Annotated in this window: 31 protein-coding genes (1 of these 31 cut by a window edge); 22 read left to right on the top strand and 9 right to left on the bottom strand. The window is 36.8% G+C overall.

Features of this window, described 5'->3' with window-relative positions; genetic code table 11:
* The first annotated feature begins 460 nt into the window (after nt 1–460).
* From B0X80_RS16395 to B0X80_RS16330, 14 genes are all read left to right on the top strand, one after another.
* The gene (locus B0X80_RS16395; protein WP_077342249.1) at nt 461–1,426 is read left to right on the top strand and encodes an outer membrane beta-barrel protein; all 966 of its coding nucleotides are present in this window, start codon (nt 461–463) and stop codon (nt 1,424–1,426) included.
* Nucleotides 1,427–1,462: 36 nt separating this feature from the next.
* A complete protein-coding gene (gene urtA, locus B0X80_RS16390) occupies nt 1,463–2,746 on the top strand; it encodes an urea ABC transporter substrate-binding protein (protein ID WP_077342247.1) in 1,284 nt (427 codons plus the stop codon).
* A gap of 159 nt (nt 2,747–2,905) precedes the next feature.
* Nucleotides 2,906–4,579: an urea ABC transporter permease subunit UrtB gene (urtB, locus tag B0X80_RS16385; RefSeq protein WP_077342245.1), complete on the top strand. Its 1,674-nt coding sequence runs from the start codon at nt 2,906–2,908 to the stop codon at nt 4,577–4,579.
* Nucleotides 4,579–5,832: an urea ABC transporter permease subunit UrtC gene (urtC, locus tag B0X80_RS16380; protein WP_245825479.1), complete on the top strand. Its 1,254-nt coding sequence runs from the start codon at nt 4,579–4,581 to the stop codon at nt 5,830–5,832. The genes urtB and urtC overlap by 1 nt, the downstream gene beginning before the upstream one ends.
* Entirely contained in the window at nt 5,829–6,719 is an 891-nt protein-coding gene (gene urtD / locus B0X80_RS16375; protein WP_077342243.1) for an urea ABC transporter ATP-binding protein UrtD, read from the top strand. The genes urtC and urtD overlap by 4 nt, the downstream gene beginning before the upstream one ends.
* A complete protein-coding gene (gene urtE, locus B0X80_RS16370; RefSeq protein WP_077342241.1) occupies nt 6,716–7,411 on the top strand; it encodes an urea ABC transporter ATP-binding subunit UrtE in 696 nt (231 codons plus the stop codon). The genes urtD and urtE overlap by 4 nt, the downstream gene beginning before the upstream one ends.
* A 35-nt stretch (nt 7,412–7,446) precedes the next feature.
* Nucleotides 7,447–8,340, top strand: a complete 894-nt coding sequence (locus tag B0X80_RS16365; protein WP_077342239.1) for an urease accessory protein UreD — start codon at nt 7,447–7,449, stop codon at nt 8,338–8,340.
* A 45-nt stretch (nt 8,341–8,385) separates the two neighbouring features.
* Complete coding sequence (gene ureA / locus B0X80_RS16360; RefSeq protein WP_076420090.1) at nt 8,386–8,688, top strand: urease subunit gamma; 303 nt, start codon at nt 8,386–8,388, stop codon at nt 8,686–8,688.
* 10 nt (nt 8,689–8,698) lie between these two features.
* Nucleotides 8,699–9,040: an urease subunit beta gene (locus B0X80_RS16355; protein ID WP_077342237.1), complete on the top strand. Its 342-nt coding sequence runs from the start codon at nt 8,699–8,701 to the stop codon at nt 9,038–9,040.
* 1 nt (nt 9,041) lies between these two features.
* Nucleotides 9,042–10,745, top strand: a complete 1,704-nt coding sequence (gene ureC / locus B0X80_RS16350) for an urease subunit alpha (RefSeq protein ID WP_077342235.1) — start codon at nt 9,042–9,044, stop codon at nt 10,743–10,745.
* Nucleotides 10,746–10,994: 249 nt separating this feature from the next.
* Nucleotides 10,995–11,492: an urease accessory protein UreE gene (locus B0X80_RS16345; RefSeq protein ID WP_077342233.1), complete on the top strand. Its 498-nt coding sequence runs from the start codon at nt 10,995–10,997 to the stop codon at nt 11,490–11,492.
* A gap of 78 nt (nt 11,493–11,570) precedes the next feature.
* On the top strand, nt 11,571–12,284 hold the full coding sequence (locus B0X80_RS16340) for an urease accessory protein UreF (protein WP_077342230.1): 714 nt from the start codon (nt 11,571–11,573) through the stop codon (nt 12,282–12,284).
* A gap of 53 nt (nt 12,285–12,337) precedes the next feature.
* Nucleotides 12,338–12,952 (top strand): urease accessory protein UreG, encoded by a 615-nt coding sequence (gene ureG, locus B0X80_RS16335; RefSeq protein WP_077342228.1) that lies wholly within the window; start codon nt 12,338–12,340, stop codon nt 12,950–12,952.
* A gap of 71 nt (nt 12,953–13,023) precedes the next feature.
* Nucleotides 13,024–13,224: a hypothetical protein gene (locus B0X80_RS16330; protein WP_077342226.1), complete on the top strand. Its 201-nt coding sequence runs from the start codon at nt 13,024–13,026 to the stop codon at nt 13,222–13,224.
* A gap of 89 nt (nt 13,225–13,313) precedes the next feature.
* On the opposite strand, the gene B0X80_RS16325 is transcribed toward B0X80_RS16330, so the two are convergent.
* From B0X80_RS16325 to lacZ, 8 genes are all read right to left on the bottom strand, one after another.
* Entirely contained in the window at nt 13,314–16,616 is a 3,303-nt protein-coding gene (locus B0X80_RS16325; protein WP_245825478.1) for a TonB-dependent receptor, read from the bottom strand.
* Nucleotides 16,617–17,108: 492 nt separating this feature from the next.
* Nucleotides 17,109–18,623, bottom strand: a complete 1,515-nt coding sequence (locus tag B0X80_RS16320; protein ID WP_077342222.1) for a tryptophan halogenase family protein — start codon at nt 18,621–18,623, stop codon at nt 17,109–17,111.
* 181 nt (nt 18,624–18,804) lie between these two features.
* Nucleotides 18,805–20,328 carry an Ig-like domain-containing protein gene (locus tag B0X80_RS16315; RefSeq protein ID WP_175623968.1) on the bottom strand — a complete coding sequence of 508 codons (1,524 nt, stop codon included), beginning with the start codon at nt 20,326–20,328 and terminating at the stop codon, nt 18,805–18,807.
* Between the two features lie 96 nt (nt 20,329–20,424).
* The gene (locus B0X80_RS16310; RefSeq protein WP_077342218.1) at nt 20,425–23,934 is read right to left on the bottom strand and encodes a TonB-dependent receptor; all 3,510 of its coding nucleotides are present in this window, start codon (nt 23,932–23,934) and stop codon (nt 20,425–20,427) included.
* A gap of 614 nt (nt 23,935–24,548) precedes the next feature.
* Nucleotides 24,549–26,729, bottom strand: coding sequence for a multiheme c-type cytochrome (locus B0X80_RS16305; protein WP_077342216.1), 2,181 nt, complete (start codon nt 26,727–26,729; stop codon nt 24,549–24,551).
* A gap of 175 nt (nt 26,730–26,904) precedes the next feature.
* Nucleotides 26,905–28,497, bottom strand: a complete 1,593-nt coding sequence (locus tag B0X80_RS16300) for a sulfatase family protein (protein ID WP_077342214.1) — start codon at nt 28,495–28,497, stop codon at nt 26,905–26,907.
* Between the two features lie 209 nt (nt 28,498–28,706).
* Entirely contained in the window at nt 28,707–30,608 is a 1,902-nt protein-coding gene (locus B0X80_RS16295) for an arylsulfatase (RefSeq protein WP_089024904.1), read from the bottom strand.
* A gap of 101 nt (nt 30,609–30,709) precedes the next feature.
* Nucleotides 30,710–33,997 carry a beta-galactosidase, LacZ type gene (gene lacZ / locus B0X80_RS16290; RefSeq protein WP_077342212.1) on the bottom strand — a complete coding sequence of 1,096 codons (3,288 nt, stop codon included), beginning with the start codon at nt 33,995–33,997 and terminating at the stop codon, nt 30,710–30,712.
* 156 nt (nt 33,998–34,153) lie between these two features.
* Here lacZ and B0X80_RS16285 point away from each other — a divergent pair, with 156 nt between their 5' ends.
* From B0X80_RS16285 to B0X80_RS16255, 7 genes are all read left to right on the top strand, one after another.
* Nucleotides 34,154–34,513, top strand: coding sequence for an L-rhamnose mutarotase (locus B0X80_RS16285; protein ID WP_077342210.1), 360 nt, complete (start codon nt 34,154–34,156; stop codon nt 34,511–34,513).
* A gap of 34 nt (nt 34,514–34,547) precedes the next feature.
* Nucleotides 34,548–34,979 (top strand): Lrp/AsnC family transcriptional regulator, encoded by a 432-nt coding sequence (locus B0X80_RS16280; protein ID WP_077342208.1) that lies wholly within the window; start codon nt 34,548–34,550, stop codon nt 34,977–34,979.
* Nucleotides 34,980–35,138: 159 nt separating this feature from the next.
* Entirely contained in the window at nt 35,139–35,966 is an 828-nt protein-coding gene (speB, locus tag B0X80_RS16275; RefSeq protein WP_077342206.1) for an agmatinase, read from the top strand.
* A 93-nt stretch (nt 35,967–36,059) separates the two neighbouring features.
* The gene (locus B0X80_RS16270) at nt 36,060–37,067 is read left to right on the top strand and encodes a family 16 glycosylhydrolase (protein WP_077342204.1); all 1,008 of its coding nucleotides are present in this window, start codon (nt 36,060–36,062) and stop codon (nt 37,065–37,067) included.
* A 183-nt stretch (nt 37,068–37,250) separates the two neighbouring features.
* Nucleotides 37,251–39,086 carry a sulfatase-like hydrolase/transferase gene (locus B0X80_RS16265; protein WP_077342202.1) on the top strand — a complete coding sequence of 612 codons (1,836 nt, stop codon included), beginning with the start codon at nt 37,251–37,253 and terminating at the stop codon, nt 39,084–39,086.
* 178 nt (nt 39,087–39,264) lie between these two features.
* On the top strand, nt 39,265–39,537 hold the full coding sequence (locus B0X80_RS16260; RefSeq protein WP_342743317.1) for a VOC family protein: 273 nt from the start codon (nt 39,265–39,267) through the stop codon (nt 39,535–39,537).
* A 2-nt stretch (nt 39,538–39,539) separates the two neighbouring features.
* Complete coding sequence (locus B0X80_RS16255; RefSeq protein WP_139345339.1) at nt 39,540–39,938, top strand: hypothetical protein; 399 nt, start codon at nt 39,540–39,542, stop codon at nt 39,936–39,938.
* Nucleotides 39,939–39,987: 49 nt separating this feature from the next.
* Here B0X80_RS16255 and B0X80_RS16250 read toward each other — a convergent pair whose 3' ends face one another.
* Nucleotides 39,988–42,294, bottom strand: a complete 2,307-nt coding sequence (locus B0X80_RS16250; protein WP_077342196.1) for a peptidase U32 family protein — start codon at nt 42,292–42,294, stop codon at nt 39,988–39,990.
* 132 nt (nt 42,295–42,426) lie between these two features.
* On the opposite strand from B0X80_RS16250, the gene B0X80_RS16245 reads away from it, so the two are divergent.
* A protein-coding gene (locus B0X80_RS16245; RefSeq protein ID WP_077342194.1) for a glutathione S-transferase crosses the window boundary here: on the top strand, nt 42,427–43,010 show its 5' portion. It continues 100 nt past the right edge of the window; 584 of the gene's 684 nt are visible here — the first part of the coding sequence; the start codon lies at nt 42,427–42,429; its stop codon lies off the right edge, out of view.

Raw genomic sequence — 43,010 nt, 5'->3', positions numbered from 1 at the left:
AATTGGAGCCTTTGTTTATCTCAGTTAGCGATTTATTTTGAGGGACGTTTAGACAGCGTGCTCGATATTTAAGAATTTAAGCTGACACAGAATTTTGAACGCCCCCGATTAGAAGTATACTTATATAACATTAAATATCAATATCTTATGTTCTTTGTTTCTTATGGCAACTAGCTGTTTAAATATAGAGACGCAATCCGTTTCTTGTACCTCTTAAAATATCCCAGAGCCTTAATTAATCATAGGTAACTAAATAGCCTACTGATGAACCTAAATCACTCACCATAAATCCTTTAATTCAAACAAAACTACGTAATTATGCGTATGCCTTTGCGTGCTTTTGCGCATATTAACTATTTATTAACTTAGTAATACTAACCACAGTTAAATAAACCTCGTGTTACTTGTTTAATAATAAAAATATAGAACACGCAATTGAAATACTTAAGGGATGCTAAACATGAAAATTTTACAAAAATTAACACCTGTTGCTGCAACAGTATTAATGTCGTTAGGCGCTGTATCAGCTGCACAGGCTGAAGATTCAAAAATAATGGATAACTTAAGCGTGTCAGGCTTTATTGATATGGATTATGTGTATTCTGATGTTGATGGCGGTGAATCATCAAGTAATTCAGGTATAGCGCAAGTAGAGATTGACGCAACTTACGACTTTGGTAACAAGTTAACTGCAACGGTGGATATTGAATATAAAAATTCAACTGAAGGTGTAGACCTTGAGCAAGCGTTTATTAATTACGCAGTATCTGAGCAGTTTAGCGTTAAAGCTGGTCGTTTTTTAAGTTACACCGGTTGGGAAACTGAAGAGCCTACAGGTTTATTTCAATACTCAAGTACGGGTTACGCAGCATACTTCTACGGTTACTACCAACAAGGCATTTCAGGTATTTACAGCGGCGACGGTTACGCATTAGCGGTTTCAGTGGTTAACGATTTAGCGGGTCCGCAATCTACAGATTCAGAACATCCAGGTATTGAAACTATGGTTGCTTTAATGCCGACTGATGAAATTACTATTAAAGGTTTTTACTCAAAAGATGGCGATGTTGAGCTAATTAACACATGGGCAAGCTACTCAAAAGACGCTTTAACGCTAGCTGTTGAATATAACACAGCAGAAAACAGTGTTACTGAAATTGATGGTGTTGAGGTTATTGGTAGTGATGCGAGCGGTTATTTATTAATGGCTAACTACGCGTTTGACAACTTTGCCTTAACAGTTCGTTACCACGATTGGGAAGTTGAAGATGCAACTGGCGCAATGGTTGAAGATGCTTCTGGTATTACTATTTCACCAAGCTTTTCGGTAAACGACAACTTACTTATGGTTTTTGAATACCGTATGGAAGAAATCAACGATGTTGATACAGACACTATCGCGATTGAAGCTTTAGTTACTTTTTAATTGAACCCAACGATACTTACCAGAAAGGAAATAAACATGAAATTGAAAAAATTAATCATCGCAAGTTCAATTGTTGCGAGTAGTTTAGTAACCAGTATTACTTATGCGGCAGACACGATTAAAGTCGGTGTGTTGCATTCTTTATCGGGCACGATGGCGATTAGTGAAACAACACTAAAAGACACTGTATTAATGATGATCGATAAGCAAAACAAAGCGGGCGGTATTTTAGGTAAGCAACTTGAAGCAGTTGTTGTTGATCCTGCGTCTAACTGGCCTCTATTTGCTGAGAAAACACGTGAATTATTAGCGAAAGAAAAGGTTGATGTTATTTTTGGTTGCTGGACTTCAGTATCACGTAAATCAGCACTTCCTGTATTAGAAGAACTTAACGGTTTACTTTTTTACCCAGTGCAATACGAAGGTGAAGAGTCATCTAAAAACGTATTTTATACGGGTGCTGCGCCAAACCAACAAGCAATTCCTGCTATTGATTACTTAATGAATGATATTGGTGCTAAACGTTGGGTTTTAGCGGGTACAGATTATGTTTACCCACGTACAACCAACAAGGTTTTAAAAGCGTACTTAAAATCTAAAGGCGTTAAAGACGAAGACATTATGGTGAACTACACGCCATTTGGTCATTCAGATTGGCAAAGTATTGTTGCTGAAGTTAAAAAGTTTGGTTCAGCAGGTAAGAAAACAGCGGTTGTTTCAACCATTAACGGCGATGCAAACATTCCATTTTATAAAGAGTTAGGTAACCAAGGTGTTTCTGCTGAAGATATTCCTGTTGTTGCATTCTCTGTTGGTGAAGAAGAGCTTTCTGGTTTTGATACTAAACCATTAGTGGGTCACTTAGCGGCTTGGAATTACTTTCAAAGTGTAGAGTCGGATGAGAACGAAACTTTTATTGCTGATTGGAAAAAATACATTGGTGATGACAAACGTGTAACAAACGATCCTATGGAAGCGACTTACATTGGTTTTAAAATGTGGGCTAAAGCTGTTGAAAAAGCAGGTACTACAGATGTTGATGCGGTTGAGCAAGCTATGATTGGTGTTGCTGTTCCTAACTTAACAGGTGGTACTGCGGTAATGAATGCAAACCATCATTTATCTAAGCCAGTACTTATTGGTGAAATTCAAGAAGATGGTCAATTTGAAGTAGTTTGGGAAACACCTGATACAGTAATTGGTGATGCTTGGTCTGATTATTTACCTAGCTCTAAAAACTTAATTTCAGATTGGACTGCGCCAGTTAAATGCGGAAACTTTGATGTGAAAACAGCTAAGTGTTCTGGTCAAAACTTTTAACTGATAACGAGTAAATGATTAACGGGAGGCTAACAAGTTAGTCTCCCATTTACTCAAAGCATTTTTTCATCTTCCTCTATTCAAAGAATGTTTTGAGTAAATCTATACAGTTTCATTATTAACCCTTTTATTCCCATGTTAACCCTTAAGGAAAACGCAATGTTGCGAATATTTTCTGCTTTTATTTGTTGTTTACTCGCGTGGCAAAGTATTGCTAACGGTGATGTAACACTTACCAAAACTAGCGTTAGCACTAGTGTCAGCAACGATGCTGAACTTGCTACTTTATTTAAAAAGTTACCCGTTACCAAACTTTCAAAAATGCAGTTGTTAATTGAACAACTTTCAGCAACAAAAACTCCACAAGTAAAACAAGCTTTTAATTATTTGCTCAATGGCGAGCTTTATTACATTAAAGCCAATAAACAAGTGGTACATGCTCAAATTAATGAAGATAAAAAATACGCATTAACTGACGTACTTACTAATACGCCTCTTGATGTTGTTGCTAAAAGTAAAATACGAAAAATTAAAACAAACAATAGATTGCGTGGCTCTTTACGAAGTTTACTTGCTCAGTTTGATTTAACCGATCCAAACAAAGAAATTCGTATTGCAGCGGTTAAACAGTTGTTAGATAAACCGAATCAAACAGGTATCGACACTATTACAAAATTGGTGAAGAAAGAACAAGACACCGACGTGCGCGAGTTAATGCAAGTCACCTTACTTGTTGAGCAGTTATTAAATGGCGAACACGAAGAAAAGTTAGCCGCTGTAAAGCAATTAAAAACCAGTTTAGAACCGTCTGTACTGAATGAAATGACGAACCAACTTTCAAAAATTGCTAAATCAACGTCTTCAACCCCTTTGTCGGTAGAAGATAAAGCCTTAAAAGTAGCGCTTGAAAAAGCTATTGCAGATATTGATGACAGAAAAGGTATTTTTGAATTTGCCGAAAACCTATTTTTTGGTGTGAGCTTAGGTTCAGTTTTGTTACTGGCGGCTATTGGTTTAGCGATTACTTTTGGTGTTATGGGCGTAATTAATATGGCTCATGGTGAAATGATGATGTTAGGTGCGTATACCACGTATGTTATTCAACAAGCCTTTCCTCAGTATATTGAATACTCGTTATTAATGGCGATTCCTGCGGCCTTTTTAGTATCTGGCTTGGTGGGTGTTGGTATTGAACGTGGTGTTATTCGTCACTTAAAAGGGCGTCCGTTAGAAACCTTATTAGCCACTTTTGGTATTAGCCTTATTTTACAACAATTGGTAAGAAGTATTTTCTCTCCATTAAATCGTCAAGTACTTACTCCTGAGTGGATGAGTGGTTCATGGCAGATCAATCCTATTTTTTCATTAACCTTTAACCGTTTATACATCATTATTTTTTCATTAATGGTATTCGTTGCCTTGTTAATGATATTGAAAAAAACCTCGTTAGGTTTACATGTTCGTGCTGTATCTCAAAACCGCGATATGGCCAGAGCACTCAGTATAAAAAGTGACTGGGTTGATGCGATTACCTTCGGTTTAGGTTCAGGTATAGCAGGTATTGCAGGTGTAGTACTTAGCCAGCTAACCAACGTTGGGCCTAATTTAGGGCAAGCGTATATTATCGACTCGTTCCTTGTTGTGGTATTTGGTGGTGTAGGTAATTTATGGGGAACCTTAGTTGCAGCAATGTCGTTAGGTGCATTCAATAAGTTTTTAGAACCTGTTACTGGCTCTGTACTAGCAAACATCATTGTATTGGTTGGCTTGGTGTTATTTATTCAGAAAAAACCAAAAGGCCTGTTTCCACAAAAAGGGAGGTCAGCAGACTAATGACTACTTCAACCATTAAAACAGACACAAGTATGAATCATTCAAATAACAGTGCTCCAAATAACCATTTGCCAAATAACAAGCCAACATTTGTACAAAAGTTATCAGAGTTAGGTAGTTTACGCGTTGTTATTGGCTTTTTACTGATATCGGCTTTTTACGTAACCTTTTGTAATTTAGTTTTTGCCGAAGGATCTTTCTTTCACGTAAGTGATTACACCGTAAGCTTGTTTGGTAAATACTTATGTTATGCCTTATTAGCCCTTGCGGTAGATTTAGTGTGGGGATATTGCGGAATTTTAAGTTTAGGCCACGGTGCTTTCTTTGCGCTAGGTGGTTACGCTATGGGTATGTATTTAATGCGCCAAATAGGTGATAGAGGTGTATACGGCAACCCTGATTTACCTGACTTTATGGTATTTTTAAACTGGACTGAATTACCTTGGTATTGGGCAGGTTCAAGTAGCGTTTTTTGGATGATCGCTATGGTGTTTATTGGCCCCGGTTTATTAGCCTACATATTCGGTTCGTTAGCATTTCGTTCACGCGTAAGTGGTGTGTACCTTTCTATTATGACGCAAGCGGTAACTTACGCCTTAATGTTAGCGTTTTTCCGTAACGAAATGGGCTTTGGTGGTAACAACGGTTTAACAGATTTTAAAGAAATTTTAGGATTTTCGTTACAAGAACCATCAACCAAGTTAGGGCTTTTTGTTGCAACAGCCATCGCCTTAGCTATCGGTTATATGGTAAGTGATTTTATTGTTAAATCAAAAATGGGTCGTGTGGTTACTGCAATACGTGACGCTGAATCTCGTGTACGTTTTGTTGGCTTTAAACCTGAACATTACAAACTTTGGATTTATGTTGTTTCCGCTATGTTAGCCGGTGTTGCTGGCGCTTTGTATGTGCCGCAAGTAGGTATTATCAATCCGGGTGAATTTTCACCACTTAACTCAATCGAAATGGTAGTTTGGGTAGCGATTGGCGGTAGAGGAACTTTGTACGGTGCACTCATTGGTGCTGTGGTAGTCAGTTACGCTAAAACACGTTTTACTGCGATTATGCCAGAAGCATGGTTGTTCGCCTTAGGTGGTTTATTCGTATTAGTTACCTTGTACTTACCTAAAGGTATCGCGGGTTTATTACCGAATATTTTAAATAAAAAAGATAGCGAGAACGAAGCAAGCGATACAGACCAATCAAAAGAGTCAAACAACACAAGCATTGAAAAGTCGGAGGCTAGCTCATGATAGTCGATAAAAGTGGTTCGCCTTTATTAGCAGACGAAAATATTAAACCTGATACTCGACATGGCGTTATTTTATATGTTGAAGATGTGAGTGTAAGTTTCGACGGTTTTAAAGCTTTAAACGATTTGAACTTGTATATAAACGACGGTGAATTACGTTGTTTAATTGGTGCTAACGGTGCAGGTAAAACAACCTTAATGGATGTTATTACCGGAAAAACGCGACCAGACACAGGCAAGGTAAGCTTTGGTCAACAGGTTGATTTATTACAGTTAAGTGAAGCTGAAATTGCCAGAGCAGGTATAGGTCGTAAATTTCAAAAGCCAACTGTTTTTGAAGAACTGACCGTATTTGAAAATATCGAACTGAGTTTAGCGGGCGACAAAGGTATTTGGACGGCGCTTTTCCATAAACTTACAGGCGAGCAGAAAGATCGTATTGCTGAAATTTTAACGACTATTGGTTTATCTAAAGAGTGCTATTACCCCGCAGGACGTTTATCCCACGGGCAAAAGCAATGGTTAGAAATAGGCATGCTGTTAGCGGCTGAGCCACGCGTGTTATTGGTTGATGAACCCGTAGCGGGTATGACAGGCCAAGAAACTGAACGTACTGCAGAACTATTAACCTCGCTAGCAGGTAAGCATTCAGTGGTTGTGGTAGAGCATGATATGGCGTTTGTTCGTTCAATCGCTAAGCAAGTTACGGTATTACATCAAGGTTCTGTATTAGCTGAAGGTACTATGTCTGAAATTCAATCGAATAAAGACGTGATTCAGGTTTACCTCGGTGAAGAAGACGGTTCAGACGACTATGCCAAAGAAAATGAAAAAAGCGTTTCAGAGAAAACTGAATTAGAAAGCAAACCACAGGAGCAAACAGTATGATCGAGTTAACGTCGGTAAATCAGCAATACGGTGGCACTCAAATCCTGTGGGATTTAAATCTTAAAATTAAAAAAGGTTCTCGTACCTGTATCATGGGTCGTAATGGCGTAGGTAAAACCACGTTATTAAAATCTATTATGGGGTTGTTGCCAATTAGTTCGGGGAGCTTAGTGATTAACGGCGTTGACGTTGTTAAAAAAGGCGTGGAAACACGTCCAGAAATCGGGGTAGGTTATGTACCACAAGGACGTGATATATTTCCGCAGCTTACGGTGGAAGAAAACCTAAAATTGAGCTTAAATTGTAAGCGTCAGAAAAGTAAAACCATACCTGAGCATATTTTTACGCTGTTTCCTGTGCTGAAAGAAATGTTACACCGACGTGGTGGTGACTTATCGGGTGGTCAGCAACAACAATTAGCGATAGGGCGAGCGTTAGTACTTAACCCAGATATTTTAATTCTGGATGAGCCAAACGAAGGTATTCAACCTAATATCGTACAGCTTATTCGCGACGTTTTACTTAAATTAAACAAAGAACACGGCATGACTATTGTTTTAGTTGAGCAAAAATTACCTTTTGCACGCGCAGTAGGCGAAGAATTTCATTTAATGGAAAAAGGTCATGTTATTGCATCGGGTGAAATGGTAGAGTTGACGGATGAGTTAGTGAGTAAATATTTATCTGTTTAAACGGATAAAAACCAAGCGAATCATAACACTAAAGAATGATTATAAAAGAAACAAATAAAGTTGAAGCAAGGCAGTGGTTGGCTAAATTAGCATTAACATTTAGCCACAATGCTTATGGTACTCAACTTAAAACCACGTCGCGACAAGGACCGTTATCGGTTCAAAAAGCTTTTTACCCAGAAGGGCAAGAATGCGCGCACATCTACTTATTGCATCCTCCTGCAGGTATTGTATCGGGCGACGAGCTTAATGTTGAAATAAACATTGAAGCTCAAGCTCATGTTTTAGTGACCACGCCTGGAGCAAACCGTTTTTATCGAGCTAGAGAAGATTTATCAATTGGCGCAACGAAACAAACACAAATAACCTCGTTGTACTTAGGTGATAAAGCCATAGCAGAAAACTTTCCGCAAGAAACCATTGTTTACGAAGGTGCAGATGGTTTTAATACCGTTGATGTTCATATTAAAGACAACAGCGTTTATTTAGGCTGGGACATTACCTGTTTAGGTTTACCCAGTTCAGATCAATATTTTGATCAAGGCCAATACACGCAACTTAACCGTTTGTATTGCGGTGATAAGCTTATTTATCATGACCGTATCGAAATATCACCCCGTAACAAGTTACTTCATCATATGGCAGGGTTAGCCAGTAAGCCCGTATTTGGTACTTTTTTAGTGTATGCGCCTACACAGTTAACAGCTCTTAAAGATCGTAAGTTAATCATTGAAGTATTACGCGAGATTATTGAAAGCGAAAACGCACAAGAGCTGATCAGTATTACCGATATACGTGGTTTGTTTGTTATCCGCTATTTAGGCGAGCAAGCACACCAGTGTAAAACCTTATTTATAAAATTATGGCAGCATTTACGTCCTCTTGTTATTGAGGCGTCAGCCATTGAACCTAGAATTTGGCATACTTAATTTTAATTTGTAAGAACGTGCCCATTAAAAATCTAAGAGAAACGTATGGATTTATTACCTAGAGAAAAAGACAAACTCCTTTTATTTACTGCTGCATTATTAGCGGAACGTCGATTAAAGCGAGGCGTTAAACTTAATTACCCTGAAGCTATGGCTTATATTTCTATGGAAATTATGGAAGGCGCAAGAGACGGTAAAACCGTAGCAGAAATGATGGACTATGGTAGAACCTTATTAACTCGCGACCAAGTGATGGAAGGTATTCCTGAACTGTTAGCTGAAGTACAAGTTGAAGCGACGTTTCCTGATGGAACTAAGCTTGTAACTGTGCATAACCCAATCGTTTAAGGAGAGTCGCATGTCTTCATCTTCACCTATCAATACATCAGGCAGATTAATTCCTGGTGAAATAAAAACCGATAGTGGTAATCGCGAACTTAATGTCGGTCGTGAACAATTAAAAATTACCGTAGCAAACGCTGGCGATCGTCCTATTCAAATAGGATCTCACTATCACTTTTATGAAGTGAATCCGGCATTAACCTTCGACCGCGAGTTAACTAAAGGTTACCGCCTTGATATTACCTCAGGCACCGCAGTTCGTTTTGAGCCGGGACAAGAGCGCGAAGTAACACTGATTGCTTATCGTGGTAAACGTAGAGTCTTTGGCTTTAGAGCTGAAGTGCAGGGAGATTTATAAAATGGCAACTATTGATAAACATTCATACGCGCACATGTTTGGTCCAACCGTTGGCGACAGAGTTCGTTTAGCAGATACCGACTTATGGTTAGAAGTTGAAAAAGATTACACCGAATACGGCGAAGAAGTTAAGTTTGGTGGCGGTAAAGTTATTCGAGACGGTATGGGACAAAGCCAAGCGTCTTGCTACGAAACGGTAGATCTCGTTATTACCAATGCACTTATTGTTGATCATTGGGGTATCGTTAAAGCTGATGTGGGTGTTAAAGATGGTCGTATCGCCATCATAGGTAAAGCGGGTAATCCAGACATTCAAGACAATATTGATATTGAAGTCAGTCCTGGCACTGAAGTTATTGCTGGCGAAGGTCAGATCTTAACGGCTGGCGGTATAGACGCGCATATTCATTTTATTTGTCCGCAACAAATTGACGAAGCTTTAATGTCGGGCGTAACCACTATGATAGGTGGTGGCACAGGCCCAGCAACCGGTACAAACGCAACAACGTGTACACCAGGCCCTTGGTATATTCACAAAATGCTACAAGCAACAAACGACTTCCCAATGAACTTTGGCTTTTTAGGTAAAGGTAATGCAAGTTTACCGTTAGCTATTGAAGAACAAATTGAAGCGGGCGTTTGTGGTTTAAAACTGCATGAAGATTGGGGTACAACACCCGCAGCGATTGATAACTGTTTAACAGTTGCTGAAAAGTACGATGTGCAAGTGGCTATTCATACCGATACGTTAAATGAATCAGGTTTTGTTGAAGATACAATTGGTGCATTTAAAGGCAGAACTATTCACACTTACCACACAGAAGGTGCTGGCGGTGGCCATTCACCTGACATTATTAAAGCGTGTGGCGAAGCGAATGTTTTACCTTCTTCAACCAACCCAACGCGTCCATATACGATTAACACCATAGATGAACATTTAGACATGCTAATGGTATGTCATCATTTAGATCCTAACATTCCCGAAGATGTGGCTTTTGCTGATTCGCGTATTCGTAAAGAAAGTATTGCTGCTGAAGACGTAATGCATGACTTAGGCGCAATCAGCATGATTTCGTCAGACTCGCAAGCCATGGGACGTGTAGGGGAAATGATCACACGTACTTGGCAAACAGCTCATAAAAACAAGCAACAACGTGGACCTTTAGCACCAGATACTGAACGTAACGATAACTTCCGTATTAAGCGTTATATTGCTAAATACACCATTAACCCTGCAATAAGCCATGGTGTAAGCCATGAAGTAGGCTCGATTGAAGTAGGCAAGCTAGCCGATATCGTATTATGGAAACCGGCATTTTTTGGTATTAAACCATCAATGATCATCAAATCAGGTTTTATTGCTGCAGCACCAATGGGCGATGCAAATGCGTCTATTCCAACGCCACAGCCCGTGTATTACCGTCCTATGTTTGGTTCTTACGGTTTAGCTACGGCTAAAATCTCCATGACCTTTTTATCGCAAGCAGCGGTTGATAAAGGTGTACCAGAAAAAGTCGGTATGACACGTATGGTTGGGGTTTGTAAAAATACCAGAAATATTGGTAAAGACGATATGATCCATAATAACTGGCAGCCGAAGATTGAAGTGGATGCGCAGACTTATGAGGTGAGGGCGAATGGGGAGCTACTTACTTGCGAACCGGCGACTGTCCTGCCGCTAGCCCAACGTTACACTTTGTTCTAAATGGATCCTATTTTTGATTGATGCTGCATTGTCGGCACTTTTTATTTCAATCACATAGGTAAACTATGCTCATGAAATAAAAAGTTTGACGGCTTTGCCTAAATCAAAACTAGTTACCATTGGTTTGGTAATAGAAAATGTATGAGAAACTTTAAGATTTATTTTGTTATGAAAATCATGAAGTAATAAATATTTATATTTTCGATATCCAAAAGTAGAGAATATAAAGAAGAAAACTTAGGAATGTAGATGTTACAAGTATTTGAAAGACTCGATCACACGCATGATGAAATTGCTGATTCCATCACCTTAGATCAAGATACACGTAAAAAAGCACGCATTAAAGGTGTAACTGATAAAGGTCAGGATGTGGGTATTTTTGTTGAACGTGGTCATCCATTATTGATCGGTCAGGTGCTCAAAACTGAGTGCGGTTTATTGATTGAAGTTAAGGGTAAAGCAGAAGATGTTTCTACTGCAATTGCTACTGATTGGTTGTCGTTTAGTAAGGTGTGTTATCACTTAGGAAATCGTCATACGTCATTACAAATTGGTGAGCTTTGGGTGCGTTTCAAACCTGATTATGTGTTAGAAGAATTAGCGGAAAACTATGGCTTAACTATTGACAAAACACCTGCTGTTTTTGAACCTGAAAGTGGCGCTTATGGTAAAGGTGGAGGTCATTCTCACGAACATTCACATAGCCATTCTCATGGTGAATCTGATACACACTCTCATGAACACTAAATTCTATCGTTACATAGGTAATTGTAAGGTTGTGATGAATAATTCAATAAAATCAAAGGCTAATTTTGGTTACTCGTTATGTTAGTTGGTGACGCGTTACGATTAAATCGGCTTTTACAGCTGTGTAGTGCTAATTTACCTGTGGGTGGATTCTCATTTTCGCAAGGCTTAGAGTATGCTGTAGAAATGGGTTGGGTTAATGATGTTGACTCAACAAGTAACTGGGTTGAATTGAATTTATCTCAGTCAATTGCACGTACCGATTTAGCGATAATTAAGCGTCAATATGAAGCACTTTTAAATGACGATTTAACAGCTTTTATTTCATGGAATCAGCATTTAATTGCGTGTCGAGAAAGTAACGAGTTGCACCTTGCTGATGTTGCTATGGGCAAAGCACTTATTCGATTATTAAAGCAATTAGATTCAGCTGAAATTCAACAAGGTTTACAACGTTATGAAGCGTTGCTTGATGTTAATAAAATAGGTACTGATATCAGTTTTGTAAGTGCTTTTGTACTTATTGCTTCGTTGTTTAAGTTAGATTTACTGCTGATACAAAGTGGTTATTGTTGGACTTATATCGACAATCAAGTTGCTGCGGCAACTAAGCTTGTGCCTTTAGGGCAAACTCAAGCGCAAAATTTATTATTTGAAATTACCGAAAAAGTAGATGCATCAATTCAATTAGCAAACACATTGCAAGACGATGAAATTGGCGCAAGTTTACCGCGTTTAGCTATGGCAAGTGCATGGCATGAAACGCAATACACGCGATTATTTAGGTCTTGATGAATGTTATTTTTATTGAGATTGAACAAATTAAAAGTTAACAAGAGAAATTTATGAAAAAGAAACAAGTTTTACGTATAGGCGTTGGCGGACCTGTTGGTTCAGGTAAAACCGCTTTATTAAGAGAGTTATGTATCGCATTACGTGATAAATACGATATGGCAGTAGTGACTAACGATATTTACACACGCGAAGATGCTGAGTTTTTAACGCGTCATAACGCGCTAGCTGAAGATCGTATTATGGGCGTTGAAACAGGCGGTTGCCCACATACGGCTATTCGAGAAGATGCGTCTATGAATTTAGCAGCAATTGACGATTTACAGGCATTACACCCTAATTTAGACTTTGTATTAGTAGAAAGTGGCGGAGATAACTTAAGTGCTACGTTTAGTCCTGAACTTTCAGACTTAACTTTATATGTAATAGACGTATCTGCGGGGGATAAAATTCCACGTAAAGGTGGTCCAGGTATAACTAAGTCCGATCTTCTTATTATTAATAAAATTGATGTTGCCGAGTTAGTCGGGGCGTCTTTAGAAGTTATGGACAGAGATGCGAAGAAAATGCGTGGCGACAGACCTTTCGTGTTTAGCAATATGAAAACCAAGCAAGGTTTAGATGATATAATCGCTTTTATTGAAAGTGAAGGTATGTTGAATATTTAATTTATTATTAGCTCTCATTCAGGGGTAATAGAAACACAAAATTTAGAATTAACGTGAGTAAGGAAATACAAATGAAGTTTTTAATGATTTTTTTAAGTGCAATATCAAGTTTGTTTTTAAGTACAGCAGCATTAGCCCATACCGATCATGCATTAGGTGAAGGCTCATTACATGCGGTATACCACATTATGTTTTGGTTCGTTGTTTTTGCGGTAATTTATAAAGCGGTAGGTTGGTATAAAGCTAAAGATCGTAATAAACCACAAAAGTAATCATTGATCTATTTTGTTTTAAGTAGATTTGATTAGTCAAAAATAGAAAGGAGCATTACGCTCCTTTTTTATGGGTTATACAATAACGGTTAGAATGTCGCTCGAACACCAAGTCTATAAATAGTACCTGTTGACCACTCACGAATGGTTTTAGATTTATCTACACCGCCTTCAAGAGCATTGCCGTCAATTTTAACTCTAACATCAGTTAGGTTGGTGTAATATTGACGATAAATTCGTTTACCTATATTTACAGCATTAAAGGTCAAGGTAAAATTATCGTTAACTTTATAGTTAGCTGATAAATCTAACTGTCCGCCGCCTTCATTCCACAAGGCTCCTGTTAGGTGAGAACGTTGTGCTAATGAATCTGTGCGATGATTATAAGCTAGACGTATTAAGTTACCGTCAGCTTCCCAGAATCCTGAAATATTTAATTGATGCTTTGAAACGTTTTCCATTGGAAGCGAAGAAAGTTTTGTATTTAGCGCGCCAATTTCTGCATCTGTTTTAGAGTCTGAGTAGGTATAGTTCATTGTTGTACCTAAACCACCGAACACACCGGGTAAAAAGTCAAAGTTTTGAGTGTAACCAACTTCAATACCTTGGTTTGTGCCGCCTTTACCGTTACGGATTAAATTAACTATAATTGTGTCACAAACAGAAGATGACTCTAATGAATTGGTTTGCCATCTGTGTCTAGAGTTTTCAAAGCAGTTAGGTGTTTCATCAAACAATAAATCTTTACCATCGGCTCCTTTTTCAATTAAAAAATCTAGTGGATTAGAGCTTTGAATAACACTTTGATCCATTGATGTTAAATCAACCCAATGAGCATTAATTGATGCTTTTTCTTCAAAGTTAGACATGTCTTTATGGAAGTAAGCAAGGCTAAATGCTCCACCTTCATTAAAGTACCACTCATAAGATAAATCTATATTTTTAGATTCGAGTGGTTTTAATGCTGGGTTATTTATAGTGCCATTAGAGTCACCAGCTCCCCAAACATTTTGAGCCATGCTGTAACTAGGTTTAAGTGAATCTATTCTAGGTCTAGCCATGGTTTTCGAAAGTGCGAATCTTCCTACCATATCTTCATTGATTTTGTAGCTGAGTGTTAAGCTTGGTAAAAAGTTTGTTGATTCACCTGATCCTGTAGCTGCGAATTGCTCTGGATTTTCTCTCTCTGATGTGCCGTCAGCATACCTATTGCGTGTATTTGGGTTTAAATCAAAGTTTACGTCATAACAGTTTTGTGATGCTATAGGACCAAAGTTACCATTGTTGTCGAATCCACCCGCAAAGTTAGGGCCACTAATGCCATTTATATCTTCGTCATAACCTTCGCCATTTGCATAAAGTTGTTCATCAGTACATGCTGGTAGTGATGAATCGTTAGCTATTTTGATCAGCTCGCGACTCGATACTGCGCCGTTCTGATATCGAATAGAAGAGTAACCTGCGCTTTCAACGTTACTTTTAACATAGCGAAAGCCAATATTACCTGTTAAGTCGTCATCAAGTAATGAAAAGTTTGCTTTAAAGTAGATCGCTTGGTTTTCTAACTCTATTTGTCTGTCGTTACCTAAATCAGGCTTGGTACGTACATCATCGTTTGCAAATAATAAATCAAATGCTTTAGCTCCATTGATGGTGTACCAACCGTCAGTTGTGTTGTCACGTCCATAACCTAACTCACTCATGAAATTGTCACCATGAGGTGTAAGACCATCTGTTACTTGGCTAAGTTGTACAGAATCAATTTGAGTACCTAGTGCTTCTTGGCCAAACGGAACGGGTATTCCTTCAAATTGATAGCTTTGGTTAAACACGTCTTTATTACGTTTTTGATATTTAGCGCCAAATTCAAATTGTGTAATAGGACCTAATTCCACATCCCAGTCAAAATCAAGGTAAGCTGATTTTTGTTTATCACTCATGTCACGGTCACGAGAATAAGCTTGTTGTAAATGAGTTGCTGCTAAATCATCTGGGTTAAAACCTGTTGTGGCAATGTTATCACTATTATCTTCACCTGGTGCGCCTGTTTGTCCTGGACCAAAATCTACAAGTCCTTTTCCTGTTACGATGACACATTTTCCTGAGGTACAGTCGTAACCTGTAGGTTCAATAACAGAACCAGGAATTGTTGCGAAACCACTTACGTGTACGTAGTTGTTTGTATTTAGTAAAGTGTAATATTCGTCATTTGCTACTGTTTTGGTTGCTCCAATTTTTAAATCCATACGTAGAGTATCAGACCAAAAATGGGTTAAATCTAAACTATAAATTTTGTTTTTTGTTTCAACGCCGGCTTGCAGCTGTTTAATTCGTCCACGTGCTGAACGGTCTACTTTTTTTGTGAAAAACTCTTTATCAGTATCATAAACAATCCAAGGGTTGTTTGGATCTAATACGGGATCACTTGCTAAGTTAGCATTTTCAGCGCCGATTACAGCTATTGAATTATCATTAGTAACAAGAAACTGGTCGGTCATAGTTACATTGAAATTAACTTCTGTATTGTCTGAAATTGCCCATTGTAATGCTGCGGTAAAGCCATCACGCTTTAACGAATTTTTAAATAATTTATAACCATTTTGTCCGTTACTATAACCGGTAACAGGACCTGTTAACTCACCTGTTTGTGCGTCAATAGCATTATCTACAGACGTAATATTTAATGTGTCTGTGTAAAACATATCTTTACGTGATGCTTGTTTTTCTGAAAATGCTGTTACGTATAAACCTAAGGTATCGTCCATTAGTTTTTGAGAAAAAGAACCTGAGAATTTATGATCATTTTCCTCAGCAAAATCATCGTATCGGCCTTGAATTTCTAATACACGTTTGTCTTCAGATGCATCAAGTGGACGAAACGTTTTAAGTAAAACACCAGCCCCTAAACTGCCTTCATCGTGATCAGCCGATGATGTTTTAAGTATTTCAATGGAATTTAATATATCAGAAGAGTAGCCACTTAAATCAACTGCTTGGTTTTCAGTATTACTCGTTAACGCTATACCATTTAGTGTTATGTTGTTTAAATTAGGCCCCGCACCACGAACGGTTACTGTTGTGGCATCGCCTTCACCAAAACCTCCACCACGTTGAATCGATACACCTGTAACACGTTGAAGAGCTTCACCTATATCTTGATCAGCAGACTTACCTATATCTTCCGAGAATATAGAATCACTTACGGAATCATTTAAACGTTTGTTATTTAAAGAACGTAATAAACTTCCCTTAAAACCTTTTACTTCTATCACTTCTATTTCTTCAGCACTTGCTTGTTTAGATTCTTCTGCAAAAGCATGTGAAATAGGTACGCTGGCAATAGAAATGGCAATAGCCATTGATAGTGGATGTACTTTATGTTTTATCGACATTATTTGTCCCCGAGTTTCAACCTAATAAAGGCCTTGTTTATTGTTATTAAACTGTATCAACTTGTGTCTATATACAAACTACATCCTTCAAATTTAAAGATCAAGTTTTGTATTTGATTTCAAAGAATTTTTGGTTATAGAAAAAAGGTTACTAATAAATTAATGCTGTTAGTACAATGTAATTTATATGTATCAATTTGTTTTTTGTTAACAAAATGTGTTTTTTGTTTGGCTAATGATTGATAAATAACTATTTTATTTAATCTGGAGGATTGATGCTCATTGTCTTATTTCTTAAGGGCTGAGCGATTTTTATATGTTTATATTCTTTTGTTTTTTTTTGTATGTGGTTTGTATAAATTAAATTTAAATTTTTTATTTTCTTTTGTTGGTTGTTTATAAACGTAGTATGTTTTTAAGTAAGGCGTTATTGCGTTTAATTTTTTATTAAAAATGAAGGAACCTAACAACTAAAATAGTTTAGTCGTTAGGTTATTTATTTTCGTTACGAATAAAATCAGAGTGAGTAGGGAGGCTATTTATTTCGGTTTGAATGGAATTTGCTATGTCTGTAAAAAATATTTTCATTTCTTCATCTGTTTGATTAGGTCGGTTTTGAGTAAAAGTTATCTCTTTATTTAAATATTGTTGGCCTATTAATATTTGCAACCAACTTTGGTAAGGAAACAAACTACCTTGTGGTAATGTTATTTCTCCTGTTTTTTCAAATTCGTTTAAATAGCTTTGTAATGATTGTGGGCGTGATAATAATTGCATGTCGCGCCAAAACGAAGTGTCATCGCGTTGGGTTGTACAATAATGAGCAATTAAAAAATCTCTAATACTAAGTGAGTCTTTATGAAATGCTGCGTTAAAATTTGTTGCTTCTTCAGTCATGTTAGTCCCATAAATAAATGCATTTTTAAGTTCTAACGCATACTTATGTGTCATGTGGATGCTGGTTGACTCGAGTGGTTCAAAAAAACTACCTGACAAACCTAGTGCTATTGAGTTTTTAAACCAAGGTGTTTTTAGGCTGCCTGTTTGAAATTTAATGACTCTATATTCATTAATTTTTTCATGGTCGGTAAGTGCTTGGCTTAATTCATTTAAGGCTTCCTCATCTGAAATATGTTTACTTGAATAAACATAACCGTTGCCCGTTCGTGTTTGTAATGGAATTTGCCAGCGCCAACCGGCATTCATGGCTATAGACTTGGTATAGGGAAATGGGTCGCCTAAAGACTTTGTTTGTACAACAACAGCGCGATCACAAGGCAAGTATTTATCCCAACCTTCGTATTCACAATGTAGAGCTTGTTTATTCAGTAGGCCTCTTGTACCGCTACAGTCAACAAAATAGTCAGCGCTGATCACTGCATTATTTGTTAGTGTAACGGATTTTATTCCGATATTTGTATCTGTAGTTACTTTAATGACATTGTCTGATATGTAGTTAATGCCTAAATTTAACGCAATATTTTTGAGGTACTTTGCAAGTAAGCCCGCATCAAATTGATAGGCATAAAACAATTTAGACAATGGGTAATATTTTTCTGGATGAGCATCAGAGGGGAGACTCGGACGTGAAAATTTATTTGAATATGCTGCGACAGCACAGGGAGAAAAATGGTTAAGTGGTGGTAAGTTAAGGGACGATTTATATGCTAACCACATTTGTGTGAAACTTGAATCAACTGAGTTTTTCCCTATTTCACCAAATGCATGCATGTAACTGTGGCCTAATGTAGACCAGTTTTCAAAATGAATTCCGTATTTATATGTTCCTTCAATTTTGTTAATAAAGTCGGTTTCATCAAGGTCTAAATAATTAATGAGATGAATAATGGGTGGGATCGTTGCTTCACCAACACCAATGGTTGGTATGTCAGGGCTTTCAATAAGCGAAATGTCATATTCTGCAGAAGGTAAACCTTTAGCCAGTATAGATGCGGTGATCCAACCTGCGGATCCACCACCTATGATAACGATACGTTTTTTATTCATGTGATAATTTTATGTTTAAGATGTTATTTAACCTGAACTGGGATAATGGAATGTACTTAAAAACTTTAACACAGGTGTACTTCGCTTATCTCTAGTTTGGAGCCTTTACTATATAAAAAAACCACGAATGATACATTCGTGGTTTTTAGTTGAATAAAATAATTTATTTTATTCTTCGTTTTTAGAATGGATTAACTTCTTCAAAGCTAAAGTTATCTAGATAGAATTTACCTGTATTTACTTCAAGTTGAAGTCTAAAGTCACCTTTAGTTAATGTTTGTAAATCTTCTCCATTATAGTACATGTTGTATTGTGTCCATTCAGCCGATGTTCCACCCCACCAAGTACCAGGGTTACCACCAACACCTGTTTTAGGGTATGACGCTACCCAACCAGAATTATTACTCCAGAAATATGTTGGTCCGCCGCCCCAATTACCACTAATATTTTTCATGTAAAAACTTAACTTGTAAAATTTAGTTGGGTCTATATCGAAAGTTCTCATGGCAATAGGCTCACTAATAAATTTAGCTGGTTTACCATTGTTTTCTAAATATAAACCATAGTTACCTTCCATTGCCGCTTCTTCGCGAATTTCAATTGTACCTTCGTTGTTCCATGCCATTCCCCAGTTTGGAGCTAAAGTACCACTCTCAAAACCAAAGTCACCGTTGTAATATAAATTAGGATGCGGTGTAACTTTTACGTCAAATGATTGGTTAAGATAGGTTAGGTCAGCTATTGTCGCTGTGATTGTGGCTGTTTCACCTTCAATAAGTGTTGTAATATTTCCTTCTGCATCAATTGATACAGCGTCAGGGTTAGAGGACGTCCACTCTACAGCATTGGTGAAACCTAATTCAACAGGAATAAGGTTGTAACTTAATGCTGTTGTACTGCCTAATGAAATTTCAGTTACTTCACCGGAAACAACATTGTTGTTAAGTACTACATCTATAGCAACAGGTTCTACTGGTTCGGTAATAACTTCAGCAACGGTTGACGCAACGACAGCGCCGTCGGCAGATGTCGCGGTAATGGTTACATTACCTTCAGCTATACCTGTAACATTACCGTTTTCATCAACTGTGGCTTTACTAGTATCTGAACTTTCCCAAGTAATCGTTGGGAAAGTGGCATTGCTAGGGGTAATTGTTGCTTTAAGCGGTACTTGATAACCAATAGGTGCCTTAAAGCCATTAGGTTGGCTTAAAGCAATTTCAGTTACAACGTCTTCAACAGCATTTACCGTAATAGTAATGTTGCGTATCACTTCTGTGTCAGAACCATTATCTAGAATATAAGTAAATTTATACACACCTTGCGAGTAAAGTAGTACTTCATCTTCTGCGCCTGTTGGTGGGTTTTCTTCAACAGTAGCGGGGTGTACTAATACGTCTTTAAAAAACTGTGTAGCAACAGTCATTGAATCAGAGCTTTTATAAATAGCTGCTGTAGGTAGAGCAGGACCTTCATAAAGAGGCTCTTCGTTTTCATCAAGGTTTAAAAATGTAAATTTTCTTGTAAATATAGGTGTATCTGCTGGATTTGTTACACCGTCAAGTAGGTCAAAAACATGAAGGTCAGAATCTTCATTTAATACTATGTTCAAATCACCACTTACTGTAACAGGGGCGATGGTTGAACTGCTTTTATTTGAATCACTACCGCCACATGCAGAAATTGCAGCTGTTAATGAACTCATGATTATTATTTTTTTGAGTAAGTTACGTTTCATCTTACTAATTCTCCAATTTTCAGGGTTGTTTGCGTTTGCAAACAACCTATTAATTATTATGTCTTAAAATGTAATACGGGCGCTTAAACGGAACTGACGTCCTGTTTTCCACTCACGGATAGTTCTGCTTGTATCAGCATCACCGTCCATCGCATTACCTTCATCGAACAACACCGAATCACCATTTTCGTCAACCATACCTAAATCCATATCGGTTGATGTGTAGAAGGTTCTGGTTGATTCGTTAAGTAAATTAAGTGCGTGGAACGTAAAATCGACGTTTTTATTAAGATTATAAGTTGCGCTAAAATCTAAGTTGCTTTTTGCATCTTGCCATTCTGCGCCATTTGTAAGACCACGATTTACAAGCTGTATTGAGTTATATCTATGCGATAAGCGAAGCTGATGCCCATCTTTTTCCCAATAAACAGTTGTATTTAGAGTATGCTTAGGTGTGTATGACTGAGGTAATGCTTTAAGTATACGACCTGTATCTTGTAAAACCTCAGCATCAGATTCTGAAGTAGCATACGTGTAGTTAAAGTTAGTCCCTAAACCAGACCAAAAACCTGGTAAAAAGTCATAAGATTGATTGTATGTAAGCTCGATACCTTGGGTGGTGGTACTTTTTCCGTTGCGTTTAATAGAAGCTTCTACAGGTTCACAACCAAAATCTAAAGCGTTGTTGAGTTTATCTTGAACTATTCTGCTTGGTAAACAATCAGAGTTACTTGCATCCATACCGTCAGTTATTGGCATGATGAAGTCTTCCCATGCAAGGCTTTCTAATTCGTAAGCACTGCGAGTATCTCTTACATATACCGTATCTTTTACTGATTCAACAAAGTTACTCATGTCTTTTCTAAACAATGCAATAGATAATAAGCTGCCTTGGTCAAAGTACCACTCTAATGATAAATCAATATTCTTAGAGGTTAATGGTTTTAATGCTGGGTTATTAACTGTTGCGCGAGAAAAATCACCCCAAACGTTTTCGTCAAAATCAAAACCTGGACGAATATCATCAAACGGGGCACGTGCCATTGTTTTTGATGTAGCAAAACGACCGATAAGCTTGTCTGAAAATGCATAGTTTAGGTTTAAACTCGGTAGTAATTCGGTGCTTTCACCACCACCAGTAGCATCATAAACTCTTCTATAGATTTCAGTAGGGTCACTAATTAAACCTTGGCCAACTAACCATTCGCCATGTTGTGCTTGGGTGCTTGGATCTGTATGTCTATAATTTATCCACCAACTTCTGGTGCCATTATCGTTACGAACAATGTCAGTCACGTTTCCATTGTCATCATAGTTAACTAATGCAATACCAGCTTGTGCAAATTCTGGTTCAAAACATGGGTAGCCAGTATCTAAAGCATCAGCTCCAAAACCGTCTAAACGTTGTGTACGAGCAATATCTGTAGGGTTAGGACAAGCAGCTAAATCAGTATTTAATAACTGTTTGTCATAAACAGCATCAACAGCATCAAAAAGTCTATCACCTTTGAAAAACTCTAAAGAAGGATGACCAATAGATTGATTTTTAGTTTTAACATATCGAACACCGATATTACCGGTTAGGCGTGAATCTAAAAATTCAAAGTTTCCTTTTAGGTAAAAAGAAGTATTGTCTTGCTCAACTATACGGCTGCCCGTTTGGTTATCAACAAGTTTACTGTCAGGAATACCATAAATCTCTTCAAATGCTTTGTTTGGATCAAGTAGTCCCCATCCTTTCAAGTAGTCTCTATTATATGGAGATGTATCTGGAATAAGGCCTCTCATGAAGTCGTCAATAGGTAATCCTGAACCTGTTTGTACATCGGCAAATGCGATGTCAGATACCGCCGCACCACCAAGTACAGGCTTACCTGTTGAATCAAATACTGTAGTATTTGTGCCTTCAAGTGTTTGATAGTTTGTATAAACATCTTTTATACGATTTGACCATTTCGCACCAAACTCTACGGTAGTAATTCCCATTTTGTCTAGGTCGTAGTCGAAATCAACAAAAATAGATTTGTTGGTATCTGAAACTTCTTCGTCGTATTGCGCAACATAACCTAAATGAGTTGCGTATGGGTCAAGAGGGTTAAAACCACTTGATGAAATATTATTTTCGTTATTATTAATACCATTAGGAACGTAGATAAATGGTGATGTACCTACTCTTAAATCACATTTTCCTGTCGAACAATCATAACCAACAGGTTCTAGTTGATCTAAAGGTGTTTTTTCAAGAATTGAAACAGGAATAAAATTCCAAGTTGCGGTACTTAGGGTGGTATTTGGTAGAGACTCGTAGTCAGTTCTGGAGTAGCCGGCACGAATATCCATGGTTAAATTATCAGTTAAATACTGTGTTACTGTTAAAGTTGCCACTTTATTTTCTGATTCGTTACCACCTAAAGTGCGGCCTAAACTACCACTTGCATATCTATTAAATGCTTTAACTAAAGTATGGTTGTTTTCATCAAGTGTCCACCATTCTTCTTGCGGATCTGTTGCAAGGTTTCCACGTTTAATTAAATCAGGCTTGCTTGTACTGATTCTATGATTATCGTGGTGGGCTGTATATTTAGAGTAACTGATATCTAATTGAACATCTGTTGATTCAGAGGGTAAAAATTGTAAGCCAGCTGTTGCTGTAAATCGCTCTGTATTATTTAAATTGGTATTGAAGCTTTTACCACGAGAAATAATACCTTTAATATCTTCGGTATTTGTTAATGGTTGGCCTGTTTGTAATGATGTTGCACCACCTGGGCGAATTGTTGCAACTTCATATGGTGCTAACCAATCACCACCTAACGAATCACTACGAGTAGAGTTTGTTTCTTTCGATGCGGTAAAGATTACACCAAAAGTATTGTCTAATAATTTTTGAGAGAAGGTTCCTGATATTTTAGAGTCATTTTCATCAGCATATTGATTATGGCGTCCTTGTACTTCTATAAGGCGTTTATCAACATTAAGGTTTAAAGGTTTTGTTGTTTTAAGTATAACACTTGCACCTAACGAACCTTCATCGTGATCTGCTGCTGATGTTTTAACTACACTCATTTGACCAATAATGTCTGAAGAGAATGCGCTTAAATCAACACTTTGATCAGATGTTGAGTTTGAACCACCACCACCAGATATACTTGATGTTAAGGCAATACCATTTAATGAAATTTGGTTTAAGTTAGCACCCGCGCCACGAACGGAGATACGAGTACCTTCGCCATCACTTTGCTGAACAGATACACCCGTAATTCGAGATAATGCATCTGCAATATTTTGGTCTGTTGATTTACCAATATCTTCAGCGAATATTGAATCGGATATGCTGTCAGACAGTCGTTTGTTATTGATGTTTTTTTGTAAGCTACCTCGGTAACCAGAAACTTCAATTATTTCAATGTCGTCCTTTACGCTTTTTTTCTTCTTTTTATTATCAGCGACACTTCTTTCGATTTCTTCTTCAGTAGGTGCGCTATCTTGTGCGTAGGCTATTTGACTTGTTCCAACCATTAAGACTGGCATCATCGCTAGCACAAGCGGTTTTAACTTAAATTTTATAGACATTATATGTTCCCCCGATTTAATACCTTACTGTTATTAATACAATTTAAATGCATATTACTAACGGTATTGTTTACTTATTATTTTGCATTATATATAAAATACTGTTTTTATATGTGTATGAGTGTATTTATTGTTGAGCGACTTGTAAAGCTTATTTTGTATATAATTTTATATTATTACATACAAAATAATAACTAAGGTTTTCGTATGTTGATGACAAGATAAACGATGAGTTTCGTAGGTTTACAATAAATGTTTTAAATACTTTGAAATTACATTTACGTATCAAAAGCCATTAAAATGGTATTTAATTTATTGTTAACTATATTGAAAATCTATTATGAATATAAAAATATTATTCAGTTTATACGTTTTATTATTAATAATAATCGACTTTGTTAAATAAGGTGAGCGCCATTAATTTAATGAGTTACCAATATTTAATTTATTGATATATGTCATGCATGCTTTGTTCATATATAAACAAAATTTTTTATAAATGGGGTTTATGTGCAGGATGATTTTTAAGAAAAAAGGGGGGAACAATTAGTATTGCTCCCCTTTGGCTGTTTTGAATTATTATCGCATTATAAAAAACACTTAATGTTACGAGGTTATTGTTGCATGAAACGTCCAAAGAACTGATAGCTTTTTTGATCTCTCAGTTTTTGAGAAAAGCTTAATCCTAATTGAGCTAGCTGCTGTGGGTTATCTACTTTAGTGATCATCATTCGTAATTGCATTAATGCTTGTTTAGTTTTACCTACACTGTCTTGAGCAAGTGCATATAAGTAAATATATTGAGCATTAGTGGGGTCCAGCTTTATGGCTTGTTTAAAGGATTCAATAGCATTCACGGTATCTTTATTGCGAATTAGGTATAAACCGTAACTGTAATGAACCATGCCGTCTAATGGTGATGTTTTTAAAGCTTGTTGATATATTTTAGCTTCGTTTACTGAATCGCCCATGGTTTTATAGATATCGGCTAAGTTTAAGTAGGGCACGCTAAAGTACGGGTCAACGTTAATAGCATTTTTTAAAGCGGCTATTGCTTTATCTCTATTACCTGAACCGTAATGGATCATACTTTCATTTAAGTTACCTTCACCACGCCACGTATTAATATCGTTTGAAAGCATTAGTTCATCAAATGCTTTTTTCATTACTTCAGCATTTACTTGTGTATTACCAATTAATTGATTAGCTGCAGCAATTCTTACTGATTTGTATTTATCTGATAATAAGGTAGCAAATGCAAGATGTCGTTCGTTTGGAGGAACAAGCTGGCCTGTTTGCGCGATGGCTAACCTTATTAATGGTTTGTCAGAAGCTACCCAAGGTTTAATCTGTTCGTTTGATAACTGTGGTGTTGTATTAACTAAGCCGGTTAATGCCGTTGCTCTAACAATATCGTTAAGATTTTTGTCGTTCACAATAGCTAAATGTTGTGCTAATTGGAGGCGCTTACCACTTTGTAAACGTAAAAAGTCTGTGTAGGTTTTAGATAACGCTTTAGGTTTACCATGCCATTGTTCAAGTTTAGCTGCTGCCCAGTTGTTGTCTTTATCTTCATGACAATTTGTACAAGCATTTGGTGTGTCGTTAGCGGTAGAAAGGTGAGGGCGAGGTATTTTAAAGCTATGATCTCGTCTGTCATCAACACCCATATAACGATTGGTTGGCATATGACAATTTACACATTTACTGCCTTCGGAGCCTTCTTCATGCTTAAAGTGGGTTGGCTGATTAAACACCTCCGCACTATGACACTGCAAACATAAGCCGTTGTCTGGTACTTTAATTTTCATTGTGTGTTGATCATGACAATCAATACAGTTCACACCAGCTTTATACATTTTACTTTGTAAGAAAGAGCCATAAACATAGACTTCTTCTTTTATTTGTCCATCAGCATGGTATAACGGAGGAATGATAAAGCTTGGTGAAAACTGATCCAAAAACGCATGTTCAGGTTTTATACCATTAGTCAGAGGTGAGCGAAGTGAATGACACGCAAAACACGTATCCATAAACGAATTATCACGTTTTTCGCCTTGCCAGCTAGCGGTACGTTCGCCTACTTTACGTAACCAGTTATTAATTATTTTAGGTTGGTTTCGTGAGTTTTTAATTATCGCGTTTTTATCTTTTGTATGGTTGTTCATTTTACCGTGACACGACTGACAACCTACGTTGATATTGTCGAATGTAGTATCAAATGTTCCTTTATCTTTATCATAGTTACGTTTGAGTCCGTCAGAATGACAGTCGGCGCACATACCGTTCCAGCTTTGTAGCGGTTGTTGCCAATGTAATCTATCTTGTGCTTTTATATCTTCGTCTTCATACATGACAAACCAACGTTGTCCGCCTTCGGCTTTTGTTCTGCTGTCCCAAGAGAAGGGCAATACTTGGTATTTACCGTTTTGGGTTTCAATGAGGTATTGTTGAAGTGGATAATGGCCGAAGGTATATTTTATTTTATAAACTGAGGTTTTATTTTCATGGTTCATTTCCATAAAAAAGTTATTTTTCTCAGTATAGAAACGTGCTTTCTGGCTGTAATGAGTAGCTTTAGCATTATTAAAGTCACCTAATACTGTTTTTTTTGTTGCTACATCCATCGCTTTTGCATGGTCTGATTTCATCCAAGACGATACTGCTGATTGATGACAGGAAGTACAATTTTGTGGATCAGCATCTTTGTTAATAAATGCGTATGTGGTTGCACAATAAAAAAAACTAGCGAGTACTGAAAAATAAGATACTCGAGTAAATAAAGATTTGAACATGTAAATTGCCAAGCTAAAGAGAATAAAATATTGGAAGGGAGTATACCCTAACTTATAACGTATTTAATACTGAGTATAAGTTAGGGGGATAAGTTTTATGTAAAATTTTATATATATACCCGTTACCATTTTAGATGCTTTGAAATAGCCTCCTGATTGGTAAAGGGTATAAGAATTAATTTCTATGAGTTTGTGCTTTTATTTCGTCGATTCTTTGTTGGTATTTTGCAACATCTGCTTTGTGTTGAAGTGCGATATTGTTTTGTTCAGATTTATCTTCAGCTAAATTGAAAAGTTGTGGAATAGGCGATAAACCTGATTCAATATTTTTCATATTGGTTATCCACTCACCTTTAACTGAACTGGGTGATATGTACTTCCACTCTTTAGTTCTTAGCGATAAGGTGTGTGACTCTTCAATTAACTCTGTTCTGCCTTCGGCTGAAGCATCTAACCAAGCATTAAGAAAGTTTTTACTATCAATGGCTTCTTCTTTACTAAGGTCTACATTTACCAATTTAGCTAAAGAAGCATAAATATCAACTTGGCTCATCAGCGTGTTACTTGTTCCAGCTTTAACTTTAGCAGGGTAGTGAACAATAGTAGGTACACGTGTGCCAGCTTCATAAGCACTGTATTTTCCACCTTTAAAGTCGCCGCTAGGTTTGTGATCACCCAATTTTTCCATGGCTTCATCGTCATAACCGTCAGTAAGAACAGGTCCATTATCGCTGGTAAAAATAATTAGCGTATTCTCGAGTAAACCTTCAGCTTTTAACTTGTTTACTACTTCGCCTGTGATCCAATCCATTTGTGCAATAGCATCACCTCGAACACCCATGGTACTTTTACCTTTAAACATGTCGTTTGGTAATCTAGGTACGTGAATATCGTGAAAAGAGAAAAATAAGAAAAATGGATTTTCTTTATTATCTTCAATAAAAAAGTTTGCCATATTGGTAAATACTTTATAGAAGTCTTCGTCTTTCCACTCAGCACTAACTCCGCCTTTCATCCAACCTATGCGGCTAATACCATTTATAATCGTATTGCTGTGTTGTGGATCCGCAGCTTGGCGTAATAACTCAGGGTTTTCAGTACCTGTTGGTCTAATACCTACTTTATGTTCGTAACTTACTTCAATAGGGTCATCTTGGCTTATGTTTAACACATTGTGATTTTCTAAATAAACACTAGGCACTCTGTCGCCAGTTGCTGGCATTAAAAAGCTGTAATCAAAACCAATTTCTAATGGACCAGGTGATACTTTTCCGTTCCAATCTATAGGTGATTTTCCATCACCTAAACCTAAATGCCATTTTCCTACTACTGCAGTAGAGTAACCTGCTTTTTTAAGCATGCTTGGTAACGTGGGTTTATCGGTAGGGATAATTAATGCTGCATCGCCTTTTAGTACCGAAGCATGTTCGCGAAATGCGTATTCTCCTGTTAATAAAGAATAGCGTGATGGAGTACAAGTGGCCGCTGAACTATGCGCATCAGTAAATCGAATGCCATTTTGAGCTAATTCGTCAACATTTGGTGTTTCAACACCTTTTGCGCCATAAGAGCCGACATCGCCATAGCCTAAATCATCAACATAAAATATAACAATATTAGGTTTGTCGTTTGTTTTAACAATATTGGGTTTACTTACTTCGCTTTCTGTTTCTGCTGCTTTATTACAGCCTGTTAAAATAACACTAGATAATGACAGTGTTATTGAGAGGGCGAGTATATTTTTGATGGATTTTTTTTTAACAAACATAGCTGCTTATTTTCCTAATCATATTGTATTGTTTGAGTATTTAATGGGCATAACCATAACGTATTACGAAAAGTTATGCACCGTATCTATACAGTATTAAGTATAAAATTATTAATATTAAAAGTTTGATGGCGTGTTGCTTTTTATTATTAATAGATAACTTGCTTTATTCATAAAACACATTTTGATCCTCTGTAATATTATCAGCATTATTTTTGGTGTTTAATATAAACATAGAAAGCTGCTTTTTCTTTAGCTAAAGTTTCTTTGTTATCGGTAAACCAAGCGGTGATTTTTTGTTTGCCAGTTACTAACTCGGTATCAACAATACAATGTGAGGCTCTGCCGTGTACTGTTTGAACTGTGTTTTTGCCATTTACACGAACAACACAGTATTTTTTACCGATAGGTGTACCTGCTGGAATATCATGAAAATATGCACTTACTTGATATGTACCTTTCTTTTCAACATCAATATACCAAGGTAACGAAGTATACTTATCTTCTTCTGTTAACCAGTGTATGTAATCGTATTCTTCAGCTGCAGGTTGGTGTCCAATAAACCAAGGTACGGGTTGCTTATCTGGTACTTCCATCCAATCCATAGCGTTTAGCCGTACTGGGTTTTCTGCTTTATTACCTACAGAGATATAGCGATCTTTAAAACCTAGTTTTACGTTTTCGTTCCACCAAGCTTGTTTTATCGATTTTAATTGAGCTAATACATTTGGATGTTGCTGAGCCACATTGAGCTGTTGAGATGGATCTGTGGTTATATTGTAAAGTTCTTCTTTATTGTTTTCGTTAATAAAGCGCCAGTTTTTATAAGCTACAGCGGTTGGGCGCTTATCGCTTGGATGATAAACGCGTTGATTAGTAATTACTACATTACGGTCGCTTAATGAATCGTCTTTACCTTCAGTAATAAGTGTTGCTAGATTGAGTCCATCCATACCTTTTATGGTATTTTGTATGCCTGCTAGCGATAATATGGTGGGCATAATATCGAAATGTGCTGTTAAGTTATTGTACTTGCCTGCTTTAAGTTGCCCGTTAGGATACGAGATAAAAAAGGGGACGCGATGACCTCCATCGTATACTGAACCTTTATAACCTCTTAAATTGTCGTTTGGTATCCAATCAGGAAAGGCTTGTTTAATTAATTGATGTTTTGCATCAAGCTTGTTTTGGTTATTGGTAGGGCGGTAAGAGCTACCATTATCTGTCATGACTATAAATATAGTGTTGTCGGTTTCACCTCTTGCTTTTATGTGTTCGCGCATTAGGCCTATTTGGCCGTCAATGTGCGTGATCATGCCATAAAAACTCGCCATAGTTCTGTTTAAGCCTTTATCTAAATAAGGTTGTATAAAGTGTTCAGGTGCGCGGTAAGGACCATGGGGCGCATTAAGGGGAATATAAGCAAAGTAGGGTTGATTGCGTTTTTGGTCGATAAATTTTTTAGCTTCGTCAAACCAAACTGTTGTGGCGTAACCGGTTGTTTTTTCTGGATTACCATTTCTAAAATACGTGTCATTAAATTGAGTGTTTCCCCAATAATCAGGTGTTTGACCTACACCACCACCGCCATGAATAAGTACTTCGTTAAAACCTTGATCTTGTGGGCGATAAGGATAATTGTCACCTAAATGCCATTTGCCAAATATGCCCGTGTCGTAGTTATTATCTTTTAATACTTCAGCTAATGTTTGATGCTCAGGCCCGAGCATGTATCTCCCTAAAATTGTATGCCAAACACCTGCTTTTAATGAATGTTTGCCTGTAAGTAAAGCTGAGCGAGTAGGTGAGCAAGTAGGATCTACATGAAAATTAGTTAGGCTAACACTTTGGTTAGCCAAATCATCAATATTAGGTGTTTGAATGATAGGATTATTATTAACACCAATATCCCCCCAACCTTGATCGTCAGTAACAATAAGCACTATGTTTGGCTTTTTATTAGCTTGTGAACTGGCCAATTGTTTTGAGCTGTTTAGGTTGGTGCTAGACGAATTACAGCCGCTAATAATGGTTGTAATTAATGAAGAAATAACTAAAAAGGATAGAGAACGTTTGAAATTTTTTTTAAGTTTTATTTTATTTCTTTTCATTGTTGTATCTCGAATGTATGAGGTTATTAAGCATAACAGTAAAGCCCAAAATGAATTTGGGCTTTACTGTTTGGTAAGTCGTACTTAACTAATTTGTGGTGTTATTGAGCTGAAATAGTATAAGTGTATTGATACTTTCCTGAAGGTACTTGGTACTGTTTAATAGGCGCCGCTTTTGCACTCCATGAATCATTACCACCCACACCTGATTGAATTAAATCAATATTAACAGTGAATTTACCCTGTTTAACTAAATCGTAGGTATGTTGTGCATTGTTTAAGTTCTCTGCACTCCACGGCCATACTGAAACACTCAGATCTTCTTTACCGTCTACCGTTAATGTTAATCCATTATCTGTCGCTAGTTTTAACCAATCAACATCGGTACGGTTTCCGTTTTCTTGAGGACGGGCGTAGTGATATATAAAGTCTTCAACCTTGCCTGAATAAATACTAATGTCGGCACTGTTATTACGGTCAATGTAATTTTCGTAAGGGCCACGTCCGTAAACACTCATATTTGATAAGCGCTGGTTTACGTTTGTTGTCATACCTAAGCGAGGTATACTTGTAAGGTTTGCATCAGCATTTAGCGACATACTCACTTCAATAGCGGCATCACCCGTTATTAAATATTGTGTGGTCACGTTAAGTTGCTTATTAAAAGAATGCTTAGTGGTTACGGTAACGCTAGTTTTTGATGTATCGATATCAAAAGTATTCAGTGTCATGTTTTCACTTGCTTTACGCCAAACCGCTCGACCTGTTGCTGGTTTAGCATCGTCAGCTGCGCTGTCGGTAGGCGACGTCCAATCTTGAAATCCGCCAATGTCATTATCTGTAGATGGTCTCCAAAAATTATGCTTTAACGCATCAGTAATCACGGTTTGTCCATTTACTTGGTAAGCCGTTAAATACCCTGACTTTTTGTCAAATATTGCTTTAAAGCCATTGTTTGATACTGTTATTGTGTTTGGACTATCGTCAGTACTTACCGATTTATTTGAAACGGTTTTAACTGCTTCTTTTTTAAAGGGGAGCTCAAACTGTTGTTTGGCTAACTCATGTCCTGCTTCAGCCCAATTAGTGTTATTGATGGTACGCAAACTCAATTGTAAGAAATAACGCGCACCAGCTTTTAATACAGGTTTGTTAAAAGGAATTGAAACTGCTTTAGTTTGTTGAGCTGCAATATCTAAACCGTCAATCGAACCTTGCTGAATAACCTTGTTATCTTCAGATAATGTCCATACTAATAAATATTGCTTTAAGTTATCAAAAAAGAATCGGTTAGTTACATCAATTTTTCCTGCTGCTAAATGAGTAGCGTCAAATTGAGCCGGTTGGAAAACATATTTCGCTTCCCAAAGTTTAGGTGTTGCTTTACGGTAAGAATCTAAAACACCATTTAAACAGAAATTAGATGAATTAGGCTTGTCTCCAAAGTCACCGCCATATGCTAGATAGGTTTCGCCTTTGTCGTTTTTAGTTTCAATACCTTGGTCAATCCAATCCCATATAAAACCACCTACGATATTATCGTGGCTACGTACCATGTCCCAATATTCAGTCAAATTACCTAATGAATTCCCCATAGCATGCGCATATTCACACATTAAAATAGGACGCTTAATATATGGGCTATCTGCTAATCCTTTCAGTTCTTCTAAAGACGGGTACATTCTACTAATTACATCAACAAATGCAGGATCTGTAGGGTTAGCATAAGGGGTATAAAGTTTAGCTGTTTCAGCTTTGGTAGAATAACGTTCAGATAAACCAACATAGTCAGGGTGGTTTGGATCACCTTGTGAACCTTCATAGTGAATAAAGCGTGTACTATCTAAGTCTTTAACCCAACCAGACATAGCTGCAAAGTTAGGTCCTGTGCCAGACTCGTTACCAAAAGACCATGATATAATCGAAGGGTGATTCTTATCGCGTTCAACCATGCGTAAAACACGTTGCATCATTGCATTATTCCATTCAGGAAGGTTTGCTAACAAACCGCCCACACCATGGCTCTCAATGTTGGCTTCGTCCATTACATAAATACCGTATTCGTCACATAATTCGTAGAAGTAGGGATCGTTAGGGTAATGAGAGGTTCTTACGGCATTAAAGTTATAACGCTTCATTAATAAAACGTCTTCAAGTAAATCGGCACGGCTTAGTGCTTTACCTTTTTTAACATCGTGGTCATGACGGTTAACGCCAATTAATTTAATGGCTTTACCATTAATTAATAATTCTGCTTTGTCGTTAATTTTTACGTCTCTAAACCCAACTCGCGTGCTTCGTGTTTCTATGACTTTTCCTTGAGTATTTTTTAATGACAATACTAAGGTATATAAATAAGGGGTTTCAGATGTCCATAACTTAGGATTTTCAAGTGTTGCACTCATTAGATCAAACTTAAAGTTATCACGTTGTGGGTAAATTTTTCTTGAAACTATGTTAGCTGAAACATTCATAGGTGTTGATAAAACGGCTTTACCCGAGTCATTGTATAGCTGACCTTCAATATTCCAGCCATCAACATCTTTGCGTTTTGGAAAACTTAATTCAGGTCTTATTTGTAATGTGCCTTGGGTATAAGTTTCATTTAGCTTCGTTTTTACATGAAAATCGTTAATCGCAATTTTAGGTTGTGCTATTAACATTACTTCACGGTGAATACCGCTTAAACGCCAGTGATCTTGATCTTCTAAGTAACTGCCGTCACTCCAACGGTAAACCTCAACAGCTACGGTATTAGTGCCTGATTTTATATGATCGGTAATATCAAACTCAGACGGTAAGCGACTTCCTTGCGAATAACCGACTTTTTCACCATTTACCCACACATAATATGCAGAGCTAACACCACCCAAATGGATCAGTATTTGTTGGCCTTTCCATGTTTTAGGAATGGTAAAGTCTTTAAGGTAAGACCCCACTGGATTATCACGGGTAATGAATGGAGGCACTATACTGTTTTCATCGGTAGCGCCATTTTTAAACATAGGATACTGTGAGTTTGTATAGATAGGCGTACCGTATCCTTCCATTTCCCAGTTTGAAGGAACCGGAATAGACTTCCATTGTTTACTATTGAAATTTGACTTGTAGAAATCTTTAGGACGGTCTTCTACCTTTTCAACAAAATTAAATTTCCAATCCCCGTTAAGCATTTTTATACTTGCTTGAGTTCTGTCTCGTGTAAGCGCTTGTTCAACCGTATCAAATGAGTAGGAGGTAGCACGGGCAGGTAACTTGTTAATATGAATAACTTCAGGATTTTCCCAATCATTAGCAGCAAGCGCCATGGGAGAAATGGTTATACTGAGTAATAGCCCAGTAATACCTTTTGTTAGTGTTTGGTACGAAAGTATCGTTTTTAGTTTCATTTTGATGTTATCTCAAATTATTAGAAATAAGGTGGATTTAAATATTAAATTGTATTTTTATATGTGATAACTTTATAACAATTAAGATTTAACGACAATGATTAATACCAATTGAATTACCTTATTTTAAAATTATAGATTAATACCGGAGAAATTATGAATACAAATAAACGTTATTGCCTAGCATTAGATTTAAAAGATGATCCTAAGTTAATTGCTGAATATATTGAATATCATCAACCTGAAAATGCCTGGCCTCAAATAACGCAAAACATGGCCGACGCAGGAATTATTGATATGGAAATATATCACTTAGGTGATCGATTATTTATGATCATGGAAACAACAGCTGATTTTGATCCCAACGTTGAACCTAAAACAGATGAAGGTAAAACTAAGTCTGAAGAATGGGAAACCTTAATGTGGAATTACCAACAACCATTAAAGTGGGCAAAAGAAGGAGAAAAATGGGTACAAATGGATTTAATTTATGATTTAAAAAAAGTAAATAGTTAAACTAGGTTTAGCCTTTAATAATGAAAAACTTCCTATGAATGTAGATAAAAAAGATAAAGAAATACTTGAACTATTAATTAAAAATGCACGTATTTCAGTGGCTGAAATATCTCGTCAAGTACACCTAGCAAGAACCACAGTGCAAGAACGCATTGCGCGTTTAGAAAGTAAAAATATTATCAAAGGCTATACCACCATAGTGTCTCATTTTGATGAACCTTCCTATTTAACGGCTATGGTTGGCTTGAGTGTAGAAACAAAAGCATTTGACCAACTAGTAGCAACACTACAAGCTATACCTGAGGTAACGCGTTGCCTTGCTACAAGCGGTGGTTACGACCTTTGTTTAGAGGTTTATGTAAGTAATATTAATAAGTTAGAGGAAGTTCTTGCCATGTTGGGTACGTTAAAAGGTGTAAATAAAACAGACTCTAATATTGTGTTAAATTCTTACTTTCAACGATGAACTATTTGCTTTTATGTTTTACGTGTACGTTGCGTTACACTTAAAACGTCCGTTAATCTGTTAAAAATTAACGATTATTCCTTCCTTTTGCCGGTAGATAAAATAGGCTTATTTACAGTAAAGTTATATGTAAATATATAAACAAGTAATTTAAAACCTATGACTTTTTCTACATTTGATAATTTAATCGCTAACGATATTGCCTTGTTAGGTATGCCTTTTGATGCTTATTCATCTCATTTAAAAGGACCCTCTGAAGCACCTGCAATAATTCGAAGAACTATTTTTTCAGGTTCATCAAATCCAAGTACTGAACTAGGTATTAGTTTAAAAAACAATCCTAAACTTCATGATTTAGGTGATTTAACATGGAAAAATAATGACGACGCTTTTAGTGTACTAGAACAAACTATTCACCATATTGCATCACTTGGTGCTAAGCCATTAACCTTTGGTGGCGATCATTCTATTACGTATCCCATTCTTAAATCTTTAGCTCAGCATCACAGCGACATTACGATCCTTCATTTTGATGCACATCCCGATTTATACGACAGCTTTCAAGGAAATCCATTTTCTCATGCTTGTCCTTTTGCTCGCATCATGGAAAATAAGTTAGCTAAACGACTTGTACAAATAGGTATACGCACACTTAATAAACATCAAGCTGAGCAGGCTGAGCGGTTTAATGTAGAAGTTCATGAAATGAAAGACTGGACAGGTCCAGAGCAAATAACGTTTACAGGGCCTGTATATGTTTCAATTGACTTAGACGCGTTGGATCCAGCTTTTGCGCCAGGTGTTTCTCATTTCGAACCTGGTGGTTTAAGTGTTAGGCAAATACTTGATGTACTTCATAGTATACAAGTTCCTATTATTGGAGCTGATATTGTTGAATATAATCCACGTAGAGATATTAATGAGATGACTGCTATGGTGGCGACTAAATTGTATAAAGAAGTGTGTGGAAAGATGCTTACTATTTAGTTTTATACACAAACAACAAGATTCTCTGGTAAATTACATTATTTAAATATAAAGTACATTTAAAGTATGTTTATATCCTATAAAAGGTGAATAATGAAAAATTTACAAACAGATTTAAATAAAGGGTTAGTTCATAAAAGCTTATATTCAACGCTTCTCCCTTTGGTATTATTACCTGCAATATTGATTTTTTCTGGCTGTCAGAGCACCAATGATTATCTATCAGGTGCTTCGACGTCTGCAAATAAAATAACTCACAGTATTAGCCATTTACCTGAAGCGCCAGCTGGGTATAAATGGCAGATTATCGATAATATGTCAGATGAGTTTAATGGAACCAGCTTAGATTCAAGCAAATGGAATGACTCTATTTCAACGTGGAAAGGAAGACATCCCGCACGTTTTTTACCAAAAAACGTAAAAGTTGTTAATGGTAACCTTGCTTTAAATACGTCAACTTACGCAGAAGATAGCGATGGTTATACCATGGGCGGTGCTGCAGTATCAGGTAAACATAGTGCTATCTATGGTTATTTTGAAGCACGTGTAAAAGCCTCTAAAACTAAAATGTCTACTACCTTTTGGTTGCATTCAGATACAAGCGATAATTCAGGCACCGGTTGTAATACCGCACACACCACTGAAATTGATATTTTAGAAGCTATTGGTGGCTGGCCAGAAAGGTTTTGGACCGATGTCATGCATTCAAATACCCATTATAAAGGCCGAGAGTTAGTTGATGGAAAATGCCAAGGTGCTAAGTATATTTCACAAGGTGTAAAACACGACGCTAAGGTAAATTTGTCTGACGATTTTCATACCTACGCTGCATGGTGGGTCACACCAAATAAGGTTAAGTTTTATTTTGATAACCAATTAACAGGCACGGTTGATTTAGACAATCCACAAGATCCTGTACCTTTTAATAGTGAAATGTCGTTAAGAATGGTTTCTGAAACCTATACTTGGCAAGAAAAACTGATCAAAAACATAGAAGGTGACGACGAACCTTATCCAACGGAACAAGAGCTTGATGACGAGAGTATTAATACAATACTTTACGATTATGTAAGGTCGTATCAACTGGTTGCTATTGATTAAGTTCGACTTTTTGTCAATCAACTTTATATGCACAACATAATGAGACTTTATGTTGTGCTACTTTATCTTCGTACACTATATCTTATGACGTTTGTATCCACGAACTCAATTTACTGAAACGTTTTATAAAAATAATATCAATGTAATTCAAACGATAACTAAAAATAGTTAATGGAAAATAATATGACAATTAAATTAGGTTTAGGAGTAACGCTTTGTATCCTTCTGTCTGCCTGTGTTCATAATAAGGATGAACAAGTTAACAATATTGTTGATTCAGATAAGTCAAAGCCTCAAATCGCATTACAGCACTTAACAGATCACAAGGCTGACTATACTAATGTAGTCCTTATTCTTATTGATGATTTAAGTCATTATGGCGTAACAGCGTATGGCGCTAATCGCTTGCATTCATACGATGGCTTATTTACCAACAGAGAATTTAGCACGCCTAATATTGATAGCTTAGCTAAAGCGGGCTTACGTGTTGATCACGCCTTTGCTTACCCCATCTGCGAAAACACGCGTATCGCATTAATGAGTGGTAAAAATAACGACAGAAACTACCTTCAACCTAAATCACAACATAGATCAGACATTACTTTTGGCGATGCCTTTAAAAAGGCCGGTTACGTAACAGGGCTTTACGGTAAATGGAAACAAACACGTGGTGATAAACAAGTTGCAGGTAAGGATTATATATCTGAATTTGGTTGGGACGATTACACCGCATTTGATGTAGTCACTGAAGGTCAGCGTTTTATAAATCCTAACCTTGTGGTTAACGGTAAGGTTACTAATTATCAGGGAAGAACTGACTTAGATCCTGAAACCGGTAGAAGATGGTACGGGCCTGATATTGTTAACCGTGATGCTTTAAAATTTATTGATAAAAACAAAGATAAACCCTTCTTTTTATATTATCCGATGATGTTAGTGCATGACGATCACAAACCTACACCTGACACTCAACCGCATGCAATTTTCGATAACTTTAGTGAAAAAGCTGAATACAACAATAAAGGTGGCGATGATCGACGTTACTTCCCCGATATGATCGAGTATATGGATAAGTTGATTGGGCAAGTCGTTGCTAAACTTGACGAAGCCGGAGTAAGAGACAACACCTTAATTGTGGTAATGGGGGACAATGGCACGAAAGAAACTTTTGGTCATGTATTGCCTGATAATTCTATTTACCCAGGGCGTAAAGGTGGCAATGCAGATAATGGTTTACACGTCCCGTTAGTGATTAATTATCCGAATGTGGTACCTGCAAGTAAGGACGGTAGTTACCGTAGTTATAAAGGCTTAGTTAATTTAACTGATATTTATCCAACCATTGCTCAAGCTGCAGGAATCGAAATTGCTAACCCTGAACAGCTAGATGGTATTAGTTTTTGGGAACAAGCAAAAGGAGCTGCCGGAGAACCGAGAAAAACCATTCACACTTGGTATATAGGTAACAGTAAATACCAAAATAAAGATGTTGTATTACGTTACGCTTTTAACAAACACTTTAAACGTTACGCACCAGATAAAGATTTTCCAGAAGGACGTTTTTTTGATTTAAGAACTGATTTATTGGAACGTGAAGGAGCTCGTTTTATAGAGCGTAAATGGAAAGTAAAACGCTATAGCGGATTAAACTTAACTAATTTAACGCCTGAACAGCAACAAGCTTATAACGAATTAGGGAAAGTGCTTGATGAAAACAAGCTTATATCCGTTAAAACGCTAGCTATTAATAGTCATAAAACGACATTAAATATAAATGAAACCCTTATCTTGCAAGGTGTAGTATTACCAGAGCAAGCAAAACGTAAAGGTTTGATATGGGAATCGAGCAATCCAGAAGTATTATCCGTTAACAAGTTTGGAGAAATAACGGCTCATAAACAAGGGGTAGCTGAAATTAGTATTTATTCTTGGGATGATGCAGATCCATTAGCGGCTAATACAGCTCAACCTTATAGCAAAACAGGTATTTCAGCGTCAAAGGTATTTAAGGTGAATTAATTCGTTAATTAAGTTATTAAACCAGTAATAGATAAATACTTCTATTGCTGGTTTAATACAATACCGAAAATATAATGTAAGTTAACTACCTGCTATGAAAATTGATGATATTAGAGTGTTTATATCCAGTAACAATTACGAGGTATCACAATCTTTTTATCAGGATCTGGGTTTTAAAATGGATTATGCTACCGAAGAACTCTCTATTTTTGAGAACGGTGGTTGCACCTTCTTTTTGCAAAAAACATATAACCAAGTATTAAATACTCAGTTAATGTTGCAACTTTCTGTTGTAGATATAAATGAAGCCTTTCAAGTAATTTCACACTTGAAAGGCTTTGATATTAAATACGAACCGATTAAAGTAGAGCCTTGGGGCAAAGTTATTTATTTATGGGGGCCGTCAGGCGAGCTTTGGCACGTAACGGAACTTAACAAAGCATCATGTTAATTATGTTCAATTCGTCTACTGTTCAGTATTTTATCGTTACTCTTATTATATTCTGTTCCACACAAACCCTCGCTGAAGAAGCTGATTGCCAAAGCCTATCAGAAGCACATTGCTTAACCAGTAGCCAATGCACCTTAAATTATATAAGCGAAAATACCTATAGCTGTGATATGGCTAAAAACACTTGCGAACAAGGTTTTACCCAATGGACTTTATTTCCTACGGATACTCTAATTGAAAACAATTCAGCTAAAAGTCATTCTGCTCCAATTAATTACGAACAAATGAAAAGCTGCGAAATAAAAGCTGGTTGTAAATATAGCAATGCAGAAGGGTATTGTGAGCCTGGATTTAATTGCTCTGTAACTGGTGGAAAACCAGCCATGTGTGAGATGGAGTAGATTATGAGCGTTTATTTGTAAAATAAACGCTCATTGTTAATACCTTAATCTAAAGCCCGTTATGGTATTGCACGTTAGTTGATTCAGGGATTAATTGATTTAACGCTTGCTGAATGCGTACTTGTCCGTCAGCACTTTCGCTTTTATCTACTTTTAGTAAGGCTTCAAACTGCTCAATCAGTACCGCTTTGTCTGGTGTTTCTTTATCGCCAGAACCAATATTGGTTAAGTCAATCATAAAGCCATCAAACAAATCAGCTAGGTCATTAATAATTTCCATGTTTAAAAACTGGTCATTGTTATAAATGCTTGGGTAGCCTGCTTTTTGTTTATCAATAGCAAACGAAACACCTTTAAGGTTAGTTATGCTGGTAGATTTATCGCAAGAAAGCATACAACCGTTATCAATACGTGGTTTTTCACAACCTACACTTTGTTGGAAAAAACACTGTCTGCTGGTCATTAACAAAATAGGGTGGTAAATACTGTAAAACAACTTAAAGTTTTCAGGGCGAGCAATGGTTTTCATTTGTTGGTAGTTTATTTCGTTTGAAATAAATGCGCCGTCACAATTAAATGTTTCTTTCATGGCTAATAGCGCATAAGAGTTAGTTGTATTTAAGAAAGGCCCAGCTATCCACTTAATACCTAGCTCAGACGCTCGGTTTGCAATACCAGTGTTGTTGGTCACAATAAGCTTAGGTTTAACTTGCTCTAAAATATTTAATGCTACGTCGTAATCTTTACCAATTAATACCGATGGAAACCACGGGATAAGGCGAGGGTTTTCATTAAAAAAGCTCACATATTTAGTACAACCACGTTTGTAAGCGTCTGGTAGTTTAAAGTAAATGTCTGCATCTGTTACGTTGGCAAGATCTAAATCGGTATCGTCACAAATTAAAATAGACAGCTTAGCTTTATACTTATCATTAGGCGTTTTAGCATGGCGTGCTAATTTAGGTAAAATCACTTCAGGATGAACAGGTGAGTTATCGTTTAGTAACGAAGACAACTCATTTTTTAACGCGGTAAGATCTTTAAATGGAATATTTAAACCCGTTTCAATCGCATCGCAATTTAATTCAATTAAGTTAAATTCAGCGTTGTTAAAACCTTTAAAGCGTTTTTCGATAGCGGCTTTGTCAATACAGTTTTTATCACTTGCGACTAACAGGTTAGTTGAATGTAAAACAAAGGTTTGTTCTTCAGTTAATGCTTTGCCTTCACCATAGCCTTCTGTTTTTACCGTAAGGGTTAATGGCTTGCCTTCGTTACCTGTAAATATAAGAGATAAAGGGCGTTTATCTATACTCAAATGCTTAATTTTTTCAAATACTGAAGTGTTAATTTCTTCTTTCTCAGCACTGAGTTTTTCTTCAACTTCATGAATTTGTACAACTGAAATGGCGTTACTTTTATCTACCGCATGGTATTTAGAATTATCACGAGGGTTTTCAATAAACATCGATTGATTTAAATCACCACGTAAAAAGGCGTTTGAAAAGTCACGGTTGAACACTTTATAAAGACGTTCGCCGTCTTCTAATAATTCACCTGTTTCTACAAAACCATCTATTTGCTTACGAAAGCTATCAATTACCGTATGTACGTAACTTGCGCCTTTAATGCGACCTTCAACTTTAAATGAATGAACGCCTGCATCAATTAATGCGGGTAAGTCGAAGAAAGCTGAGTTGTCTTTTATATTTAACGGAAATTTATTACCCGATTCAGTCGGTTTGTATTCTTCGCGACACGCTTGACTACATCGACCACGGTTGCCTGAATTACCTACACTGGCTGACGTTGAATAACATAAGCCCGAGAAAGCGACACATAAAGAACCGTGTACAAATACTTCAGTAAGCACGTCTTGATCTTGGCTCACTTGAGTAATTGCCGTAATTTCTTTTAAATTTAACTCTCTTGATAAGTTAACACGAGAAGCGCCTAGCTTTTTAAGGAAAGGAATTTGACCAATATTATGTGTTGTTAATTGCGTAGAAGCATGAATATCTAACGTAGGAAAATGCTTTTTTAAAATATACAACAAACCTAAATCTTGAACGATAACACCGTCTAATGTGGTATTGGCCAGTTTGCTTAATAACTTGGCTAACGACTTAAATTCACGTTCTAATATAATAATGTTTAATGTTAAAAATATTTGGCATTCGTACTGGTGTGCAAGTCGAATACAACCTACAAGCTCATCAAAAGAAATATTAGCCGCACGGTTACGCGCATTAAAGGTGTCTAAACCACAATAAACCGCATCGGCTCCAGCAATTATTGCCGCTTTTATCGCATCTATGTCGCCACCTGGCGCTAACAATTCTATTTTAGGACTCATTTCTCAACTTTAGCCAATATTAAGGCGGTTAAATTTTAAAGGGGAGATTTTACGCATATATTTAGCTGTTGAATACCGTTAAAATAGTTAAAACGCATTTCATCGCTATTTCTAGGTATAAATTAAAAATCTATGGCTAATAATCACTCCGATCTTCCTATTTTATATTCATTAAGAAATTGTCCTTATGCTATGCGTGCTCGTATTGCTATTTTTAAAGCTAAGCAAACGGTATTGTTGCGAGATTTAGTGCTAAGTAATAAACCACCAGAAATGATAGCAGTATCACCTAAAGGAACGGTGCCGGTTATAGTTTTACCCAACGAAAATAATCGTGTTATCGAAGAAAGCCTAGACGTAATGCTGTGGGCGTTGCATGAAACAGATCCTAATAATTTATTATTAAGAGAACGTGAATCGGCATTAACTGAAATGCTCGCATTAATTCATACCTTTGATCATGAATTTAAAACAGCGATAGAAGCCTACAAATGCGCCAAACGTTATAAAGAAACTAACGTAGTAGAATGTCGACAAGCCTGTGAAGGCTTTATTCAAACATTAGAACAGCGCTTAACGAACAGTGCATTTTTAATGGGGCCAAAAGAAAGCTTAGCCGATATTGCGTTACTGCCTTTTATTCGACAATTTGCTCGTATAGAACGCCAATGGTACTTACAATCACCTTATCCTAAAGTACGACAATGGCTGAATAG

The organism is Pseudocolwellia agarivorans (genome assembly GCF_002000085.1).
Taxonomy (GTDB): Bacteria; Pseudomonadota; Gammaproteobacteria; order Enterobacterales; family Alteromonadaceae; genus Pseudocolwellia; species Pseudocolwellia agarivorans.
Note: the sequence above shows the minus strand (reverse complement) of the source record. Positions and strands in the feature narration are given on the sequence as shown.

Coding starts and splice junctions, on each gene's coding strand:
- B0X80_RS16265 (WP_077342202.1), top strand. CDS start 37,251: ATGACAATTAAATTAGGTTTAGGAGTAACGCTTTGTATCCTTCTGTCT.
- urtE (WP_077342241.1), top strand. CDS start 6,716: ATGATCGAGTTAACGTCGGTAAATCAGCAATACGGTGGCACTCAAATC.
- urtC (WP_245825479.1), top strand. CDS start 4,579: ATGACTACTTCAACCATTAAAACAGACACAAGTATGAATCATTCAAAT.
- B0X80_RS16315 (WP_175623968.1), bottom strand. CDS start 20,328: ATGAGTTCATTAACAGCTGCAATTTCTGCATGTGGCGGTAGTGATTCA.
- B0X80_RS16320 (WP_077342222.1), bottom strand. CDS start 18,623: ATGAATAAAAAACGTATCGTTATCATAGGTGGTGGATCCGCAGGTTGG.
- B0X80_RS16295 (WP_089024904.1), bottom strand. CDS start 30,608: ATGAAAAGAAATAAAATAAAACTTAAAAAAAATTTCAAACGTTCTCTA.
- B0X80_RS16340 (WP_077342230.1), top strand. CDS start 11,571: ATGTTAGTTGGTGACGCGTTACGATTAAATCGGCTTTTACAGCTGTGT.
- B0X80_RS16365 (WP_077342239.1), top strand. CDS start 7,447: ATGATTATAAAAGAAACAAATAAAGTTGAAGCAAGGCAGTGGTTGGCT.
- B0X80_RS16395 (WP_077342249.1), top strand. CDS start 461: ATGAAAATTTTACAAAAATTAACACCTGTTGCTGCAACAGTATTAATG.
- B0X80_RS16280 (WP_077342208.1), top strand. CDS start 34,548: ATGAATGTAGATAAAAAAGATAAAGAAATACTTGAACTATTAATTAAA.
- ureC (WP_077342235.1), top strand. CDS start 9,042: ATGGCAACTATTGATAAACATTCATACGCGCACATGTTTGGTCCAACC.
- B0X80_RS16300 (WP_077342214.1), bottom strand. CDS start 28,497: ATGTTTGTTAAAAAAAAATCCATCAAAAATATACTCGCCCTCTCAATA.
- urtA (WP_077342247.1), top strand. CDS start 1,463: ATGAAATTGAAAAAATTAATCATCGCAAGTTCAATTGTTGCGAGTAGT.
- B0X80_RS16325 (WP_245825478.1), bottom strand. CDS start 16,616: ATGTCGATAAAACATAAAGTACATCCACTATCAATGGCTATTGCCATT.
- B0X80_RS16270 (WP_077342204.1), top strand. CDS start 36,060: ATGAAAAATTTACAAACAGATTTAAATAAAGGGTTAGTTCATAAAAGC.
- B0X80_RS16285 (WP_077342210.1), top strand. CDS start 34,154: ATGAATACAAATAAACGTTATTGCCTAGCATTAGATTTAAAAGATGAT.
- lacZ (WP_077342212.1), bottom strand. CDS start 33,997: ATGAAACTAAAAACGATACTTTCGTACCAAACACTAACAAAAGGTATT.
- urtD (WP_077342243.1), top strand. CDS start 5,829: ATGATAGTCGATAAAAGTGGTTCGCCTTTATTAGCAGACGAAAATATT.
- B0X80_RS16345 (WP_077342233.1), top strand. CDS start 10,995: ATGTTACAAGTATTTGAAAGACTCGATCACACGCATGATGAAATTGCT.
- speB (WP_077342206.1), top strand. CDS start 35,139: ATGACTTTTTCTACATTTGATAATTTAATCGCTAACGATATTGCCTTG.
- B0X80_RS16255 (WP_139345339.1), top strand. CDS start 39,540: ATGTTCAATTCGTCTACTGTTCAGTATTTTATCGTTACTCTTATTATA.
- ureA (WP_076420090.1), top strand. CDS start 8,386: ATGGATTTATTACCTAGAGAAAAAGACAAACTCCTTTTATTTACTGCT.
- B0X80_RS16355 (WP_077342237.1), top strand. CDS start 8,699: ATGTCTTCATCTTCACCTATCAATACATCAGGCAGATTAATTCCTGGT.
- B0X80_RS16250 (WP_077342196.1), bottom strand. CDS start 42,294: ATGAGTCCTAAAATAGAATTGTTAGCGCCAGGTGGCGACATAGATGCG.
- B0X80_RS16260 (WP_342743317.1), top strand. CDS start 39,265: ATGGATTATGCTACCGAAGAACTCTCTATTTTTGAGAACGGTGGTTGC.
- B0X80_RS16305 (WP_077342216.1), bottom strand. CDS start 26,729: ATGTTCAAATCTTTATTTACTCGAGTATCTTATTTTTCAGTACTCGCT.
- ureG (WP_077342228.1), top strand. CDS start 12,338: ATGAAAAAGAAACAAGTTTTACGTATAGGCGTTGGCGGACCTGTTGGT.
- urtB (WP_077342245.1), top strand. CDS start 2,906: ATGTTGCGAATATTTTCTGCTTTTATTTGTTGTTTACTCGCGTGGCAA.
- B0X80_RS16310 (WP_077342218.1), bottom strand. CDS start 23,934: ATGTCTATAAAATTTAAGTTAAAACCGCTTGTGCTAGCGATGATGCCA.
- B0X80_RS16330 (WP_077342226.1), top strand. CDS start 13,024: ATGAAGTTTTTAATGATTTTTTTAAGTGCAATATCAAGTTTGTTTTTA.